This window comes from Streptomyces sp. NPDC006430, assembly GCF_040612395.1.
Lineage (GTDB): Bacteria > Actinomycetota > Actinomycetes > Streptomycetales > Streptomycetaceae > Streptomyces.
On the sequence record NZ_JBEXQA010000040.1, the window covers coordinates 1 to 44,580 of the forward strand.

37 protein-coding genes are annotated in these 44,580 nt (G+C 72.9%); 7 read left to right on the forward strand and 30 right to left on the reverse strand.

Features of this window, described 5'->3' with window-relative positions:
• From ABZZ20_RS32820 to fabG, 4 genes are all read right to left on the reverse strand, one after another.
• Positions 1-8,153, reverse strand: an 8,153-nt coding sequence (locus tag ABZZ20_RS32820; protein WP_356875979.1) for an SDR family NAD(P)-dependent oxidoreductase, incomplete at its 3' end; no start/stop codon positions are given.
• Positions 8,154-8,451: 298 nt separating this feature from the next.
• Positions 8,452-10,233: an acyltransferase domain-containing protein gene (locus ABZZ20_RS32825; protein ID WP_356875981.1), complete on the reverse strand. Its 1,782-nt coding sequence runs from the start codon at positions 10,231-10,233 to the stop codon at positions 8,452-8,454.
• Between the two features lie 173 nt (positions 10,234-10,406).
• On the reverse strand, positions 10,407-11,387 hold the full coding sequence (locus tag ABZZ20_RS32830) for an aromatase/cyclase (RefSeq protein ID WP_356875983.1): 981 nt from the start codon (positions 11,385-11,387) through the stop codon (positions 10,407-10,409).
• A gap of 21 nt (positions 11,388-11,408) precedes the next feature.
• Positions 11,409-12,194 (reverse strand): 3-oxoacyl-ACP reductase FabG, encoded by a 786-nt coding sequence (gene fabG, locus ABZZ20_RS32835; protein ID WP_356875985.1) that lies wholly within the window; start codon positions 12,192-12,194, stop codon positions 11,409-11,411.
• Positions 12,195-12,409: 215 nt separating this feature from the next.
• On the opposite strand from fabG, the gene ABZZ20_RS32840 reads away from it, so the two are divergent.
• From ABZZ20_RS32840 to ABZZ20_RS32850, 3 genes are all read left to right on the forward strand, one after another.
• Complete coding sequence (locus ABZZ20_RS32840; protein ID WP_356875987.1) at positions 12,410-12,862, forward strand: nuclear transport factor 2 family protein; 453 nt, start codon at positions 12,410-12,412, stop codon at positions 12,860-12,862.
• A gap of 131 nt (positions 12,863-12,993) precedes the next feature.
• Positions 12,994-14,070 carry a serine hydrolase domain-containing protein gene (locus tag ABZZ20_RS32845; RefSeq protein WP_356875989.1) on the forward strand — a complete coding sequence of 359 codons (1,077 nt, stop codon included), beginning with the start codon at positions 12,994-12,996 and terminating at the stop codon, positions 14,068-14,070.
• Between the two features lie 4 nt (positions 14,071-14,074).
• On the forward strand, positions 14,075-14,842 hold the full coding sequence (locus tag ABZZ20_RS32850; RefSeq protein WP_356875991.1) for an SDR family oxidoreductase: 768 nt from the start codon (positions 14,075-14,077) through the stop codon (positions 14,840-14,842).
• 76 nt (positions 14,843-14,918) lie between these two features.
• Here the strand turns inward: ABZZ20_RS32850 and ABZZ20_RS32855 are convergent, their stop codons facing one another.
• Positions 14,919-15,791 carry a methyltransferase domain-containing protein gene (locus ABZZ20_RS32855; RefSeq protein ID WP_356875993.1) on the reverse strand — a complete coding sequence of 291 codons (873 nt, stop codon included), beginning with the start codon at positions 15,789-15,791 and terminating at the stop codon, positions 14,919-14,921.
• A 259-nt stretch (positions 15,792-16,050) separates the two neighbouring features.
• Between ABZZ20_RS32855 and ABZZ20_RS32860 the strand changes: the two genes are divergently transcribed.
• The 3 genes from ABZZ20_RS32860 to ABZZ20_RS32870 are packed head-to-tail and all read left to right on the forward strand — an operon-like array spanning position 16,051 to position 18,231.
• Positions 16,051-16,485, forward strand: coding sequence for an ester cyclase (locus ABZZ20_RS32860; protein WP_356875995.1), 435 nt, complete (start codon positions 16,051-16,053; stop codon positions 16,483-16,485).
• A gap of 1 nt (position 16,486) precedes the next feature.
• Positions 16,487-17,326, forward strand: a complete 840-nt coding sequence (locus ABZZ20_RS32865) for an NAD(P)H-binding protein (protein WP_356875996.1) — start codon at positions 16,487-16,489, stop codon at positions 17,324-17,326.
• 35 nt (positions 17,327-17,361) lie between these two features.
• Positions 17,362-18,231 (forward strand): NmrA/HSCARG family protein, encoded by an 870-nt coding sequence (locus tag ABZZ20_RS32870; protein ID WP_356875998.1) that lies wholly within the window; start codon positions 17,362-17,364, stop codon positions 18,229-18,231.
• 80 nt (positions 18,232-18,311) lie between these two features.
• Here ABZZ20_RS32870 and ABZZ20_RS32875 read toward each other — a convergent pair whose 3' ends face one another.
• The 5 genes from ABZZ20_RS32875 to ABZZ20_RS32895 form a co-directional block, all read right to left on the reverse strand.
• Positions 18,312-19,241, reverse strand: a complete 930-nt coding sequence (locus ABZZ20_RS32875) for an MBL fold metallo-hydrolase (protein ID WP_356876000.1) — start codon at positions 19,239-19,241, stop codon at positions 18,312-18,314.
• Positions 19,238-19,705 (reverse strand): ester cyclase, encoded by a 468-nt coding sequence (locus ABZZ20_RS32880; RefSeq protein WP_356876002.1) that lies wholly within the window; start codon positions 19,703-19,705, stop codon positions 19,238-19,240. Before ABZZ20_RS32880 ends, ABZZ20_RS32875 begins: the two co-directional genes overlap by 4 nt.
• Before the next feature lie 37 nt (positions 19,706-19,742).
• Positions 19,743-20,819: a zinc-binding dehydrogenase gene (locus ABZZ20_RS32885; protein WP_356876004.1), complete on the reverse strand. Its 1,077-nt coding sequence runs from the start codon at positions 20,817-20,819 to the stop codon at positions 19,743-19,745.
• Positions 20,816-21,676 carry an NAD(P)H-binding protein gene (locus tag ABZZ20_RS32890; protein WP_356876006.1) on the reverse strand — a complete coding sequence of 287 codons (861 nt, stop codon included), beginning with the start codon at positions 21,674-21,676 and terminating at the stop codon, positions 20,816-20,818. Before ABZZ20_RS32890 ends, ABZZ20_RS32885 begins: the two co-directional genes overlap by 4 nt.
• 117 nt (positions 21,677-21,793) lie before the next feature.
• Positions 21,794-22,630 (reverse strand): TetR/AcrR family transcriptional regulator, encoded by an 837-nt coding sequence (locus tag ABZZ20_RS32895; protein WP_356876008.1) that lies wholly within the window; start codon positions 22,628-22,630, stop codon positions 21,794-21,796.
• Between the two features lie 145 nt (positions 22,631-22,775).
• Between ABZZ20_RS32895 and ABZZ20_RS32900 the strand changes: the two genes are divergently transcribed.
• On the forward strand, positions 22,776-23,375 hold the full coding sequence (locus ABZZ20_RS32900) for a DUF2269 domain-containing protein (RefSeq protein WP_356876009.1): 600 nt from the start codon (positions 22,776-22,778) through the stop codon (positions 23,373-23,375).
• Here the strand turns inward: ABZZ20_RS32900 and ABZZ20_RS32905 are convergent.
• The 20 genes from ABZZ20_RS32905 to ABZZ20_RS33000 all read right to left on the reverse strand — a co-directional run.
• Complete coding sequence (locus ABZZ20_RS32905) at positions 23,351-24,136, reverse strand: indole-3-glycerol-phosphate synthase (protein WP_356876010.1); 786 nt, start codon at positions 24,134-24,136, stop codon at positions 23,351-23,353. The genes ABZZ20_RS32900 and ABZZ20_RS32905 overlap by 25 nt on opposite strands.
• Positions 24,133-24,798 carry an N-(5'-phosphoribosyl)anthranilate isomerase gene (locus tag ABZZ20_RS32910; RefSeq protein WP_356876012.1) on the reverse strand — a complete coding sequence of 222 codons (666 nt, stop codon included), beginning with the start codon at positions 24,796-24,798 and terminating at the stop codon, positions 24,133-24,135. The genes ABZZ20_RS32905 and ABZZ20_RS32910 overlap by 4 nt, the downstream gene beginning before the upstream one ends.
• Positions 24,798-25,514 (reverse strand): transglutaminase-like domain-containing protein, encoded by a 717-nt coding sequence (locus ABZZ20_RS32915; protein ID WP_356876014.1) that lies wholly within the window; start codon positions 25,512-25,514, stop codon positions 24,798-24,800. Before ABZZ20_RS32915 ends, ABZZ20_RS32910 begins: the two co-directional genes overlap by 1 nt.
• 40 nt (positions 25,515-25,554) lie before the next feature.
• Positions 25,555-26,694 (reverse strand): acyl-CoA dehydrogenase family protein, encoded by a 1,140-nt coding sequence (locus ABZZ20_RS32920; protein ID WP_356876016.1) that lies wholly within the window; start codon positions 26,692-26,694, stop codon positions 25,555-25,557.
• 4 nt (positions 26,695-26,698) lie between these two features.
• Positions 26,699-27,073 (reverse strand): ectoine synthase, encoded by a 375-nt coding sequence (locus ABZZ20_RS32925; protein ID WP_356876018.1) that lies wholly within the window; start codon positions 27,071-27,073, stop codon positions 26,699-26,701.
• Positions 27,070-27,915, reverse strand: a complete 846-nt coding sequence (gene trpA, locus ABZZ20_RS32930) for a tryptophan synthase subunit alpha (protein ID WP_356876020.1) — start codon at positions 27,913-27,915, stop codon at positions 27,070-27,072. Before trpA ends, ABZZ20_RS32925 begins: the two co-directional genes overlap by 4 nt.
• A complete protein-coding gene (locus ABZZ20_RS32935) occupies positions 27,908-28,951 on the reverse strand; it encodes a hypothetical protein (RefSeq protein ID WP_356876022.1) in 1,044 nt (347 codons plus the stop codon). Before ABZZ20_RS32935 ends, trpA begins: the two co-directional genes overlap by 8 nt.
• 2 nt (positions 28,952-28,953) lie before the next feature.
• On the reverse strand, positions 28,954-29,217 hold the full coding sequence (locus ABZZ20_RS32940) for an acyl carrier protein (protein WP_356876024.1): 264 nt from the start codon (positions 29,215-29,217) through the stop codon (positions 28,954-28,956).
• A 1-nt stretch (position 29,218) separates the two neighbouring features.
• Positions 29,219-30,721 (reverse strand): AMP-binding protein, encoded by a 1,503-nt coding sequence (locus ABZZ20_RS32945; protein WP_356876026.1) that lies wholly within the window; start codon positions 30,719-30,721, stop codon positions 29,219-29,221.
• 437 nt (positions 30,722-31,158) lie between these two features.
• On the reverse strand, positions 31,159-32,478 hold the full coding sequence (locus ABZZ20_RS32950; RefSeq protein ID WP_356876028.1) for a hypothetical protein: 1,320 nt from the start codon (positions 32,476-32,478) through the stop codon (positions 31,159-31,161).
• Positions 32,478-35,336, reverse strand: coding sequence for a DEAD/DEAH box helicase (locus ABZZ20_RS32955; protein ID WP_356876030.1), 2,859 nt, complete (start codon positions 35,334-35,336; stop codon positions 32,478-32,480). Before ABZZ20_RS32955 ends, ABZZ20_RS32950 begins: the two co-directional genes overlap by 1 nt.
• A 47-nt stretch (positions 35,337-35,383) precedes the next feature.
• Positions 35,384-36,232: an ABC transporter permease gene (locus ABZZ20_RS32960; protein ID WP_356876032.1), complete on the reverse strand. Its 849-nt coding sequence runs from the start codon at positions 36,230-36,232 to the stop codon at positions 35,384-35,386.
• Positions 36,229-37,233, reverse strand: a complete 1,005-nt coding sequence (locus ABZZ20_RS32965; protein ID WP_356876034.1) for an ATP-binding cassette domain-containing protein — start codon at positions 37,231-37,233, stop codon at positions 36,229-36,231. Before ABZZ20_RS32965 ends, ABZZ20_RS32960 begins: the two co-directional genes overlap by 4 nt.
• 107 nt (positions 37,234-37,340) lie before the next feature.
• The gene (locus ABZZ20_RS32970; RefSeq protein WP_356876036.1) at positions 37,341-37,634 is read right to left on the reverse strand and encodes an antibiotic biosynthesis monooxygenase; all 294 of its coding nucleotides are present in this window, start codon (positions 37,632-37,634) and stop codon (positions 37,341-37,343) included.
• A 32-nt stretch (positions 37,635-37,666) separates the two neighbouring features.
• Positions 37,667-39,328: an FAD-binding protein gene (locus ABZZ20_RS32975; protein ID WP_356876038.1), complete on the reverse strand. Its 1,662-nt coding sequence runs from the start codon at positions 39,326-39,328 to the stop codon at positions 37,667-37,669.
• A gap of 71 nt (positions 39,329-39,399) precedes the next feature.
• Positions 39,400-39,663 carry an acyl carrier protein gene (locus ABZZ20_RS32980; RefSeq protein ID WP_356876040.1) on the reverse strand — a complete coding sequence of 88 codons (264 nt, stop codon included), beginning with the start codon at positions 39,661-39,663 and terminating at the stop codon, positions 39,400-39,402.
• Positions 39,664-39,705: 42 nt separating this feature from the next.
• Positions 39,706-40,950 (reverse strand): ketosynthase chain-length factor, encoded by a 1,245-nt coding sequence (locus tag ABZZ20_RS32985; RefSeq protein ID WP_356876042.1) that lies wholly within the window; start codon positions 40,948-40,950, stop codon positions 39,706-39,708.
• A complete protein-coding gene (locus ABZZ20_RS32990; RefSeq protein ID WP_356876044.1) occupies positions 40,947-42,212 on the reverse strand; it encodes a beta-ketoacyl-[acyl-carrier-protein] synthase family protein in 1,266 nt (421 codons plus the stop codon). Before ABZZ20_RS32990 ends, ABZZ20_RS32985 begins: the two co-directional genes overlap by 4 nt.
• A 297-nt stretch (positions 42,213-42,509) precedes the next feature.
• Positions 42,510-44,063: an acyl-CoA carboxylase subunit beta gene (locus tag ABZZ20_RS32995; protein ID WP_356876046.1), complete on the reverse strand. Its 1,554-nt coding sequence runs from the start codon at positions 44,061-44,063 to the stop codon at positions 42,510-42,512.
• Between the two features lie 115 nt (positions 44,064-44,178).
• Positions 44,179-44,580: adenosylhomocysteinase (locus tag ABZZ20_RS33000; RefSeq protein WP_356876048.1), on the reverse strand; the 402-nt coding region annotated here is incomplete at its 5' end.

The window sequence follows — 44,580 nt, forward strand, 5'->3', positions numbered from 1 at the left end:
GGATGATCACCCTCCTCCCCCGCCAACACCTCACGCACCGACCAACCCGTGAACGGACGCAACGCCCCATCACACGCATCGACCGCCTGCCGGAAGACCCCACTCTCCGCCAACAGCGCACGACCCATACCCACCCACTGGCTGCCCTGACCCGGGAAGACGAACACCACCTTGCCCCGGCGGGCGGCCGAACCCGTCACCACCGCATCGTGGGAAACCCCCTCGGCCAGCGCCCGCAGCGCCTCCACCAGAGCAGCAGAGTCCGCAGCGACCACACTCGCCCGTGACTCGAAATGCGAACGGTGACGAGCAGCCGTCACCGCCACATCAGCCACCGAAACCTCGGAACGACCCTCCAGCCAGTCCGCCCAACGACCCGCCTGCTCCCGCAGCGCAACCTCGTCACGACCGGACACGACCACCGGGTACGACGACGCGGTCACCTCCGTCTTTGTCTCCGTCTCCGTCTCCGGGGCAGCGGCCGGGGGTTCCTCGATGACGACGTGCGCGTTCGTACCGCTCAGACCGAACGCGGAGACGCCCGCGCGGCGCGGACGCGACAGGTCCCGCTCCCACGGCGTGAGCGAGTCGACGACCCGGACCGGGAGTTCGTCCCAGGCGATGTTCGGGTTGCGCGGTGAGCTGTTGAGGGTCGCCGGAAGGGCGTCCTGCCGGAAGGAGGCGAGCATCTTGCAGACGCCCGCGACCCCGGCCGCCGACTCCAGGTGCCCTATGACGCTCTTGGCCGTGCCCAGTCCGAGTTCGCGCCCCGGCGTACGGCCTTCGCCGTAGACCGCGGCGAGCGCCTGCACCTCGATCGGGTCGCCCAGCGAGGTGCCCGTGCCGTGGCATTCGACGTAGTCGACGTCGGCGGGTGCGAGGCCGGCCGATTCGAGGGCGGTACGGATGACCTTCTGCTGGGAGGTGCCGTTGGGTGCGGTGATGCCGCTGCTGGCGCCGTCGTGGTTGATGGCGGTCGCCCGGATGACGCCGAGGACCGTCCGGTTCTGCGCCTGCGCGTCCGAGAGCCGCATCAGGGCGAGGATGCCGACGCCCTCGCCGCGGCCGTAACCGTCCGCCTCGGCGGAGAAGGTCTTGCTGCGGCCGTCCGGGGCCAGCGCGTGCGAGCGGCTGAGCGCGATGAACGCGCCCGGGTCGGCGAGCACCTGGACGCCACCGGCCAGGGCGAGTTCGCACTCGTCGCTGCGCAGCGCCTCGCAGGCCAGGTGCAGGGCGACCAGGGACGAGGAGCAGGCGGTGTCGACGGACAGCGCCGGGCCCTGGAGGCCGAGGTGGTAGGAGAGACGGCCCGCGTTGAAGCTGGGCAGCGTGCCGGTCAGCGTGTAGGTGTCGGGCGCCCCGCCCTGCCGGTACTTGCCGTACTCCCCGACGCCTGCGCCGACGAAGACGCCCGTACGGGAGTCGCGCAGCTCCCGGGGCCGGATCCCGGCGTCTTCGAGGGAGGTCCAGGCCGCTTCGAGGAGCAGGCGGTGCTGGGGGTCCATCGGCTCGGCCTCGCGCGGGCTGATGCCGAAGAAGGCCGCGTCGAAGTGGGACACGTCGTCGAGGAAGGAGGCGTGGCGGGCGTACGTACGGCCTTCCGCGTCCGGGTCGGCGTCGTAGAAGGCGTCGATGTCGAAGCGGTCCGCGGGCACGGTGGTGACGGTGTCGCGGCCTTCGGCGAGGACGGTCCACAGACTGTCGAGGTCGTGGGCTCCGCCGGGCATGCGCAGGCCGACGCCGACGATGGCGAGCGGCTCGTCCGTACGGCGGCCGGCGGGCCGGTCGCCGTGACGGTCGTCCTGCCGGGCCCGCGGGGCGGCGGGGGCGAGTGCGGCGAGCAGCCATGCGGTGGCGGTGTTCAGGTTCGGGCAGTCGAACACCAGCGTCTTGGGCGTGGTGACGGCGGTGCGCTTCTGGACGCGGCCGGCGAAGTCGATGGACATCATCGAGTCGAAGCCCAGGTCCTTGAACCCGCGTTCCGGGTCGAGGGAATCGGGGTTCTTGACGCCGAGCACGGCGGCGGCCTCGGCGGCGAGCACGGCACGCACGTGGGCTTCGCGGTCCGCTTCGGGCAGGGCCGCGACGTTGCTCAGGAAGGCGTTCGTACCGTCGGCGGCGGTGACCGGTGCGCTGCGCGCCTCCAGAGCGGCGCGGGCCTCGGGGACCTCGTCGAGGAAACGGCGCGGGCGGGCTTCGGTGTAGCCGGCGGCGGCCCGCTTCCAGTCGATGTCGGCGACGACCAGGGAACGGCCGCAGGCCAGCGCCGCGTCCAGTGCCGTCAGGGCGCGGGGGACGGCCATGGGGGCGAGTCCGGCGGCGCGCAACTGGGCTTCGGCGGCGCCGTGCGTCATGCCGCCGTCGGCCCAGGGCCCCCAGGCGAGGCTGAGGGCCGGGACGCCGTCAGCCCGCAGGGTTTCGGCGAAGGCGTCGAGGGCGGCGTTGGCCATGGCGTAGTTGGCCTGGCCGAGGTTGCCGAGGACCCCGACGACGGAGGAGTAGAGGACGAACGCGTCGAGGTCGTGTCCGCGGGTGAGTTCGGCCAGCAGGCGCGCCGCGCCGAGCTTGGGGGCCGCGGCGGCGGCGAGGGCCCCGGTGTCGAGCCGGTCCAGGAGCCGGTCGTCGAGGATGCCCGCGGTGTGGAAGACGGCGCGCAGCGGCGGCTGTTGGGCGTCGAGGTCGGCCAGGAGTCGCTGGGTCTGCTGTCGATCGGTGAGGTCGCAGGCGGCGAGCGTGACGCGGGCGCCGGCGGATTCGAGGCGGGCGGTGAGCTCGGCCGCCCCTGCGGCTGCGGAGCCGCGCCGGGAGACGAGGACGAGGTGTTCGGCGCCGCGCTCGGCGAGCCGCTGGGCGAGGTGGCCGGCGAGGGCGCCGCTGCCGCCGGTGATCAGGACGGTGCCGCGGGGGGTCCAGGGGGTGGTGGCCGGCGGGGTGGTGCGGCGCAGCCTGCGGACGTACTGGCCGGTGGGGCGCAGCGCGAGGTGCTCCTCGCCGGCGGTGGCGGTGGTGACGGCGGCGACGAGCCGCGGGGCCGCGGCGCGGGCCTGTGCGGGGTCGGCGGGCAGGTCGACGAGGCCGCCCCAGCGGGCGCCGTGTTCCAGGGCGACGACGTGGCCCAGGCCCCAGGCGAGGGCCTGCTCGGGGCGGGGGGCGGGATCGGCCGGTTCGGCGTGGACCGCGCCCTGGGTGACGAGCCAGAGCGGGGCGCGGACGGCGGCGTCGCCGAGGGCCTGGACGAGGGCCAGGGTCTGGGCGGCGCCGGTGGTGGTGGCCGGGTGGACGGGGTGCGCGGTGGTGTCGGCGGGGGTGAGGGCGAGTACGCCGGCGAGGGGCTCACCGCCGAGTTCCGCGGTGACCCCGGCGAGCAGGTCCCCGTAGGCGGCGCGCTCGTCGTGGGCCGGCAGGTGGTGGACGGTCGCACCGCCGGCGGCGAACGCCTCGGCAACGGCACGCACGAGGTCGCGCTCCGCAGCGGGGGCGACCAACACCCAATGACCGCGAACGGCGCCCGGGCCTGCGCCAGCCGGACTGGCGGCAGTCGGACCAGTGGGGGCCGGAACCGCGGCGGCCGGGCTGGTGGGGGACGGGCTGGTGGGGGACGGGGCTGCGGGGGGCTCCTGGGTGGGTTCCCAGGTCTGCTCGTAGAGCCAGTCGGCGATGGTGTCCGCGTGGTCCTGGCGTTCGCGCCAGGCGGCGAGGTGGGGCAGCAGGGCGGCGACGGCGGTGCTGTCGGTCACGCTGTCGGTGACGCCGAGGAGTTCGGCGACGCGGTCCGCGGCGCCGCTGCCGACGGCCTGCCACAGGGCCTCGTCGGCGCCGGGCCGGCCGCGGCGGGCCCGGTCGGGGGCGTCGATCCAGTACCGCTCGCGCTGGAAGGCGTACGTGGGCAGGTCGGTGACGGTGGCGGAGGTGTTCGCGAACACCTTGCACCAGTCGACGTCCTGGCCGCTGGCGTGGAGCGCGCCGAGGGCCTGGACGAGGGTGCGGGCCTCGTCGCTGCCGTCGGCCCGCTGGGAGGCGATGAAGGGGGCCTCGCGCTCGATGCAGCCGGCGCCCATCGCGGACAGCACGGCGGCGGGGCCGCATTCGAGGTAGCGGGCGATGCCCGCCCCCTCCAGGGTGGCCATGGAGTCGAGGAAACGCACGGTGTCGCGGACCTGGCGGACCCAGTACTCCGGCGCGCGCATGCCCTCGCCCGCAGCGAGGTCCGGGCCCGTCCAGGCGCCGGTGACGGTGGAGACGAGCGGGATCCGCGGGGCTTCGAACGTGCACTGCCGCGCCACGTCCAGGTAGGCGTCGAGCATCCCGTCCATGTGCGGGCTGTGGAAGGCGTGGGAGACCTCCAGCCGGCGGGTGCGTCGTCCCCGGCCGCGGAAGTGGCCGACGACGGTTGCCACGGCCGCTTCGTCGCCGCTGATCACCGTCTGTCGGGGGCCGTTGAGTCCGGCGACCGAGATCCGGCCGTCCACGCCCGCGAGGACGTCGAGCACCTCGGCTTCGGACGCCTCGACGGACGCCATGGCTCCGCCCTGCTCGCAGGCCTGCATCAGGCGGCCGCGGGCGGCCACGAGGCGGGCCGCGTCGGAGAGGCCGAGCATGCCGGCCGCGTGGGCAGCCGCGAGCTCGCCGACCGAGTGGCCGGCCAGCACCCGCGGTTCGACCCCCCAGGCCTGCCACTGGCGGAACAGGGCGACCTCGACGGCGAACAAGGCGGGCTGGGTGAACTCGGTCTCGTGGACGAATGCTCCGTCGGCGCCCTTGGGGTCGGCGAACAGAACGGCGACCAGGGGCATCCGCAGGTGGCGGTCGAGTTCCGCGCACACCTCGTCGAAGGCCTGGCGGAAGACGGGGAAGGCGCCGTACAGCGTGCGTCCCATGGCGAGCCGCTGGCTGCCCTGACCGGTGAAGAGCACGGCCAGATCGCCCTGGCGGGCGGTGCCCTCGGTCAGTACCGGGTGCGGCGCGCCCTGGGCCAGGGCCCGCAGGGCCTCGGCCGCCTCGGGGGCGGAGCTCGCGACGGCGACGGCGCGGTGTTCGAGGTGGGAGCGGCGGCCTGCGGCGGTGTACGCGACGTCGAGCAGGGTGGTGGCGTTGGCGCCGGCCAGCCGGTCCGCGAGCCGTGCGGCGTTCGCGGCGAGGGCCTCGGCGCTCTTGCCGGAGACGGTCACGGCGACGGGTGCGGTGACGGCGGGGCTCTGGCGGCGGCCGGTGACGGCACCCCAGTCGACGTCGAAGCCCTCGCACCACAGCCGGGCCGCGACTTCTTCGAGGGAGCGGCGGGCAGGACGGTCGCGGCGGCCGGTGACCAACACCATGGACGTGCCGGGGGCCGGCACCTGGGCCCGGGCGGCGCCCGAGACGTCGCCGCCTGCGGTAGCTGCGGGGCCTGCGGTACGTGCGGTGACGGCTTCGGCGCGTGCGGTCAGGGTGCGCTTGAGGGAGTGCCGGGCGACCGGGTGCGGGGCGATCTCGACGATGGCCAGGCCGCGTTCGTCGGCGAGCGCGGTGACGGCCTCGGCGATCAGCATGGGCGCGCACATGTTGCGGGCCCAGTAGGCGGCGTCGAGGCCGGTGCCGTCGGTGAAGCCGTTGGTGACGGTCGACCAGAAGGGGATGGCGGCGGCGCGGGTGCGCAGGGTGCCCAGGCGGCGTTCCAGTTCGGGGGCGAGGTCGGTGAGCTGCTCGCTGTGCGAGGCGTAGTCGATGTGGACGCGCTGGCAGCGCACTCCCGACCCGGCGAGTTCGCGTTCCAGGGCGGCCACCGCGTCCAGCGGCCCGGACAGGGCGGTCTGGCCGGGGGCGAGGTGTCCGGCGAGGGAGAGCCTGCCGGCGTGCCGGGTGACGAGCTCGCGGGCCTGCTCCAGCGGGAGTTCGCAGACGAGGAGTGCGCCGTGGCCGCTGGCGCGTTCGGCGATGAGCTGCGACCAGGTGCCGATGAGTCGGGCGCCCTCGGTCAGCGGCAGGGCTCCGGCGACGACGGCGGCGGCAACCTCTCCGATGCTCTGGCCGAAGACGGTGCCCGGTTCCAGACCCCAGGCTTCCAGGGTGCGGGCGAGGGCGACCTGGACGGCGAACAGGACGGGCTGGACGACGTCGGTGCGGTCCAGCCGGGAGCTGTCGGGCCCGGCGAGCAGTTCCTCGGTGACGGACCAACCGGTGACGGGGAGGAGGGCGGTGTCGCAGGCGTCGAGGGCGGCCCGGAAGGCGGGTTCGGCGAGCAGGTCGCGCCCCATGCCGAGCCACTGGGAACCGTGGCCGGAGAAGAAGAAGGCGAGTGCGGGGCGGGTGCCGGGGGTGCGCGGGGTGCGGGTGTCGAGGCGTTCGCGCAGCGCGCCGGCGAGTTCGTCGGGGTGCGTGACTGCGGCGACGATCCGCTGGGCGCCGGTGCCGCGGGAGAGGATTTCGGGCACGTACCAGCCGAGGCCGCTGCGGGCGCGGGCGGTCAGGGCCTCGGCGGCCCCGCGCAGGTTCTCGTCGGTGTCGGCGGCCAGCGGCACGAGCAGGCGCCGCCGGTAGGGGGCCTCTTCGAGGGCGATGTGGGCGTTGGTGCCGCCGAAGCCGAAGCCGCTGACGCCGGCGTACCGGCGGCCGGTCCGGGGCCACGGGCGGCGGTCGGCGACGACTTCGAGGCGGTTCGCGGCGAAGTCGATGTGCGGGTTGGGGTTCTCGAAGTGGAGGCTGGCGGGGAGTTCGCCGTGGTGCAGGGCGAGGGCGGTCTTCATGAGGCCGACGACGCCCGCGGCGGGTTCCAGGTGGCCGAAGTTGGTCTTGGCCGAGCCGATCCGCAGGGGTTCCTCGCGGCCTTCGGCGAAGACGGTGCCCAGGGCCTCGGCCTCGATGGGGTCGCCGAGGAGGGTGCCGGTGCCGTGGGCCTCGACGTACGAGACGTGGCGCGGGGCGACCGCGGCGTCCTGCCAGGCGGCGCGCAGCACCTCGGCCTGGGCCTGCGGGTTGGGGGCGGTGAGGCCGTTGGAGGCGCCGTCGTTGTTGACTGCGCTGCCGCGGATGACGGCGTAGACGCGGTCGCCGGCGGCCAGCGCGTCGGAGAGGCGGCGCAGGACGACGATGCCGCAGCCCTCGCCTCGTACGTAGCCGCCGGCGTCGGCGTCGAAGGCGCGGCACTGACCGTCGGGGTTCATGCCGCCGAACTTCGTCATGGCGACGGTGGTGTTCGGGCTGAGCATGATGTTGACGCCGCCGGCGAGGGCGAGGTCGGACTCGCCGGAGCGCAGGCTCTGGACGGCGAGGTGGGTGGCGGTCAGCGAGGAGCTGCAGGCGGTGGCGACGGCGAGGGCGGGGCCGTGCAGGCCGAGGGTGTAGGCGATGCGGGCGGGAATGATCGAGTTGTCCCAGCCGACGGCGGAGTGGGTCTCGATGTTCTCCGGGTCGGCGCCGGTGGCCAGGTGGTACTCCTGCGCCATGGTGCCGATGAACACCCCGGTACGGCTGCCCGCGAGGTCGTCGTGGACGATCCGGGCGTCCTCGATCGCGGCCCACGCGGTTTCGAGGGCCATCCGCTGCTGCGGGTCCATCTGGCGGGCTTCGGCCGGCGAAATGCGGAACAGTTCGGCGTCGAAGCCGGCGACGTCGTCGAGGAAGCCGCCCCAGCGGGTGGTCATGCGGCCGGGGGCGCGGGGGTCCGGGTCGAGCCATTCGTCGGCGTTCCAGCGGTCGCGGGGGACCTCGCGTACGGCGTCGACGCCGTCGAGGAGGCTCTGCCACAGCTCGTGGGGGGTCTCGATCCCGCCGGGCAGCCGGCAGCCGAGGCCGACGACGGCGACGGGCTCCTGTGCGCGGGCGCGACTAAGGGTGCGGGCGGACCCGACGCCGGGCGCCGCGGACCGTGCGTCGCCCGCGAGGTGGCCGGCGAGCGCGGCAACGGTGGGGTACTGCCAGGCGGCCCAGGCCGGGACGGGGCGCCCCAGCCACGTGGACAGCCGGGCGAGCAGGGACAGGATGCGTACGGAGTCCAGTCCGATGTCGCGCAGGGGGAGGGTCGTGTCGACGGCCTCCGGGGTCACTTCGAGCAGTTCGGCGACGGCGCTGCGCAGCACGTGGGCGATGCCGTCGGCGGTCACGGCGCCGGTCTCCGGGCCGGACGTGGTGTCGGCCTGGGCGGAACCCTTGTCGCTGCTCACCTTGGCAAAGCTCATCTGCACTTCCCTGAAGCTCGATGCCGGTCCGAGCCGGATCACCCGATGGCGGAAAGGGCCGCCCCGCGCACGGCGGTCGGCCCACGTCCCTGTGACCTGTCGGTCGCCGGCCCTGGTGGTCGGCCCCGTTCGTGCAAGCCGATCGCCGTCCACCCGGGCTGACCCGGTTACCCACCCTCACCGCGGGCTCTGGAGGTGAGCTTGAGGCGGAGCGGACCGCGCCGGTGGGCGGACCGCGCCGGTGGGCGGCCCGCGCCAGTGGGCGGCCCACCCCGCGGGACGGGCCGGCGCGACGGGTCTAGCCGCCGGTGTGCGCGGCGGCGGACGCGTCCCCGGCCAGCGCCCCGACCAGCGCCCCGGCCAGCGCCTCCTGCGGGTCCCGGCCGGCGCGCAGCGCGTCGATGGCGGTGGCCGTCCGCGTGAGCGTCCCCCACTCGTAGATCTGGCGCAGCGTCGGCTCGACGGCGAAGGCGCGCGTGATGCGCAGGATCAGGCGGCTGGCCAGCAGTGAGGTGCCGCCGATCTCGAAGAACGAGACGTCTCGGGGGAGTTCCTCGGTCTTCAGCAGCCGGGCCCACAGGGCGTGCAGCTCCTGCTCGGTGGCGCTGGGCCCGTCCTCGACGGTGCGGGCCGGGCCAGGCACGGTCGGGACCGCCGGGGCAGCCGGAGTGGTGGGGGTGGTGGGGCCCTCGGTGGCGAGGGCCTTAGCCGGGAAGACCGTCCAGTCCACCGCGCCGCCGGCCAGCCACAACCGGCCCAGTGCCTCTAGGGCGAGGGAGGTGTCGCAGCGGCGCTCCCGCGGGTCGCGCATCGAGGCGACGACGGAGCCGGTGGCGTGGCCGCGGACGTCGGCGGCCAGGCCGCTGAGCGTCCGGCCGGGTCCGGCCTCCAGCAGGACGTGGTCCTCGCCGACGGCGCGCAGGCAGTCGGCGAAGCGGACCGGGCCGAGGAGGTGACGGGCCCAGTAGCCGGGGTCGGTGGCCTGCTCGTCGGTGACGAGCACGCCGGTCAGGTTCGAGAGGTACGGGACGCTCGGCGCGTTCAGCCTCAGGGTCCGTACGAGCTCGGTCAGCCGGTCCGCGATCGGCTCCATCATCCTGGAGTGGAAGGCGTGCGTGGTGCTGACGCGGCGGTGCGCGACGTCACGGGTGCGCAGGGAGGTCTCCAGCGCAGCGATGTCCTCCTCTGGTCCCGCCACCACGCAGGAGTCGGCGCCGTTGACGGCGGAGAGGGAGAGGTGAGGGCCGAGCAGCGCGCACACGTCCGGCTCCGGCAGCGTGACGGCGAGCGCGGCGCCCGGCGGCAGCGCGTCGATGAGGGCGGCGCGGTGAGCGACGAGGGTCAGGGCGTCCTTGAGGGAGAGCACGCCGGCCAGCGTCGCGGCGACGTACTCGCCCAGGCCGTAGCCGGTCAGGACGGCCGGGCGGGCGCCCCAGCTGTACCAGAGTCCGGCGAGGGCGTACTCGATGACGAAGAGCGCGGGTTGGGCCAGCCTCGTGGCGTTCAGCCGGCGCTCCTCGGGGCTCGTCGGCCCGCGGTGGTGGCCGCTGTCGTGGCCGCTGTCGTGGCGCAGGTCCGTGCCGTACGTCGGGGCCGTGCGGGGGACGGCGACCGGATCGGCAGTGGTCGGATCGAGCGTGGGCGGGAAGATCACCTCGCGGATGTCCAGGCCGAGTTCGGGGGCCAGCAGCTCGGCGCAGCGGTCAACCTCGGCGCGGAAGACCGGGAAGTCGCGGTACAGGTCGCGGCCCATGCCGAGGGAGTGGCCGCCCAGGTCCGGGAAGAGGAAGGCCAGCGGTGCGGCGGTGGCGTCCGTCTCCTCGGCGCCGAGCTCGAACGGGCCCTCGGGGCCGGTCAGGACGGCGCCGCGGTGCGTGCCGGGGCCCGCGCCGACCGTGCGCCGGGTCACCGGGGTGGTGACCGGGGAAGCTCCGGCGGGGGCGCTCCCCAGCGCGGCGAGTCCGGCGTCCAGGGAGGCCCCGTTGGTCCCGCTGACCAGGGCGAGGTGCCACGGGAGCGGTCCGGCCGGCGAACCTGCCGCGGCGTCCCTCTCCTCGGCAGTGATCGTGTTGGGGTTCATACCTCTCCTCGGGTGTGTCGGAAGTGCCTGCGAGCGGCGCTCCTGGGGGCCGGTCGGGCCGGAGCACCGGGCGCCGCAGGAGCACGCAGGAGCACGCAGGACAACCCCGGCCTGGAAGACCGGGGCTGCACGTGGAGGACCGTGGCTGCGCCTGCGTGAGGTGCGACGACGGTTCAGGCGGGACTGGGAGCGTCCAGGACCAGCGGCGCGGACGTGGACTCGGCGTAGGCCTTGGCGAGGTTGAGGGTCGCGGTGCTGTTGCGGCCGAGCGCCTCCCGGACGTAGCGGCGGCATTCGGCGATGCCGGCTTCGGCGCCCAGGACGCGGGTGATGTTCTCCTCGCGCAGCACGACGCTGTGCTGCGAGGTGACGGTCACGCCGGTCTCGTCCTCGACGAGCGACCACTCGCCGGTATGGGCCGACATCAGCAGGGGCGTCGCCGTCTGCTTGTAGACGATCCGCCGGGCGTGCGGGAAGCAGACCCGGACCGATTCGGTGGTGTGGGAGTTGCCGTCGGCGGTCAGGGTGTCCATGGACATGACCTGGACGCCCGGCTCGGGCTCGGTGACGTCGAGGCGCGAGACGTGCGGGACCAGCTTGGGCCAGTGCTGGACGCGGTGCAGGAACTCGTAGGCGCGCTCGGCCGGGCCGTTGACGCGGACGGAGTCCTCGAAGGACATCACGAGGTCGTCGAGGCGCTCCCAGCCCTCGGCGAGCTTCTTGATGTTGCCGAGCTCGGCCCGGCTGTTGGTGTCGGTGGCGCGCTCGACCCAGGAGACGTCGTCGGGGTTGTCGCCGGCGACCGTGAAGTCGTGCAGCAGGACCAGCCGGCTCGCGGCGGCGCCCTGCGGTTCCACGATCCAGGTGCCGCCCATCGACTCCAGCGGCGAGGCCGGGATGTCCTGGCGGAACTCGATGCGGCGCTCCGCGACGTCCAGGGTGCGCCGCGAGGTCCAGGACTTGACCTGGCCGTTGGCGGTGGCCCACATGCGCAGGCGCTCGCGGGAGCCGTCGGACTCCAGCTGTTCGACGTGGACGTTCGGGGGGAAGTACAGCGGCCACTTGGCCGCGTCGGCGATGAGGCCGTAGACCACCCCTGCGGGGGCAGCGAGGGTCACCTCGTGCGTCGTGCGGTGCACACGCTCAGCGGACATCGTTGAATCCTGCTTTCCGGATCAGAAGTTGCCGAGGCCGCCGCAGACGTTGAGCGCCTGCGAGGTGATGGACGAGGCCACGTCGGTGGTCAGGTAGCCGACCAGACCGGCTACCTCCTCGGGGGTGGAGTAGCGGCCGAGCGGGATCTTCGAGGTGAACTTCTGCATGATCTGCTCCTCGGAGGTGTCGTACGCCGCCGCGTAGCCGGAGCGCACGCGCTGGGCCATCGGGGTCTCGACGTATCCGGGGCAGACCGCGTTGACGGTGATGCCGGTGGGGGCGAGCTCGTTCCCGAGTGCCTTGGTGAAGCCGACGACGCCGTGCTTGGAGGCCGAGTAGGGGGCGCCGAGCACCACGCCCTGCTTGCCCGCGGTGGAGGCGATGTTGATGATCCGGCCGTACGGGGCGCCTTCGAGACCGCCGTGCTTGAGCACCTCGCGGGTCAGCAGGAAGACGCTGTTGAGGTTGGTGTTGATGACGTCGTACCAGAGCTCGTCCGTGATGTCGGCGGTCGGGCCGCCACCGCTGCGCCCGGCGTTGTTGACCAGTACGGAGATCGGTCCGAAGGCCTCTACCGCGGCGGCGACGAGCGCCTTGACGGAGGCGGCGTCGCGGACGTCCGCGACCGCACCCTCGACTTCCAGGCCCTCGGCCCGCAGGTCCTCCACCGTCTGCTTGACCTGCTGTTCGGTACGGGCGCAGAGGAAGACGCGGTGGCCGCGGCGGGCGAGATCGCGGACCACGGCGAGTCCGATCCCGCTCGTGCCCCCGGTGACCAGGGCTACCGGCTTCGTCTCTGTCGTCATCGGTTTACCTCCAGAACGGCGTTGATGCTCCGACCGTGTCCTGGCCGCCTCGACGGCCGCACGAACGGCGCTTGAGGGCCGGCAGCGGCGGGGGCGGGGCGGCCAGCGGCGCCGGGGGAACGGCTCCGGGGCGGGCCGATCGGTTTGAGGCGTCTTCGAACCCCGCTCGACCCGCTGCGGTGACGGTGGGGCCACCCACGAGATCGGAGTCCTCCATGACCATCCAGGCCGGCATCGGACAGCAGGCCGCCGCGGCCTTCGGCACGCTCTACGCCGAGGTCCAGCAGTTCTACGCCCACCAGATGCAGCTGCTGGACCTCGGCGAGTCCCAGCGCTGGGCCGAGACGTTCACCGAGGACGCCACCTTCGACGTGCCGACGCTGCCGGAGCCGGTGCGCGGCCGGGCGGGCCTGGTCGCCGCCACCAGCCGCACCGCCGCCCAACTGGCCGAGGCCGGTCAGCGCCACCGCCACTTCATCGGCATGTTCGACGTTTCCGAGCGCCCGGACGCCGCGATCGACGTGCGTTCGTACGCGATCGTCTACGCCTCCACCATCGGCGGTGACTCCCAGGTGCACCGGGTGTGCGTCTGCGAGGACGTGCTGGTCCGCGTCGAGGGCGCCCTCCAGGTCGCGACCCGCCGGGTGACCCGCGACGACCTGGCCTGACCAGCACTCCAGCGGCGCCCCGCCGCACCTCCATCCGGGATGAGCAGGCTCTGGGGCGTACGTGGAACGAACCACTGCACCTCACCACCCGTACATCCCAACCGAACTGCCACCTGTGGAGGTTTGCCGAAATGTCGCAGACGACGATCGCCCGGCCGGAGGTCTCGGCCCTTCAGGAGGCCGTACAGGGCGCAGCGGACCGCCTCGTCGAGGCCGGTGCCGCGGGAGTCCAGTTCCGGGTCGCCCGGGGCGACGACACGTTCGTCGTGACGTCGGGCATCGCCGAGCTGGGCACCGACCGGCCGGTTCCCGAGGACGGGCGCTTCCGCATCTCCTGCATCACCAAGCCGTTCGTGTCGGTCGTGGTGCTGCAGCTCGTCGCCGAGGGCAAGATCGTCCTCGACAACACCGTGGAGAGCTACCTGCCGGGCCTGCTGCCCTACGGCGAGAAGATCACCATCCGCAACCTGATGCAGCACACCAGCGGTCTGTACAACTACATGGACTCGTTCCAGAAGCCGGGCGACCGCTTCCTGCGCGACCGCTACAAGCACTACGAGCCCACCGACCTGATCGCCATCGCGGCGGCCAAGCCGCTGGAGTTCGAGCCGGGCAGCAAGTTCGCGTACTGCAACACGAACTACTTCATCATCGGGCTGCTCATCGAGAAGGTCACCGGCCGCTCGTACCGCGTCGAGATCACCGAGCGCGTCCTGGAGCCGCTGGAGCTGACCGAGACGGTCCTGCCGGGCGACGACCCGAACATCCCGGAGCCGCACGCCCGCGGCTACATGCAGATCGGCGGCCGTCCCGAGGACGTCACGCTGATGAACCCGTCGGAGGCCGGCTGCGCGGGCGAGATCATCTCGACCACCCGTGACCTCGACACCTTCTTCTCGGCCCTGTTCAGCGGCAAGCTGCTGGCGGAGGCGGAGTTCACCGAGATGACCACCCCGCTCCCGGAGGAGATGATCGAGAACCTGCCGATGGGCATCGGTTACGGTCTCGGCATCATGAAGCTGGAGAACGACGCCGACCTCGACCTGTGGGGCCACGGCGCGGGCATCCCCGGCTACGCCACCTTCGCGGCCACCACCCGCGACCTCCAGCACCGCGTCCAGCTGTCGTTCACGATCGGTGACAAGGACTTCGGGCACGACGCGGAGCAGGCCGTCATCCGTGGTGTCAACATCGCGCTGTGCTCCTGAGCCGATGACCACGGACATCCACTCCTCCGTCACGAAGGCCGTCGTCGTCACCGGCGGCGGTACGGGGATCGGCTCGGCGACCGCCCGCGCCTTCGCCGAGGACGGCGCGCACGTACTGGTCGTCGGCCGGGGCGAGGCGACGCTGAAGGAGACCGCGGACGGCCACGAGCGCATCCGGGTGCTCGCGGCGGACGTCCAGGACGACGATGCGCCCGAGCTGATCGTGCAGAGCGCGTTGCGCGCGTTCGGCCGGCTCGACGTGCTGGTCAACAACGCGGCCGTGACTGGCTTCGCGTCCCTGGACGGGCTGGAGCGGGCCTCCGTGCGCGCCCAGCTCGGTACGAACCTGATCGCGCCGGTGTTCTTGACCCGGGCCGCCCTGGACGCCCTGGAGGCGACCGGGGGCACGGTGGTCAACGTCAGCTCGGCGGGCTCGCTGGGGCTGCGCGCCTGGCCGGAGAACTCGGTGTACGGCATGGCCAAGGTCGCCCTCGACTTCCTCACCCGGACCTGGGCCGTGGAACTCGCGCCGCGCGGCATCCGCTCGGTGGGCATCGCTCCGGGCGTGGTGGACACGGGCGTCGGCGTCCGGGCCGGGATGCCCGAGGAGGCCTACCGCGGCTTCCTGGAGCAGATGGCCGGGCGCATCCCCTCGGGCCGGGTCGGCCGGCCCGAGGACATCGCCTGGTGGATCGTCCAGCTGACCCGTCCCGAGGCGGCGTACGCCAACGGCACGGTGCTGGCGGTGGACGGCGCGCTGTCGGTCACCTGACCGGCGCGTCCACGAGCATGCGGAAGGGGCCGCCCGCGCACCGCGCGGGCGGCCCCTTCGCACGTCCGGCCGTGGGTCAGCGCGCGACCTTGGCGGTGACGTAGCGGACCGGGACCTCGATCAGGACCGGGCCGCCGTCGGTGCGCAGCGCGTCCAGGGCGGTGATCAGGCGCTCGCGCAGGGCGGTCGCCTCGGCCTGCGGCAGGTGCTGCCACAGCAGCCGCATGCCCTGCGTGTGCGACCAGTTGACCCAGGCCTCGCCGGATTCGGCCGTCATCAGGACCGGCTCGTCGGTGATCTCGACGTCGGTGAAGCCGGCCTTCTCCAGTGCGGCGGTCAGGTCGCGCGGGTCTTCGAGCCAGGAGTGCAGCTGGCGTCGCAGCTGCTCGGGGTGCCAGGACTCCGGCAGGTACTGGAGCAGCTCGAACGGGATCAGCGGGGTGAAGAGCGGTGGCAGGAAGGGGAAGGTGTCGCGCTCGAAGACGGGGCTCGTGAAGGCGATCCGGCCGCCGTCGGCGAGGAGGTCCGCGTACCGGGCCAGGGCGGCGCGCGCGTCGGGCAGGAAGATGACGCTGTAGCTGCCGAGGGCCAGGTCGAAGGAGCGGGCCGGCAGGTCGGGGTGTTCGCCGTCCATCACGCGCAGTTCGACGTTGGTGATGCCCTGGCGCTCCGCCTCGCGGCCCGCCTCCTCGATCATCGCGTCGGCGATGTCGATGCCCAGGGCGGTGCCGTTCGGGCCGATCAGGCTGGCGGCGGGCAGCAGGGTGGCGCCCAGGCCGCAGCCGATGTCCAGCACCCGCTCCCCCGTGCCCGGCGCGGCCAGTTCGACCAGCCGGCGGCCCATGGGGGTGAAGAACTCCACGCCGAGGCGGTCGTAGGCGGCCGCGGCCCCGTTGAAGGCGGCGGTGACCTTCGTCTTGTAGGTGTCGGTGGCGGTGGCAGTTTCCACATTCAGCTCCGGGGTGCGTCGGGCGGCCGGTCGGCCATGCGCACTCATCGTGCGGGGGGCGGACCGGGTGGTGGTGGAGCAGCCTTCGAGATCCGGTCGAAGACTGCTGCGCACGGCATCGAATTATTTCCCAGAGGACTTCGAAACCCCCTGGTGGTGGGGGCTTTTCGGAAATCCGGAGCTTGTCCGGCCACAGCCTTGCGCCGCAAGATGACAAAGGAACCGGAGAGCTGGAGGAAAATTCCGTGGAGGGAATGCGATGAGCGCCCAGATAGACGCGGTACGCCGCATGGTCGAGGCTTACAACACCGGAAATACCGCGGACGTTGCGGAATACATTCACCCGGATTATCTCAATCCGGCGACCATGGAACACATGGACCTGCGCGGCCCCGATTCGTTCGCCATGGCCGTGAAGTGGCTGCGGATGACCTTCTCCGAGGAAGCGCGCCTGGAAGAGGTGCAGTTGGAGGAGCAGGGCGACTGGGTGCGCGCCTACCTCGTGCTGTACGGCCGCCATGTGGGCGAGCTGGTCGGCATGGCCCCCACCGGCCGGGTCTTCTCCGGCGAGCAGATCCACCTGATCCGCTTCGTCGACGGCAAGATCCGCGACCACCGCGACTGGCCCGACTACCAGGGCACGTACCGTCAGCTCGGCTCCCCGTGGCCCGAGCCGCAGGGCTGGAGGGACTGACATGTTTCTGATCACCGGAGCCACCGGAAAGGTCGGCCGGGAGGCCGTCGACCAGCTGCTCGCGCTGGGTCACCCGGTGCGTGCGCTCAGCCGCACGCCGCAGGAGGCGAACCTGCCCGAGGGCGTCGAGGTCGTGGCGGGCAGCCCCGCCGATCCCGAGTCGCTCGCCGCGGCCTTCGAGGGCGTCACCGCCGCGCTGGTGGTGCTCTCGGGCGACGTGGGCGGCGAGGCGGCCAACGTGGCCGCCGCGGCCCGGGCGGCCGGCACCTCCAAGATCGTGCTGCTCTCCTCGGGCGGCATCGAGCATCCGCTGCCGCACGGGATCGCGGACGAGCACCGGGCTGCCGAGGTGGCGATCGAGGAGTCCGGCGTGCCGTGGACCTTCCTGCGGCCCGGCCCGTTCCACGCCAACACGTCCTGGTGGATCAAGACGGTCCGCGAGAACAGCGCGGTGCGCTGCTGGATCGGCAACAACCCGGGTGCCCCGATCGACGAGTACGACATCGCCTCGGTCGCGGTGGTCGCGCTGACCGAGGAGGGCCACACCGGGAAGTCGTACCTGCTGACCGGTCCCGAGACGCTGAGCTCCGAGGAGCAGGCGCGGATCCTGGGCGAGGTGCTGGGCCGGGAGCTGGAGTTCTCGGTGGCGCCCGCCGAGGAGGTCGTGGCGGTGTTCACCGGGATCACCGGCGACCGTCCGGCCGCCGAAACCAACGTCGCGGCCCTGCACAGCCCCGAGGTGCCGTGGGCCAAGCCCACGTCGGTGGTGCGCGACCTCACGGGGCGCGAACCGCGCCCCTTCCGCGAGTGGGCCGTGGAGAACGCGGCCCTGTTCGGCTGAGCAGCCAGCCGCAATCGAACTTCAGGGGGATTGAGATGAATGACATCCTGGTGACCGGCGCGACCGGTCTGCAGGGCGGCGCGGTGGCCCGTGAGCTGGTGCGCCGCGGCCGGGCCGTGTCCGCTCTGGTGCGTGACCCGTCCTCGGCGCCGGCGCGGGCGCTGGCGGAGCTGGGCGTGAACCTGGTCCGCGGCGACCTCGACGACGAGACTTCCCTGCGGACGGCGTTCGACGGCTTCCACGGCCTGTTCTCCGTACAGAACTTCATGACGCCGGCCGGGCTCGGCGGCGAGGTCCGCCAGGGCCGCGCGCTGGCCCGGGCCGCGAAGGCGGCCGGCATCGGCCACGTGGTGTACAGCTCGGTGGGCGGCGCCGAGCGGCACAGCGGCGTTCCGCACTTCGACTCCAAGCGCGGCATCGAGCGGTACCTGGAGGGGCAGGGCCTGCCCCTGACGGTGCTGCGGCCGACGTTCTTCATGGACAACTTCGCCGCGCACGGTCCGCAGGTGGTCGACGGCACCGTGGTGGTGCAGCTGGCGCTGAAGGCCGACACCCGGGTGCAGTTCATCGCCGTGGACGACATCGGTTTCTTCGCCGCCGAGGCCTTCGACAAGCCGGAGCAGTACGTGGGCCGCGCGGTGGAGATCGCCGGCGACGAGCTGACCGCGGCCGAGGTGGCGCAGGCCTTCGCCGAGCGCAGCGGTCTGCCGGCGCGCTTCGAGGAGCTGCCGCTGGATGCGGTGGCGAACAACCCGTACATCCCCAACGGGCCCGAGATCGCCCTGATGTTCGAGTGGTTCCAGGACCACGGGTACCGGGCGGACATCGCGGCGCTGCGGGCCGAGCACCCGGGGCTGCAGTCCTTCGCGACGTTCCTGAAGGGCATCGACGTCCCCTCCGCCTGACCGGGCGGGCGCACGCACGGACGGGGCCGGAACCGCGGGTGCGGTTCCGGCCCCGTCCGTGTTCCCGTGGCGCGGGGGTCTCAGGCGTGACAGGCGGGCAGGCCGCCGTTGAACCGCGCCATCTCCTGGAAGAGGGCGCCGACGTCCAGCGGCTCGCCGGGGGCCGCGCCGGCCAGCTCGGCGTACGCCCGGTGCAGGTTCGGTACGAGACGTTCCGCGTCCAGCAGGCCGGGCAGCGGGCCCTCGCCCGCTTCGGCGGCGAGTTCGAGCGGGGTCAGGCCGGCCGCGACCCCGCCTTCGGCGAGCCCGGCGATCCAGCGGAAGTAGGCCTCGTTGTCGTCGATCAGCTCCGGCCCGCCGACCGGGCCGTGACCGGGGACCACCGTCTCGGCGCCCAGGGCGCGCAGCCGCTCCATCGCGGCGAGCGAGCCCGCGACCGAGCCCATCAGGCAGAAGGGGGCCGCGTTCGACATCAGCAGGTCACCGGCGAACAGCACCCGTTGTTCCGGCAGCCACACGACGGTGTCGTTGGTGGTGTGCGCGGCCGGCCCCAGGTGCAGCAGTTCGGCCCGTACGCCGCCGACGTGCAGGGTCAGGGCGTCCTTGAAGGTGATGTCCGGGAGGCTGAGTTCCAGGTCCCCCCAGCACACGTCGGGCCACAGGCCGGTCAGGTGGAGTCCCGCCAGGTCCATCATCGTGCGGGTCTGCTCGTGGGCGATCACCACGGCCTCGGGGAAGAGGTAGTTGCCGAAGGTGTGGTCGCCGTGGAAGTGGGTGTTGACGAGGGCGCGCGGCGGCTCGGGGACGATCCGCAGCACCTCGGCCCGCAGACTGCGGGCGCGGCGTTCGGTGGCGACGGTGTCCACGAGCAGGCTCTGCCCGTTCCCGCCGGTGACCAGGCCCGCGTTGTTCAGGCACCAGCCGCCGTCGCCCTGGACGTAGGCGTACACCCCGTCCGCGACCTCCGTGGTGGTGGCATCCGCCACGGCTGCCGGGGCGGCCGGGGTCACAGCACGTCCGCCCCGACGAACTCCAGCTCCTTCAGCATCGGCAGGTAGTTGAAGACGTCGTAGTGCTCGATGATCTGGCCGGCCTCGTCGAAGCGGAGCTCCTCCAGCATGTACCAGGTGACCTTGCGGCCGGTGGGGGCCTTGCCGAAGAACTCGCCGAGGTGGGTGGCGGTCACGGTGATGCGCAGGATGACCCGGTCGTCCTCGGCGACGGCGCTCTTGACGTCCAGGTGGAGGTCGGGGAAGGCGGCGAGGCCGCCCCGCATGGCGCCGATCATCTGCTGGGTGTCGACGGGGCGGTCCTCGGAGAAGTGCCGGATGTCCGGGGCCCAGTGCCTGAGGATGCCGTCCAGGTCCCAGCGGTTCCAGGCGGCGGCGCAGGCGAGTGCGATCTCCTTGTTGCGCTGCTGGACGCTCTGCGTGGCGGTGGCGCCGTCGGTCGTCTCGGTCAGGGTGAGGGACATGGCCGGTATTCCTTCTCTGGGATACGCGTACGGGGTTTCAGGGGATCAGGACGTGCTTGCCGACGGTGGCGCCGTCGAGAAGGGCGCGGACCGCGGCGGCGGCGCCGTCCAGCGGGTGGCGGCCGGCGATCTGCGGGCGCAGGACGCCTTCGGCGGTCAGCCGGCACAGTTCGGCGTAGTCGGTGTTGAAGTCCTCGCCGGGCTTGACGTAGTACATGGTCATCCGGCGGCCACCGGTCAAGCCGAGGTGCCGGGCGAACCAGCGGGCCACCGTACGGCGCAGCGCGGGCACGTGCGGCCGGAACCACTGACCGGGCCGGTAGCCCGCCACCGAGGAGTCGAAGGACACGAGGGTGCCGCCCTCGGCGAGCACCTTCCAGGCCACGTCCAGCCCGGAGCCTCCGATGTGGTCGAAGACGGCGTCCACGCCCTGCGGGGCCAGCGTCCGCACGGCCGCGGCGAGGTCGGGGGTGCGGTAGTCGAGCGGCTCGGCGCCGAACCCGCGCACCGTGTCGTGCTTGGCGGCCGAAGCGGTGCCGATGACCCGCAGGCCGCGGTGGACGGCGAGCTGCGTGAGCAGGGCGCCCACGCCGCCGCTGGCGCCGTGGACGAGGACGGTCCGGCCCGGCTCCAGCTTCGTCAGACGGTGCAGCATCTGGTAGGCGGTGACGCCGTTGGTCACCAGCGAGACGGCCAGGGCCGCGTCCAGGCCGGCGGGCGCCCCGGCCAGCGTCTTTGCGGGCAGTTCGACGAAACGCTGCCAGGCTCCCTGGCGGGGCATGGCGGCGATCCGGTCGCCCACCGTCCAGCCCACGACGCCGGGACCGACCTCGACGATCGTGCCGACGAGGTCGTAGCCGGGCACGAAGGGGAACTTGGGCGGGAACGGGTGCAGGTGCTGGAGCATCTGCACTTCGGCGTAGGAGACGCCGGCGGCCTCGACCTCGACGACGACCTTGCCCTTGCCCGCGGTGGGGCGGGTACCCCCGGCGGACACGATCTGCTGCTCGGGCTCGCCGCTGCCGATCATCCGGACCAGGGTGTTGGCGCCGGCGGTGCGCTCGGTGGTCGCGGCGTGCTCGGCGGCGGTGCGCTCGGCGGATGCGGTGCTCATGCGGCCACCTCCTGGGCGAGCGGCGCGAAGTCGCCGGCGTGGTCGGCGGCCCACTGCGCGAAGGTCAGCGCGGGGCGGCCGGTGATCCGCTCGACGGTGTCCACCGGAACGGGCGGGTGGGCCACGGCCTCGGCGAGGTAGCCGAGGACCATCTCGACGACCGGCGCCGGCATGACCTGTCCCATGAACTGGCGGGCCTGGTCGGGGGTGATCTCCTCGAAGGCGACGGGGCGGCCGATGGCGTCGGCGATCTGCGCGACCTGGTCGGCCTGGGTGACGGCCTCGGGGCCGGTGAGCACGTACGCCCGGCCGGCGTGCCCGTCCTCCAGCAGGGCGGTCGCGGCGACGGCGGCGACGTCGGCCTCGTGGATCAGGACACGCGGGGCGTTCCCGTACGGGGCGCGGACGATGCCCTCGGTCCGGATGGAGTGGGCCCACTTCCAGAGCACGTTGGTGGCGAACTCGTCCGGGCGGATGAACGTCCAGTCGATGCCGGACTCCTCGACGGCCCGCTCCACGGTGCGGTGGTGCTCACCGCTGTGGTTGTCTCCGGAGGTGTCGAGCACGGAGGACGAGGAGAGCACGACGATCCTGCGGACCCCGGCCTCCTTGGCGGCGGCGACGACCTCGCGGGCCGTCTCGGGCACCGGGAAGAGGTACAGGCGCTCGACGCCGGAGAGCGCCGCGCGCAGCGTCTCGGGCCGGTCGAGGTCGCCCTCGAAGACCTCGACCCCGTCCGGCAGGCCCGCGGTGGCCGGGTTGCGGGTGAGCGCCCGTACCGGCACTCCCGCGGAGACGAGGCGGCCGACCACGTGGCGGCCGACGGAACCCGTGGCTCCTGTCACCAGTACTGTCACTCGCCTGCTCCACCCTGTTCACGCCCGGTTCCCCGGGCACCTCGGTCAGTTGTGCTGCCAGCGTGGGCGGCGGACCTGGAGGGTGCTTGGAGAGCGGGTCGAGGGGGGTGCGCGCCGTCAGCCGGTCGGAACGTCGTCCGCCCGCCGGCCCGTACGCCGCCGTCGGGGCGGGCTGCCGTGCTCGTCGACGTACTGCTCGATGCCGTCGAGGACGCGCTGCAGTCCGAACTCGAACCCGCCGTCGGCGCCCAGGCCCGCGCCGGGCTCCTCGAAGACGCCCGACAGCCACACCCGGGTGAGGTTGGGGTAGTGGGAGAAGGGGATCATCCGCTCCAGCAGCGGGCCGCTCTGCTCGTACCACTCGTCGTAGCTGAGCCCCGAGCGGCGCTCGTCGCCCTCGGCGTCCGCCGACTGCTGGGCGGCGCCGCGGACGTAGCCGTTGACCAGGTGGACCACGGTGAGTATGTCCCGTTCGGGCAGGCCGGTGGTGGCGACGGCGCCGAGCACTGCGTCCCACACCGCGGTCTCGTTCGGGCCCATCAGCATGCGGGAGGAGAACAGCGGCGGCACCCAGGGGTGGCGGCGGGCGATGTCCCGGCTCCCGTGGGCGTAGGTCTCCAGGGCCTCGCGCCAGTGTGCCGCGCCGGCCAGGGAGGGCGACTCGCCGAGCACCTCGTCCAGCATGCAGTTGACCAGTTCGGCGCGGCCCGGGACGTACGTGTAGATCGTCATGGTGGAGACGCCGAGCGGCTCCGCCACCTTGCGCATGGAGAGCGCGGCCAGTCCCTCGGCGTCCGCGAGGGCGATCGCGGCGTGCACGACGCGGTCCACCGTCAGTTGCTGGCGAGGGCCGCGGGCGGGTCGGACGGGGACTGAGGCGTCCGTGTCCCGGGTGCGCCACAACAGGGCCAACGTGCGCGCCGGGTCCATCTTTCGGCCAACTTCTTTGCCCATGACTGGTTTAGCCCCTTTCTGAAGAGGTAACTCTGTACACCGTACAGATTCACTCTGTACGGTGTACAGAGTCGCTGCCGCGGCACCCTTCCCCCGCGGCGCCGCGGCAGTGACTTTTCCATACGCAACAGAGAGCGAGTCGCCCTTGTCCCCCGCCACCGATCACGACGCCGCACCGTCCCGCACGGCGCGCGAGACCACCCCCCGCCCGAAGGGGAAGAAGTTCGAACTGAGCCGGGGCGCCCGCAAGCTGACGCTCGCCGTGCACGTGGTCACGTCGGTCGGCTGGGTCGGCCTGTCCCTCTCCATGGCGGTGCTCGCGGTGATGGGGGTGACCACGGACGACGCTGCCATCGCCAAGGGCGTCTACTACGCGATGTACGTCTTCGACGACACGAGCGTGACGGTCTTCAGCCTGGCCGCCGCGATCACGGGCGTCCTGCTGTCCTGCGGGACCAAGTGGGGCCTGCTGCTGCACTGGTGGATCATCGTCAAGTGGGTCATCACCCTGTTCATGACGTTCTTCGCGTGGTTCGTGATCCACCCGACCGTCATGCGGGCCAGCGAGCGCACGGCCACGGCCGGCGGCGCCGCACCGGACCCCGGCGGGGCCGGGGACTTCCTCGTGTGGAGCGTGCCCGCGCTGTTCGTCCTGCTCACCGTGGCCGCGGTGGTCTCGGTGTACAAGCCCTGGGGCCGTACCGCGCGCGGCAAGGCCGCTCAGCCGGCGGGCCGCCGGCGCTGAAGGGCCCGCGCCGGATCCCCGGACACCTCCCGGTCGGTGTGCGGGGCCCGGAGCAGGGCCGTGTCGTACGCGGCGCACCAGTCGGGCAGGCTGGGCGCGGCGAGCAGCGAGGTGCCCATCAGCAGGGCGCGGAAACCGGCGTGCACCAGTGCCGCCGCCCGCTCGGGCGTGTCGATGGCGCTCGCGCTGACCGGGAAGCGGGTGCCCGTACGGAGCAACTCGGGCAGCAGGGACGCGCCCCGGTCCAGATCGCCCGCGAGCCGCTCCCGGGTCGTGATGTCCTTGTTGTTGACCGCGACCACGCACTGCGCGCCGCGGTGCACGCCCGCCGCCTCGGCGGCATCGGCGACCTCGACGAACGGGGTCAGGCCGCACTCCAGGGCCTGGTCGGTGAGACGGGCCAGCGCACCGGCGGGCAGCACCTTGGCGGTCAGTAGCACCGCGCTCGCGCCCAGGGCGCGGGTGCGTTCGAGCTGACGGCGGCCGGTGATGAAGTCCTTGCGCAGCAGCGGGAGCCGGGTCAGCGCGGCGACCTCGGCCAGCAGGTCCTCCGTACCGCCGAACCAGCGGCCGGTGACGACCGAGATGCAGGGCGCGCCCGCCTCCTCGTAGCCGCGCACGATCTCGGCGACCGGGCGTCCGCGGGTCAGGTCGCGGCCGTCGGCGTCCTGCCGTTTGACCTCCATGATCAGGGGGCGATGGGCTGCCGCGAGTGCGTCGGTGAAAGCGGTGGGGGCCGCGGAGTCGGTGGGGGCGGTCATCGGGTCCTCCAGGCACGGGTGACGGCGGTGGCGCGCTGCGCGTCCAGCAGGCCCCGGGCGTCCCGGGCGGCCGAATCCACGTCGATGCCGAGGAAGCGCGGATGGGCGCGGGCGGCAGCGAACGCGTCCCGGTTGTCCGCGCGCAGGCCACCGGCCAGCAGGAAGGGCAGCCCGGTCCGGTCGGCGAGCGCGGTGACGGCGCCGTCGGCCAGCGTCCGGGCGGTACTGCCGAGGCGGCCGTCGGCGCCGACCGCGTCGTACAGGAAGCAGTCCGCGCCCGCCCGTTCGTACGCGCCGGTCAGGCCGTCCTCGACGCACGCACCGTCCTTCAGGTGGAGCACCTTGGCGATCTTCAGGCCGGGCGGGCCGCCGCGGCGCAGCGCCCGGACCACCCCGGGGCTCTGGAAGCCGTGCAGTTGCACCCACGGGATGCGGGCGGTCCGGACCGCCTCCAGCAGTACGGCGGGATCGGTGCCGAAGGTGACCAGCACCGGGGCGACGCCGTGCGCGTGGGCGGTGGTGGCGAGTGCGGTCAGCTGCTCGCAGGACAGTTCCGCGGGGCCGCCCGGCACCCGGTACCAGAGCCCGACCAGGTCGGCGCCGGCGGTGGCCGTGTGGCGGACCTCGGCGGTGCTGGTGGCCCCGCAGAACTTGACGAGCACTAGGCCGCCGCGGCCGGAGCCGCGGCCGTGGACGGGCCCTGCCGGGCGTCGCGTACGAGCGAGCCCGCGGTGAAGGCGGTGCCGTCCGGGCCGATCAGGTCGGGGTGGGCGGCCCGCAGATCGGCCAGCACGGCGTCGTACGGCAGGTCGTCGAACTCCCCGTGGAAGCGCAGGAACTCCATCTGGCGCCTGCCCTGGAGGTCGAAGGGGTGGTGCAGGCTGTCGGCGGTCCCGTCGAAGTCGAGCGGGGCCATCCCGTAGAGCCGGCACAGCGTCTTGTTGAACACCGGGGTGGCTTTGACCCAGCCGTTCTCCAACTGCACCGAGGTCAGGCAGTGCTGGTGGAAGACGTCACCGCCCAGCAGCTCCTTGAGCCGGCCGGACGCGAGGTGGTTGCGCACGTCGGTCAGCACCAGGCGCGCGGGGATGCCGAGCGACCGCAGTCCGGCCGTGTACAGCACCGACTTGTGCAGGCACATGCCGGAGCGGGAGGTGGCCACGCTGCTGGCCCGCAGGCCGGTGCGGGACAGGTCCGCCCCGTAGACCTCGTAGCGGATCCGGTCGCGGACCGCGTAGTACAGCGCGACGGCTTGCGCGGTGGGAGTGGTGGCGTCGGCCGGCACGGCGCGCGCCACGAACGCGCGGACCTCGGCCGAGTCGTGGTCGATGAAGTCGGTGGCGGCGAGCGCGGCGGGCCCGGTCGGCGGGGTACTCATGGGTGGACTCTGCTTCCGGTCGGGGTCGTGGGCGGTCGCCTCACAGGCCGAGCAGCGAGGCGATGCGGTTGCGCTGGATCTCCGAGGTGCCGGAGTAAATGGTCCCGGCGACCGCGTTGCGCAGTTCCTTCTCGATGCCGTACTCGGCCATGTAGCCGTTGCCGCCGAAGATTTGTACGGCGCTCAGCGCCGAGGCGACGTTGGCCTCGCTGGTGACCAGCTTGGCCATGGCGATGTCACAGGTGACGTTCTCCCCCGCGGCCATCTTCTCGGCGGTGCCGTAGAGCCAGTGCCGGGCCGTCTCCACGCCCACCTCCATGTCCACGATCTTGTGCGACACGGCCTGGTACGAGCCGATGGGCTGCCCGAACTGGGTGCGGTTGCGGGCGTACTCCACGCAGCGCGTCACCCGGTCGCGCATCTCCCCCGCATTGATCACGAAGGAGCACAGGATCTCCCAGCGCATCACGTGGTCCAGCACCAGGAAGCCGCCGCCGACGCGCCCGACGACCTGGGAGGCCGGCACCCGGCAGTCGTCGAAGTACAGCTCGCTCAGCGGCGAGGTGCGCAGGCCCATCTTGGCGATGGGACCGCCCACCGTCAGGCCCGGGGTGTCGCGCTCCACCAGGAATGCGGTGATGCTGAGCGGGCCGGGGCGCTCGCTGGTGCGGGCGTACACGGTGAGCAGGTCGGCGACCGGCCCGTTGCTGACGAACGCCTTGCTGCCGTTCAGGACGAAGTGGTCGCCGTCGCGCACCGCGCGGGTGCGCATGGCCAGCGCGTCGGAGCCGCTGTCGGGCTCGCTGATGGCGTGCGCGCCGATCAGCTCGCCCGAACAGATGCCCGGCAGGAAGCGCGCCTTGAGCTCCGGGGAGCCGAAGCGGTGCAGAGGCACCCCGGTGGAGACGATGTGCGTGCACACCGAGAAGTTGAGGCCGGCGTCCCGGCAGCCCTCGCCGAGTCCCTCCAGCACGTACATGGTGGTGAGCAGGGACTGGCCCAGCCCTCCCCACTGCTCGTCGAAGGGCAGGCCCAGGATGCCGGTCGCCGCGACGGCCGCCCAGTTCTCCCGGGAGAAGGCCGCCTCGGCGTCCCGCTCGACGTGCCCGGCGCTCAGCTTTTCGAGCCAGGGCGCCAGGCCGTCGCGCAGGGCCTGCTGGTCCGCAGTCCAGTCGGTCATCGGCTCAGTAGTGGGAGTATTCGGCGGAGTCCAGGTCGTGGACCTCGTCGCCGCGCAGGGCGGGCGTGAACATGCACACCAGGCGCAGGTCCTCGTGCGGGGAGGCGACCAGCCAGTGGGCGTCGTGGCGGTCGAGCGCGTAGAGGGTGCCCGGGGTGATCGGGTGGGAGTTTCCCGCCGTGTCGATGACCTCGCCGCTGCCCTCGATGCAGTAGCAGCTCTCCATGTGGTTGCGGTACTCCAGGCGGGACTTCGTGCCCGCGCGGACGATGGTGTCGGTGACGGTGTAGCCCACCCCGTCCTGCTGGGTGAGGAAGCGGCGGCTGAGGCCGTTGCCCCAGTCGACGGTGGTGACCTCGTCGAGCTTGCGAACGATCATGAGTGGGACTCCTTTGCTGGATCGGGCCGACGGACGGTCTCGCCGGCCGTACGAAGTTCCCGTACGAAGGAAGCGAACTCCTCGACGGGATCGCGGTCCTGGGTCAGTGCCGCTTCGATGCGGGCCACGCCGGCGCTGCCGACGACGGCCGCGTCGGCGCCCAGGCCCGCCAGGAGCGCGATGTCCTCGGCCGTCCTGACCCCGAAGCCGACGGCAACGGGGACGGCACAGGCAGCGCGCAAGGCGGTGAGCGCCCGGGCGAGCCGGGCGTGGTCGGGTGCGGCGGAGGTGCCGCTGCGCCCGTAGTGGGCGACCAGGTAGAGGTAGGCGGAGGCGTCCCGGGCCGCAGCAGCCAGGGCCTCGGCGTCGGAGACCGCGTAGCAGGTGGTGACCAGCGGCAGTGCGGCCCGGTGGGCGGCCTCGTAGTGGGCGGCGCGCAGCCGCGGCGGTACGCCGTGCAGCAGCAGCCCGTCGCAGCCGGCGTCGCGGACGGCGCAGGCGAAGTCCGCGGGTGCGGTGCCCCGCACCGTGTGGCTCCAGTCGGCGAGCAGCGCGATCTTCAGGTGGCGCAGGCCCGGGCGGATCCGGGCCACGGCGGCCAGGGTGTCCGCCAGGCCGGTCCCGGCGGCCAGCGCGCGGTCGGCGGAGCGGCGTACGACGGGGCCGTCGGTGACCGAGTCGGGGAACGGCACGGCCAGTTCCAGGCAGTCGACCTCGTTCTCGTCCAGCATCGCGGCGAGCTCGGGCAGCAGGTCCAGCGGCGGGTCCCCCGCGTTGAGGAAGACCGCCAGGCCGGGGCGGCCGGGCCCGCGCCCGGCGAAGAACGGGGACTGCTCAGGCATGGACGGCCGCCCGGGTCCGCAGTCGCTCCAGCAGCGCCAGCGCGCCCCCGTCGTGGATCACCGTCCGGGCGCAGCGCAGTGCCTCGTGCCAGTCGCCGGTGGTGCGGCCGGCGACGGCGAGTGCGGCGGCGTTGAGGCAGACGGTGTCCTCCGCCTCCCGGCCCGCTTCGCCGCCGAGCACGGCGCGGAAGTACGCCGCCGGATCGGCGCCGCGCGGGCGCAGCCCCTCCAGGGTGCCGGGGCGCAGCCCGAGCAGGGTCGGGTCGAGGGTGAACTCGTCCTCCCCGTCGGCCTCGTGGGCGTGCACCCGGTTCGTGGTGCAGCCCAGCAGTTCGTCGGCGCCCAGCTCGTTGCCGACCAGCCACACCCGGCGGCCGGTGCCGCGGGCGGTGTGCGCGGCCGCGGTCCGCAGGGCGGACGCCAGGCGGGCGTCGGAGACGCCGGTGACCTGGGCGGAGACCGGCATGTCGGCGAGGAAGGGGCCGAGTGCGTTGATGCTGCGGCCGAGAGTGCGGATGTCCAGCGGCAGGACGGCGCGGGCCAGCAGGGCCAGTTCCGCCGGGTAGACGAAGAACCCGGCGAAGGCGATGTTGCAGCTCTCCAGCATCGCGTGGGTCTCCTCGTACGACCCGGTCAGCGGAACGCCGAGGCGGTCCAGCAGGTCGATCGAGCCCATGGACGAGGTGTACGCGCGCGAGCCGGTCTTGACGACCGGGGTGCCCATCGCGGCGGCGACCAGGGCAGCCGCGGTGGAGATGTTGAACGTGCGCGGGCCGCCGCCCGTGCCGACGATGTTGACCGCGCCGTCGAAGGCCCCCGGGCCGCTTCCCGCGTGCCCCGGGCGGCGTTCCGCCAGCGAGTCGAGCAGGGCGGTCAGCGTGGTGCGGCCGGGCAGCGCGGTGGAGAGCGAGGCGAGCAGGGCGACGGCTTCGCCCCGGCGCAGCCCGCGCTCGTGCAGCCCGTCCCAGAACGACCTCCACATCGGCAGGTCCACCGGCCGGTCCTGCCCGATGACGGCGGCGACGGCGTCGTGCATGGCTACGCGGCCTCCGCCTGCTGTCGGGACGCGTCCGCGATGAACGCGTCGATGGCCGCGACCGAGCGGAAGGACTCCGGGTCGAGGTCGAACTCGTCGGTGTTGATGTGGTGGACGTCCTCCAGCCATGCGATCACCTTGAGCAGGCCGAGGCTGTCGACGACGCCGTTCTCCAGCAGGTCGAGGTCCGCGTCCAGCTCGCCGGCGGGTACATCCGGCAGGAACTCACGGACCATGAATTCCTTGATGGCCTGGATGCGTTGCATGTCAGTTCTCCTTGGTGAAGTGGGCTCGGACGACCTGGTCGCGGTCGACCTTTCCGGTGGAGGTCCGTGGCAGCGGGCCGTCGGTGATCCGCAGGACCGAGGGGATCGCGGCCCGGGGCAGGCCCCGGGCCAGGTGTCCGCGCAGGGTGAGGCTGTTGAGGTCGGAGCCGGGTGCGCGCCGGGCCACCGCGTGCAGCAACCGGCCGGCCACCGGATCGGGCAGCGCCAGGACGGCCGCTTCCAGGACGCCGGGGTGTTCGAGCAGGACGTGCTCGGTCTCCTGCGGGTTGATCCGCACACCGCGGACCTTGACCTGGAAGTCGGTGCGGCCGTCCAGCCTCAGCGTGCCGTCGGCGGACCGGGTCAGCAGGTCGCCGCTGCGGAACCAGCGACGCCGGTCGGCCCCGGCCGGGTGGTCCACGAAAGCGGCCGACCCTGCGGCGGCGCCCAGGTACCCCTCGGTCTGGAAGGGCGTGGTGACGTAGAGCTCGCCGGTGCCCGGGCCCTCGACCACCGTGCCGTCCGCGCCGACGAGCAGGGCGCCGACCCCGGGCAGCGGGGAGCCGAGCGGCAGCGGCAGGGCGGGGTCCTCGGCGCCGGTCAGCTCGTACAGGAAGCTGTCGTTGGTCTCCGTGCAGCCGTAGAGGTTGTACAGCCGGGCGCCGGGCAGCAGGGTCGGCAGCCCGGCGCGCAGCGGGGCGGGCAGCGCGTCACCGGTGAACAGGGCGTGCCGTACGCCGGGGACGGTGGCGCCGCTCTCGCGGGCGGCATCGGTCAGCAGCCGGTAGAACAGCGGCACCGCCTGGACGACTTCGGGCCGGTGGCGCAGCAGCAGGTCCAGCAGGTGGCCGCCGTGGGTCGCCCGGTCGGTTTCGACGAGCACGACCTTGGCGCCGTGCGCCAGCGTGGTCCACACGTCGAGCAGGCAGAGGTCGAAGTTGAGCGGCGCGTAGTTGAAGACGGCGGTGCCGGGGACGATCCCGAAGGCGTCCGCGGCCCAGCGGGCGAACCGGTCTACGGCCTCGGCCCGCAGCGGCACGATCTTGGGGGTGCCGGTGGAGCCGGAGGTGGTCAACAGCAGTGCGGGCTCGGCCGCACCCTCGGACGGTGCGGCGTCGGCGAAGCGGGCCCGCCCGCTCTCCCAGGTCCCGGTGTCCAGCGGCGTGAGGACGTGCTCGACGCCCGCCTGCCGGTACAGCCGCTCCAGTACGTCCGCGCCGAGCAGCGGCGAGGGCAGCAGCACCGGCCGGCGCTCCAGCAGCGCGGCCAGCACCAGGGCGATGGTCGCCGGCGACTTCACGGCGGGCACCCCCAACGGGGTGCCCGCGGGAATCCGGGCCAGCCGGGTCCGCTCGGCGGCGGCCCGGTGCAGCAGCGCGCCGTAGCTGATCTCCTCGTCGCGCCACACCAAGGCGGTCGCCCGCGGGCTCCGCCGGGCCTGGGCGAGGATGCCGTCGGTGAGGGAGCGGGGTGTGCGGTCGGCCGCGGTGCCTGCGCTCTTCACTGGCCTGGACTCCTTCCGGTCCTCACGCTCGAACCTTTCGTCCCGATCGTGGTTTCGGCGACTGGAGGATCATCGGAGTCCCGCTGGCGGCCTGTGCGCGGACCGTTTTCCTGGTGCGGTGACCGGAAGGGTTCACCGGCGGGCGACGCCCGGCACGGCGCCTCGCCGCGTTGTCGCACCACGTACGTACGTCCCGTACGAGTCGTGGCCCTCCGCCTTGCGATGCACCGCACCCGACGCCGCGGGCCCACCGGCGAACCTTCCGGTCACAGCGCTGAGCGGTCTTGGGGAAGTGAGGTGCGTTTCCGCGTCGTTCGGTGCGTGCTCTCGGTATGCCGGCTGAAGGCCCTTGTACTGGACGTACTCGGGTCTTCGGCCGGTGCGGCGAGAGTGCGTGCCGGGCGGGGTGGGGGCGTGCCTCACTTCCCCGAGCCCGCTTAGCGGCCGTCGTCCTCCAGCAGGGCGGCGAGGACGAGGGCCTGGTCGGCGTCGGGCGGGCCGGCCGGCCACCAGACGCCTTCGCGCTCGCGGTACGGGTACCAGCGCCCGTCGCGCCCACGGCGCAGCTGGAGGCCGCGACCGCCCAGCGTCCAGCGGTTGCCCGATACCTCCAGCTCGGGCAGCTCGTCGGCCTCCCAGGCGGTCGCCAGGGCCGTACGGGCCCGTGCCGTCTCCTGGGCCGGCGGATCCCACGGCTCTTCCAGCGTCCGCAGGCCCGCCGCGCCTCCGTAGCGCCAGGCCTGTGCGGCCCGGTCGAGCTCGGCCGGACGGTCCGAGGCCGCGCGCAGCCGCTCGGGCACCCGCGGATCGGGGTGGGTGGCGGCGATGCGTACGGTGTCCTGCCAGGCGTCGAGCGGCCGGGGCGGTTCGTCGGTGAGGCCGTGCGTGTAGGCGAGGAGCGCGCGGGCGCGTACCGCGGCATCGGCCACCAGGCGTTCCAGCGGGTCCGCGGTGATCCCGGTGACTTGTTCCGGCTCCTCGACCGGGGCGGCGGCAGCGGGCAGTGGGGGGAGCGGCGGCAGTGGGACGGCCGGCCGGGCGTAGGCCTCGGCGGCCGGGGTGCCGGGCTGGTGCCGGCCGGTGGCGTCCTTCGCGTCGTGCGCCCCGGCCCCGTCGGCGTCCTCCGCGTCCTGCGTATCGTCGGCGTCCTCCGCGTCGTCCATCGACAACATGGCCCGCAGCATGAGGACCGACTTGAGCTCCTCCGCAGCCTCCTCGGCGTCGCGCCCCCGGACGAACAGCAGGAGCGCCTCCTCCTCGTCCAGCAGCCAGGAGAACTGGTAGGCGAGCGCCAGCGCGTGCGCGCACGGGTGGTCGGGTTCGTCGCAGTCGCAGTCCGGTTCCAGGTCCCCGTAGCCGGGCAGCAGGCCCAGTCGGGCGTCCTCGGCCGCCTCCAGCAGGTCGGGCGGGAGCTCACCGGCCAGCACCGCTTCGGTCTCGGCTGGCCGGTCCGCGGTCTTCTCCCACAGGGCGTCCCAGTCCTCGTCCTCGAACACCCGCAGGGTCAGCTCCGTGGTGAACGGGCTGTCCTCGGCGCCGTGGACGCGCGCGGCGATCCGGCCCGGACTGACCGTGATCGGGCCGATCCGGCCCGAACGGGCCAGGGCGCGGCCCCGCTTGAGCGGGTCCTCCTCCGGCCAGGTGTCCTCCACGGCCTGCGCGAACTGTCCGCCCCACCAGGACTTGCCGCGGGCCCGGCCGCCCTTGCGCGCGGCGAAGGCGGCAAAGCCCCGCGCGCCGTCGTGTGCTTCGCCCATCACGTGCTCCTCAGCTCGACCAGGTTCGCCAGCTCATCGTTGCCGAGCGTGCTCAGCGCCTGCTCGCCCCTGCCCAGCACGGCGTCGGCGAGCTCCTGTTTGGACGCCAGCATCGCGGCGATCCGATCCTCGATGGTGCCCTCGGCGATGAGGCGGTGGACCTGCACCGGGCGGGTCTGGCCGATCCGGTAGGCGCGGTCGGTGGCCTGCGCCTCGACGGCCGGGTTCCACCAGCGGTCGAAGTGCACCACGTGGTCGGCGCGGGTCAGGTTGAGTCCGGTGCCCGCCGCCTTGAGGGAGAGCAGGAAGACCGGGACCTCGCCGTCCTGGAAGCGGCGGACCATCTCCTCGCGACGGGGCACGGGGGTGCCGCCGTGCAGCAGCTGGGCCGGGACGCCCCGCTCGTCCAGGTGCGCCTGGAGCAAGCGGGCCATGGCGACGTACTGGGTGAAGACGAGGACGGCCCCGTCCTCGGCCGTGATGGTGTCGAGGAGTTCGTCGAGCAGCTCCAGCTTGCCGGAGCGGCCGGTGAGCCGGACCGCGCCCCCCTCCGGGGAGGACGCGGCCTTGTCCGCCCCCTCCTTGAGGAACTGGGCCGGGTGGTTGCAGATCTGCTTGAGCCCGGTGAGCAGCTTCAGGACCAGCCCGGAGCGGGCGATACCGTCGGTGGCGCGGATCTCGGCCATGACCTCCCGTACGAGCTTCTCGTACAGGGCGCTCTGCTCGGCGGTCAGGGCGACGGGGCGGTCCGTCTCCGTCTTGGGCGGCAGTTCGGGGGCGACCCCCGGATCGGACTTCTTGCGCCGCAGCAGGAAGGGGCGTACGAGCGCGGCCAGTCGGGCGGCGGTGCCTGCGTCCTCGACGGTGCCCGTGCGTTCGGCCTCGATCGGGGCCATCCAGCGGCGGCGGAAGTTCCCGTAGGCGCCCAACAGTCCGGGGGTGGTCCAGTCGAGGACGGCCCACAGCTCGGAGAGGCTGTTCTCGACGGGGGTGCCGGTCAGTGCGATCCTGGCACCGGCCGGGATCAGGCGCAGGGCGCGGGCGGTCGCGGACGCCGGGTTCTTGACGTGCTGGGCCTCGTCGGCGACGGCCATGCCCCAGGGGTGGGCGGCGAGCCGGTCGGCGTCCAGGCGCATCGTGCCGTACGTGGTGAGGACGAACCCGTGCTCGGCGCCCTCCAGGGTGCGGCCGGGGCCGTGGAAGCGCCGCACGGGGGTGCCGGGGGCGAACCGGCCCACCTCGCGCTCCCAGTTGCCCAGCAGCGAGGCCGGACAGACCACCAGGGTGGGGCCCTGGGTGCGCGGGTCCTGTTGGCGCAGCAGGTGCAGGGCGATGAGCTGGATGGTCTTGCCCAGGCCCATGTCGTCGGCGAGGCAGCCGCCGAGGCCGAGGGAGGTCATCCGGTCCAGCCAGCGCAGACCGCGCAGCTGGTAGTCGCGCAGGGTGGCGGCCAGGGCGGCGGGCGCGGCGATCTGCTCGTCGCCGCCGTCGGGTTCGGCGAGGCGGGCGCGCAGGGCCACCAGCCAGGGGCCGGGGACGACGGGGACCCGTTCGCCGGCGATCTCGGTGAAGCCGCTCAGGGCGACCGAGAGCGCCTCGATGGCGGTGAGCGGTTTCAGCTCGCGGGTACGGGCCTTGCGCGCGAGCTCGGCCGGCACGAACACCCAGCGGTCGCGCAGCCGGACCACCGGACGGCCCTCGCCGGCGATCGCTGCCGTCTCCTCCTCGGTGAGCGGTTCGCCGTCGAGACGCAGCTGCCAGCGCAGGTCGACGGTTCCGTCGCCCATGAACGCGCGCAGATCGGCCGGAGGGACCCGGTCGGCGCCGACCAGCGCGTGGGCGCTCAGGCCCCGGGCCGCGTCCTCGGGCCAGTGGACGTCGATGCCGTGGGCGCGCAGCCGGCCCCCGGCGTCGGAGAGCAGCGCCCTGGTCTCGCGGTCGTCGAGGGCGATCTCGCGGGGTACCGGGAGCAGCCGCTGGAGGGGCTCCCACACGCCGGCGGCGCGGCGCACGGCGAGGACCGTATCGGCCTGGGCGCGCGGCCCCAGCGCGTGCGGGGCCCCGTCGAAGAGTTCCGCGGCGGCCAGGCTCAGGGTGGGGTCGGCGAGGCTCGCCACCCGCGGTTCGACCCTGACCAGCGGCTCCGCTGCCCCGTCGCCGACGACCACGGCGAGGGAGACCCGGACCCCGGAGTCGACGCCGAGGGAGATCTCCTCGGCCCAGGAACGGAGTTGGGGCACGTACTGGGGGGCGGTGGCGGCGAACGCGGCGCGACCGGTGGCGGCCTCGGCGGCTGCCGTACGCGGCAGTACGTCGGCGACGGCGTCCAGGAAGGCGCGCAGCACCGTGTCGGCCTCGGGCAGCAGCTCCGTGCCGGGCACGGGCAGCGCGAGCGCCTCGGGCGGTGCGGCGGCGGCCAGCTCCCGCAGCCGTCGTACGTCCTCGGAGTCGTAGGGGCCGGTCCGCCAGGCGTCGTAGCCGCCGGCGGAGACGCCGGGCAGCAGGCGTTCGCGGGCGGCCAGGTGCAGGGCGAGGGCGAGGGCCCCGCCCCAGAAGGCGGCGGCCGGGTGCACGGGGCCGGACCCGTCGGCGCCGCCGCGCTGTTCCTCGTGTGCGCGGCGGGCGTGGGCCAGTACGGGCAGCGCGTCCGCCAGTTCGAGGCGGAGCACCGGCAGGGTGCGCGGACCGTGGGCGGTGAGCAGGCCGGCCTCCGCGGCCCGGCCGCCCGGCACGTCGGGCGGGGGTGATCCGTCCGGGTTCCACAGGAGGATCCGGCCGGTCCTGGCCGGGTCCCCGGGCTCGAAGACGGTCGCACACCGCGCCAGGAGGCCGGCCTGCTCACGCGCAATCCACACCATGCGTTCGCTTCCTCGGTTGTTCTGGTCCGCTCCGCCGCTCTTGGCGATCAGGTTGTCAGATTCCTGAACCGGCGTACGGAGAGCGGGAAGAAAACGGCGCACAGCACCACGGGCCACACCACTGCCATCAGCAGCGCGTGCTGGGCGATCCAGGAGTCCCCGCCCCAGCCGGGGTTGCCGAACAGTTCGCGCGTGGCGAGCACGGTCGAGGACAGGGGGTTCCACTCGGCGATCGTGCCGAGCCAGCCCGGCATCGTGGAGGGCGCGACGAAGGCGCTGGTGAGGAAGCCGATGGGGAACTCCAGGGTCTGCACCATGGTGATGCCCTCGGGTCCGCTCATCAGCAGGCCCAGGTAGACGCCGGCCCAGACGAGCGCGAAGCGCAGCAGCAGGAGCAGGCCGACGGCCAGGGCGGTGTCGCCGAGGCTGCCGTGGGCCTGCCAGCCCATCAGGACGCCGACGCCCATCAGGACGGCCAGCGCGAGCACCGAGCTGATCATGTCGGTGACGGCGCGTCCGACGACCACCGCGGAGGGGGACATCGGCAGGGTCCGGAAGCGCGAGGTGATGCCGCGGTTCTTGTCGGCGGCGACGGCGGTGACCGTCTCGCCCATGCCGAAGACCATCGTCATCACGAACATGCCGGGGACGAGGAACTCCTTGTAATCGCCTCCGCCGGGGACCTGCATCGCGCCACCGAAGAAGTAGCCGAACATCAGGACCATCAGCACGGGGAAGGCGAGCGCGCCGACCAGGGTGCCCGGTTCGCGCACCCAGTGCGTCATCCCGCGCAGGGTGATGGTCCAGCCGTCGGCCGCGGCCCAGCGCAGCCGGGCGAGCGGGCCGCGCGGGATGGCGGGCATCTGGGGGAGCGGGAGCGGGGTGGTCGTGCTCATGCGGCGACTGCCTTTCGGCTGGATGCGTCGTCTGCGGCCGTGTCCGCGGCCGGGGTGGCCGTGTGGCCGGTGAGGTGCAGGAACACCTCGTCCAGGGTGGGGCGGCGCAGGGCGATGTCCTCCGCCTCCAGGCCCGCGTGGTCCAGGGCGCGCACCGTCTCGCCCAGGGCGCTGGTGCGTTCGGCGACGCGGATGCTGACCCGACGGGTGTCGGGGTCGGTGTCCGGGGTGCCCTGGGCGATCCTTGCGAGCGCGGTCGCGGCGGCGGGCAGGTCCTCGGCGCGGCGCACGACCACGTCGATGCGGTCCCCGCCGACCTGGCTCTTGAGCTGGTCGGGCGTGCCCTTGGCGATGACCTTGCCGCTGTCGATGACGGAGATGCCGTGGGCGAGCTGGTCGGCCTCCTCCAGGTACTGCGTGGTCAGGAGGACCGAGGTGCCGCCGCCGACCAGGTCGCGGACCGCTTCCCACACCTCGTTGCGACTGCGCGGGTCCAGGCCGGTGGTGGGCTCGTCGAGGAAGAGGACCGGCGGGGCGAGGACCATGCTGGCCGCGAGGTCGAGGCGGCGGCGCATGCCGCCGGAGAAGTTCTTGACCGGCTTGCTGCCGGTGTCGTGGAGCCGGAAGCGCTCCAGGAGCTCGTCGGCGCGGCGGCGCGCGCCGCGCGGCGAGAGGTGGTGCAGGCGCCCGAACATCACCAGGTTCTGGCGACCGCTGAGCACCTCGTCGACGGCTGCGTACTGGCCGACCATGCCGATGGAGGAGCGGACCTCGGCCGACTGGGAGACCACGTCGAAGCCCGCCACCCGGGCGTGGCCCTCGTCGGGCTTGACGAGGGTGGAGAGGATGCCGACGGACGTGGTCTTGCCGGCGCCGTTGGGCCCGAGGAGGCCGTGTACGGTGCCCTGCTCGACGGTGAGGTCGAACCCGTCGAGCACGTACCGCTTGCCGTACCGTTTGCGCAGCCCTTCAGCGATGACTGCCGGCCTGGTTGAGTCCACGTCAGCTTCCTTCTGTGGTGCGTGCGGGAGTCGGACGGTCCGGTCCGCCCGGGGCGATCCTGACAGCCGCTCCCGCAGCCCCCCTCGAACTCTGGTGGAGCCCGCACTCAGCGCGCGACGCGCTCCAGCATCGGGGTGTACAGGTTCGGGTCGCTGCTGCTGAGCGCGCGCAGGGCGGTGCGGTGCGCCACGAACTCGGGCTGGGCCAGGGCCCGGCGGAAGGTGTCCTCGTCGTCCCAGTCGGCGACGTTGACGTACAGCTCCGGGTCGTTGATGTGGTGCAGGAGCCGGTGGCGGATGAAGCCGGGCTGGGCGGCGAAGAACGCGGAGGTCCGCTCGAAGGCCTCCTCGAACTCCTCGGCCGGGCCCGTGACCTCGAATCGGTTGATGAAAGTGATCACGCTGGTTTCCTTGTCTGTACGAGGGGGTCGCCTCAGGCGGGGCTGACGCCCAGCTCGTGGCCGAAGAGTCCGCGCGGGTCCCAGGCCGCCTTGACCCGCTGCAGGCGCGGATAGTTGTCCTTGTAGTAGAGGCGGTGCCAGGGCACGCCCGAGGTGTTCCAGGCCGGGTCGGCCATGTCGACGTCGGGATAGTTGATGTAGCAGCCGTCGGCGCCGCGGCCCGGGACCGGGACCCCGCCGGTGGAGGCGAAGACGTCCCGGTAGGCGTGCCGCAGCCAGCCGATGTTCTCGGCGTCGCCGGCCGCGTCCTGCCAGGTGTTCATGAAGATCACGTTGAGGACGGCGTCGCGGTGCGCGGTGGCCGTGGCCGCCGGGTGCAGGGCGTTGACCTGTCCGCCGTATGACTGGAGCGACACGGACGCCGACTCGTAGCTGTGGTCGGTGTTGTTGAGGTGGGCGTACAGCGCGTCGATCTGGGCCTCGGTCCAGGCCCGCCGCAGATAGGCCGACTTGATCTTCTGGCGGCCCTTGTCGGTGTCCTGGGACTGGCCGAGCGCCACGGTCGCGTTGAGCCAGGTGTCACGGGTGGTGCCGAGGTCGTACGGGGTGACCGGAACGCCCTCGGTGAGCGCGGCCGTGTAGTCGGCGAGCAGCTTCTCGGCGTCGGGGCGGGTGCCGTCCATGTGGGCGAAGCTGATGGCGCTCTGCCCCGGGTCGTTCTCCTTGAGCTTGCCGAACAGCACGAGGCCGCCGTAGAGCCCCGCGTACGGGGAGTCGGCGCAGCTGTTGCGTTCGTGCCACAGACCGTGGTTGCGCACCAGGCGACGGAACGCGGCCTTGTCCATGCCCTCGCGCGGGAAGAGGACGGCGCTGGTCAAGATGGTGGCGGGCGGGCGCGGCAGCAGCGCGGCCGGGTCGGTGCCGGTGGCTCCGGGAGTGCGGAACCAGTAGCGGGTGACGACGCCGAAGTTGCCGCCGCCCCCTCCGGTGTGCGCCCACCACAGCTCGCGGTGCGGGTCGCCCGCCTCCCGGGTGGCGACGACCGCGCGGGCGCGGCCGGACCGGTCGGCGACGACGACCTCGACGGCGTACAGGTGGTCGGCGGCGATGCCGAACCGGCGCGACAGGGCGCCGTATCCGCCGCCGGTGATGTGGCCGCCCAGACCCACGGTGGCGCTGGCGCCGCCGGGCAGGGTGACGCCCCAGCCGTAGTAGAGCGTCTTGTAGACGTCCATCAGGCGCGCGCCGGCCTCGATCATGAAGGCGCGCTTGGCCTCGTCGTAGCGGACCGCGTTCATCTGGCCGAGGTCGAGGACCAGGCGGACCGCGGCGTCCCCGACGAAGTTCTCGTAGCAGTGGCCGCCGCTGCGCACGGCGATGCGCCGTCCCGCGCGGGCGGCCTCGCCGACGGCCTGGACGACCTGTTCGGTGGTGGTGGCCAGGCGGAACGCGGCGGGCCGGGCGGTGAAGCGCTTGTTGCTGCCGCGGGTGGCGAGGTCCTCGTAGCGCGGGTCGTCGGCGGTGATGTCCACGGCGGGCTCGGTGGCCGCAGCCGCACCGGTGCCCGCACCGGTGCCCGTGGCGCGCCGCGCGGGGGCGGCCAGGGCGGGCGTCATGCCCGCCGCGGCGAGCCCGGCGGCGGCGCCGGCCGTGAACGTACCGGCGACAAAGCGCCGACGGCTTGGAGCGGTCATGATGCTTCCTTTTCGGTGCGGACCCGGTGACGGGGCGTGCGCGGGGTGGGGCGGGTGCGCGGGCTGGGAGGTCAGACGGAAACGCGGGTGGAGAGCACCCGGTTGACCAGCTCGATGTACTGGCGGGGGGTCTCGGCCTCGTCGATGGCCTCCTCGTCGAGCGTGATCTCGTACTCGCGCTCGATGCGCCCGGTGGTCTGCAGCAGCGCCAGCGAGTCGTAACCGAGGTCGAGGAAGAGCATGTCGAGGACGTCGCCGTCCAGGTCCACGCCCTCTTCCTCGCCGGCGCACTCGCGCAGCAGGCGGGTCAGGTCGGTCAGCTCCAGGTGCCGCATGGGGATCTCCTCTTGGCTGTTCGGGTTCGGGTCTTGGCAGCGTCAGGCGGCGCGGACCACGGCGGCGGCGTTGAAGCCGCCCCGGCCGCGGGCCAGCACCAGGGCGGTGCGCAGTGCGGTACCGGTCCGCGGGGCGCCCGTGACCAGGTCGATAGGGCAGTCGTCGGCGGGCCGCGCGGTACCGGTGGTCGGCGGGATCACCTGGTCCCGCAGGGTGAAGAGGGCTGCAGCGAGGTCGAGGGAGGCGCCTCCGGACAGGAGGCGGCCGGTCATCGACTTGGGGGCGGTGACCGGGACCCCGTACGGACCGAACAGGGCGGTGATCGCTTCGGCCTCGACGCGGTCCGCGGCGCGTTCGCCGGCGGCGTCGGCGAAGACGACGTCGACGTCCCCGGGGGCCAAGCCGGCGTCCGCCAGCGCGAGGCGGGCCGCGTCGACGAGCCGGGGCGTGTCCGGGCCGTCGAAGGTGGCCGCGTAGCCGGCGAAGGAACCGTAGACGCGGGCACCGCGGGCGCGGGCCGCCTCGGCGTCCTCCAGGACGAGCAGGGCGCCTCCCTCACCGATGACGTGGCCCGAGGCGTCGGCGTCGAACGGCAGGTAGGCGCGGGCCGGGTCGGGGACCCGACTCATCCGGCCCTCGGCCAGGTGCGCGCTCCAGCCCCAGGGGCAGATCCCGGCGTCGACGGCGCCGGTCACCATCAGGGCGGCGCCCTTGCGCAGCTGGCGCCGGGCCTGGGCGACGGCGTCCAGGCCTCCCGCGCCCTCGGTGACGATGACACCGCTCGGTCCGCGCAGGCCGTGCCGGATGGAGATCTGGCCGGAGTTGACGGCGTAGAACCAGGCGAAGGACTGGTACGCGCTGACGTACTGGCCGCCCTTGCTCCACAGCGCCTCCAGCTCGCGCTGTCCGAACTCGAAACCGCCGGCGGAGGATGCGGTGACCACCCCCGCGGCGAACTCGGGCAGCTGCGCCGGATCGGCGTCCGCGTCGTCGAGGGCTTCCTTGGCGGCGGCGAGCGAGAGCCGGGTCACGCGGTCGGTCTGCGGCAGGAGCCGGCTGGGAACGTGGTCCTCGTCGACGAAACCGGGAACCTCGCCGGCCAACCGTACGGGGTAGCCGCTCGCGTCGAACCGGGTCAGCGGTCGGATGCCGCTCTCACCGCGCAGGACGGCGTCCCACCAGGCCCGGGCGCCCAGCCCGTTGGGGGCGGTGACGCCCACACCGGTGAAGACGGCGGTGGCGGTCTTCACCGGGGCGCCGGACTGGTCGAGTGTGGCGGCGGTCATGCTGCATCCTTCAGACTCGGGCGGTTGAGGACCATGGCGCTCTGGAACCCGCCGAAGCCGCTGCCGACGGTGACGACGGCGTCGGTGCGCTGCTCGCGGGCGGTGAGCGGGGTGTAGTCCAGGTCGCAGTCCGGGTCCGCCTCGTGCAGGTTGGCGGTGGGCGGCACGGTGTCGTGCGCGATGGCCAGGGCACTGGCGGCCACCTCCAGGGAGCCGATGGCGCCGAGCGAGTGCCCGATCATCGACTTGATGGAGCTGACGGGCACCTCGTAGGCGCGCTGTCCCAGACTGCGTTTGAAGGCCGCGGTCTCGTGCTTGTCGTTCTGCTTGGTGCCCGAGCCGTGGGCGTTGATGTAGTCGATGGCGGACGCGTCCAGGCGGGCCTCGGCGAGGGCGGCGGTGATGGCGTGGGCCATCTCCGCACCGTCGGAGCGCAGCCCCGTCATGTGGTACGCGTTGCTGCGGCTGGCGAATCCGGAGATCTCCGCATAGATCCGGGCGCCGCGGCGGCGGGCCCGCTCCAACTCCTCGACGACCAGCACGGCCGAGCCCTCACCGAGGACGAACCCGTTGCGGGTGCGGTCGAAGGGGCGCGAGGCGGTGGCCGGGTCGTCGTTGCGGGTCGAGGTGGCGCGGATCGCGTCGAAGCAGGCCACGGTGATCGGCGAGATGGGTGCCTCGGTGGCACCGGTGACCATGACGTCGGCGCTGCCCTCGCGGATCAACTCGACGGCGTGACCGATGGAGTCGAGACCGGAGGTGCAGCCGGTGGAGACGAGCGAGACCGGTCCCTGCACACCGCTGTCACGGGCCACTTCGGCGGCCAGCGAGCTGGGGGTGAAGTAGTCGTAGAGGTGGGACACGGCCCGGTCGTGGTCCACGTTCCAGAGCCGGCCCAGATCGCTGACGACCGCGTACTGGTTGTCGAGTCCGGTGGTGCAGCCGACGGCGCTGCCGAGGCTGACACCGGTGCGCACCGGGTCGAGCCCGTCGGCGACGCCGCTGTCGGCGATCGCCTCGCGCGCACTGGTCAGCGCGAACAGGGCGGCGCGGTCCAGGCGGACGGCCTCCTCGGGCGTGAACCCGTGGGCCGCGGGGTCGAAGTCCGCCTCGGCCGCGATCCGGGAACGGAAGGAGGTGGCGTCGAACAGGGTGATGGCCCGGGTGGCCGTGCGGCCGGCCGTGAGCAGCTCCCAGTACTCCTTGGTGCCCACTCCTCCCGGGGCGACGACCCCGATTCCGGTGATGACTACCCGTCTCATCGACTGTCCTTCACTGTTTTTCCTCCAGGCCTGGGGCCGGCGGGCTCGCACCGCAGAAGCGGCTTCAGTGCTGCGAGCCTCGCCGTTCGGTCTGGAGCACGGCTAGAAGATCCGTGCAAGGCAACAATCGGTCCGCCTTCGCCGCGCACGGCGTGGCCGAGAGTCGGCGGTACGCAACGGCGGGGCCGCGCCGCCCGGCGCGGTGCGCAGGGCACGCACGAGGACGTGCGAGGACGCACGAGGACATGCGAGGAGCCGGGACGGGGGGTCCCCGTCCCGGCTCTCCTCGTACGGTTCCTACAGCGGCAGGTTCCCGTGCTTGCGGCTCGGCTGCGACGCGCTCTTGGCACGGAGCATCCCGAGGGTGGCGATCAGCCGGGAGCGGGTTTCGGCCGGGTCGATGACGTCGTCCACGAGGCCGCGCTCGGCCGCGTAGTACGGATGCATCAGCTCCGACTGGTACTCCTTGATCCGCTGCGCCCGGGTGGCCTCCGGGTCGGCGGACGCGGCGATCTCCCGGCGGAAGATCACGTTCGCAGCGCCCTCCGCGCCCATCACCGCGATCTCGTTGGACGGCCAGGCCAGCGCGACGTCCGCGCCGATCGAGCTGGAGTCCATCACGATGTAGGCGCCGCCGTACGCCTTGCGCAGCACCAGACTGATCCGCGGCACCGTCGCGTTGCAGTACGCGTACAGCAGCTTCGCACCGTGCCGGATGATCCCCTGGTGCTCCTGGTCCACGCCCGGCAGGAATCCCGGTACGTCGATCAGGGTGATCAGTGGGATGGAGAACGCGTCGCAGAACTGCACGAACCGCGCCGCCTTCTCCGAGGCCTCGATGTCCAGGACGCCCGCCAGGTGCGCCGGCTGGTTCGCCACCACACCCACCAGTTGACCGCCCAGGCGTGCCAGGGCGCAGACCATGTTCTGTGCCCACTGCCCGTGGACCTCGAAGAAGTCGCCGTGGTCGACGATCTCCTCGATCACCTCGCGGATGTCGTAGCCCTGGGTCGGGCGCGCCGGAACCAGGTCCAGCAGCACGTCGTTGCGACGGTCCGCCGGATCCTCCAGGTCACCGGCCGGAGCCAGCTCACGGTTGTTGGACGGCAGCAGCGACAGCAGGTGCCGGACGTCCTCCAGACAGCTGCGCTCGTCGTCGTAGACGAACGAGGCCACGCCGGAGACCGCGCCGTGGCTGTCCGCGCCACCGAGGTGTTCCATGGTCACCGCTTCGCCGGTGACGGCCTGCACCACGTCCGGACCCGTGATGAACATCTGCGAGGTGCCCCGCACCATGAACACGAAGTCCGTCAGCGCCGGCGAGTACGCGGCGCCACCGGCACACGGGCCCAGGATCACCGAGATCTGCGGGATCACACCCGAGTTGCGCACGTTCCGTTTGAAGATGCCGCCGTACCCGGCGAGGGCCGTCACGCCCTCCTGGATGCGGGCGCCGGCGCCGTCGCACAGGCCCACGACCGGTGCGCCGGCGGCCTCCGCCAGGTCCATCAACTTGTGGATCTTCGTTGCGTGGGCCTCGCCCAGCGCTCCGCCGAAGATGCGGAAGTCGTGCGCGTAGACGAACACCGTGCGGCCCTGGACCTGTCCCCAGCCCGTCACCACACCATCGGTGTAAGGCTTCTTGTCCTCCAGGCCGAAGCCCGTCGCGCGGTGCCTGCGCAGTCCTTCGACCTCGCAGAAGGAGCCCTCGTCGAAGAGCACCTCGATCCGCTCGCGCGCCGTCAGTTTTCCCTTGGCGTGCTGCGCGGCGGTAGCCCGGTCGCCGGGTCCGGCCACGGCCAGGGCCCGTATCGCCGCGAGTTCCGTCGCGCGCTCTCGCAGACTCTCCAACTGACTCTCCTCGAGGTTGCTGCGTGGCCTGATTCCGACGTCTCAGCATCCGGCCGGGCTCTCAAGCCCGGCTCGAATGCCGGTGGCCGCGGAGGTTGCGGCGGGCGGTAGCGGATCAGTAGCGGTAGTGGTCCGGCTTGTACGGGCCCTCGACCTTGACGCCGATGTAGGCGGCCTGCTCCGGGCGGAGCGTGGTGAGCTTGACGCCCAGGGCGTCGAGGTGGAGGCGGGCGACCTTCTCGTCCAGGTGCTTGGGCAGCACGTAGACGTCGGTCGGGTACTCCTGCGGCTTGGTGAACAGCTCGATCTGCGCCAGAGTCTGGTCCGCGAACGAGTTCGACATCACGAACGACGGGTGACCGGTCGCGTTGCCCAGGTTCAGCAGACGACCCTCCGACAGAACGATCAGCACCTTCCCGTCAGGGAACGTCCACGTGTGGACCTGCGGCTTGACCTCGTCCTTGACGATGCCCTCGATCTTCGCCAGACCGGCCATGTCGATCTCGTTGTCGAAGTG

Coding starts and splice junctions, on each gene's coding strand:
- ABZZ20_RS32905 (WP_356876010.1), bottom strand. CDS start 24,136: ATGACCGCCCCCACCGACTCCGCGGCCCCCACCGCTTTCACCGACGCA.
- ABZZ20_RS32885 (WP_356876004.1), bottom strand. CDS start 20,819: ATGAGCACCGCATCCGCCGAGCGCACCGCCGCCGAGCACGCCGCGACC.
- ABZZ20_RS32895 (WP_356876008.1), bottom strand. CDS start 22,630: ATGGGCAAAGAAGTTGGCCGAAAGATGGACCCGGCGCGCACGTTGGCC.
- ABZZ20_RS32990 (WP_356876044.1), bottom strand. CDS start 42,212: ATGAGACGGGTAGTCATCACCGGAATCGGGGTCGTCGCCCCGGGAGGA.
- ABZZ20_RS32845 (WP_356875989.1), top strand. CDS start 12,994: ATGTCGCAGACGACGATCGCCCGGCCGGAGGTCTCGGCCCTTCAGGAG.
- ABZZ20_RS32880 (WP_356876002.1), bottom strand. CDS start 19,705: ATGTCCCTCACCCTGACCGAGACGACCGACGGCGCCACCGCCACGCAG.
- ABZZ20_RS32925 (WP_356876018.1), bottom strand. CDS start 27,073: ATGATCGTTCGCAAGCTCGACGAGGTCACCACCGTCGACTGGGGCAAC.
- trpA (WP_356876020.1), bottom strand. CDS start 27,915: ATGCCTGAGCAGTCCCCGTTCTTCGCCGGGCGCGGGCCCGGCCGCCCC.
- ABZZ20_RS32975 (WP_356876038.1), bottom strand. CDS start 39,328: ATGACCGCTCCAAGCCGTCGGCGCTTTGTCGCCGGTACGTTCACGGCC.
- ABZZ20_RS32935 (WP_356876022.1), bottom strand. CDS start 28,951: ATGCACGACGCCGTCGCCGCCGTCATCGGGCAGGACCGGCCGGTGGAC.
- ABZZ20_RS32825 (WP_356875981.1), bottom strand. CDS start 10,233: ATGAACCCCAACACGATCACTGCCGAGGAGAGGGACGCCGCGGCAGGT.
- ABZZ20_RS32920 (WP_356876016.1), bottom strand. CDS start 26,694: ATGACCGACTGGACTGCGGACCAGCAGGCCCTGCGCGACGGCCTGGCG.
- ABZZ20_RS32840 (WP_356875987.1), top strand. CDS start 12,410: ATGACCATCCAGGCCGGCATCGGACAGCAGGCCGCCGCGGCCTTCGGC.
- fabG (WP_356875985.1), bottom strand. CDS start 12,194: ATGACGACAGAGACGAAGCCGGTAGCCCTGGTCACCGGGGGCACGAGC.
- ABZZ20_RS32985 (WP_356876042.1), bottom strand. CDS start 40,950: ATGACCGCCGCCACACTCGACCAGTCCGGCGCCCCGGTGAAGACCGCC.
- ABZZ20_RS32915 (WP_356876014.1), bottom strand. CDS start 25,514: ATGAGTACCCCGCCGACCGGGCCCGCCGCGCTCGCCGCCACCGACTTC.
- ABZZ20_RS32850 (WP_356875991.1), top strand. CDS start 14,075: ATGACCACGGACATCCACTCCTCCGTCACGAAGGCCGTCGTCGTCACC.
- ABZZ20_RS32870 (WP_356875998.1), top strand. CDS start 17,362: ATGAATGACATCCTGGTGACCGGCGCGACCGGTCTGCAGGGCGGCGCG.
- ABZZ20_RS32960 (WP_356876032.1), bottom strand. CDS start 36,232: ATGAGCACGACCACCCCGCTCCCGCTCCCCCAGATGCCCGCCATCCCG.
- ABZZ20_RS32940 (WP_356876024.1), bottom strand. CDS start 29,217: ATGCAACGCATCCAGGCCATCAAGGAATTCATGGTCCGTGAGTTCCTG.
- ABZZ20_RS32865 (WP_356875996.1), top strand. CDS start 16,487: ATGTTTCTGATCACCGGAGCCACCGGAAAGGTCGGCCGGGAGGCCGTC.
- ABZZ20_RS32955 (WP_356876030.1), bottom strand. CDS start 35,336: ATGGTGTGGATTGCGCGTGAGCAGGCCGGCCTCCTGGCGCGGTGTGCG.
- ABZZ20_RS32860 (WP_356875995.1), top strand. CDS start 16,051: ATGAGCGCCCAGATAGACGCGGTACGCCGCATGGTCGAGGCTTACAAC.
- ABZZ20_RS32830 (WP_356875983.1), bottom strand. CDS start 11,387: ATGTCCGCTGAGCGTGTGCACCGCACGACGCACGAGGTGACCCTCGCT.
- ABZZ20_RS32980 (WP_356876040.1), bottom strand. CDS start 39,663: ATGCGGCACCTGGAGCTGACCGACCTGACCCGCCTGCTGCGCGAGTGC.
- ABZZ20_RS32950 (WP_356876028.1), bottom strand. CDS start 32,478: ATGGGCGAAGCACACGACGGCGCGCGGGGCTTTGCCGCCTTCGCCGCG.